At 51.3% G+C, this 57,671-nt stretch carries 59 protein-coding genes and 2 pseudogenes (1 of these 61 running past the window's edge); 51 read left to right on the top strand and 10 right to left on the bottom strand.

From position 1 onward, the window contains the following. The first annotated feature begins 169 nt into the window (after positions 1-169). The 19 genes and pseudogenes from FVV99_RS16855 (at position 170) to FVV99_RS16945 (ending at position 20,428) form a co-directional block, all read left to right on the top strand. Positions 170-1,129: a DUF4238 domain-containing protein gene (locus FVV99_RS16855; protein ID WP_148255299.1), complete on the top strand. Its 960-nt coding sequence runs from the start codon at positions 170-172 to the stop codon at positions 1,127-1,129. Positions 1,130-1,219: 90 nt separating this feature from the next. Beyond that, the gene (locus tag FVV99_RS16860; protein WP_148255300.1) at positions 1,220-1,837 is read left to right on the top strand and encodes a DUF2026 family protein; all 618 of its coding nucleotides are present in this window, start codon (positions 1,220-1,222) and stop codon (positions 1,835-1,837) included. Between the two features lie 480 nt (positions 1,838-2,317). After that, on the top strand, positions 2,318-3,163 hold the full coding sequence (locus tag FVV99_RS16865; RefSeq protein WP_148255302.1) for a TIR domain-containing protein: 846 nt from the start codon (positions 2,318-2,320) through the stop codon (positions 3,161-3,163). Between the two features lie 270 nt (positions 3,164-3,433). Further along, on the top strand, positions 3,434-5,776 hold the full coding sequence (locus FVV99_RS16870) for a hypothetical protein (RefSeq protein WP_148255303.1): 2,343 nt from the start codon (positions 3,434-3,436) through the stop codon (positions 5,774-5,776). 118 nt (positions 5,777-5,894) lie between these two features. Then, positions 5,895-6,296 (top strand): hypothetical protein, encoded by a 402-nt coding sequence (locus tag FVV99_RS16875; protein WP_148255305.1) that lies wholly within the window; start codon positions 5,895-5,897, stop codon positions 6,294-6,296. A 123-nt stretch (positions 6,297-6,419) separates the two neighbouring features. Beyond that, positions 6,420-7,226 (top strand): GIY-YIG nuclease family protein, encoded by an 807-nt coding sequence (locus FVV99_RS16880; protein ID WP_148255307.1) that lies wholly within the window; start codon positions 6,420-6,422, stop codon positions 7,224-7,226. Positions 7,227-7,567: 341 nt separating this feature from the next. After that, positions 7,568-8,158: pseudogene (locus tag FVV99_RS16885) on the top strand (IS91 family transposase); the annotation flags it as partial. A gap of 414 nt (positions 8,159-8,572) precedes the next feature. Beyond that, positions 8,573-8,914 carry a hypothetical protein gene (locus tag FVV99_RS16890; RefSeq protein WP_148255309.1) on the top strand — a complete coding sequence of 114 codons (342 nt, stop codon included), beginning with the start codon at positions 8,573-8,575 and terminating at the stop codon, positions 8,912-8,914. A gap of 123 nt (positions 8,915-9,037) precedes the next feature. Beyond that, a complete protein-coding gene (locus FVV99_RS16895; protein WP_148255310.1) occupies positions 9,038-11,659 on the top strand; it encodes an AAA family ATPase in 2,622 nt (873 codons plus the stop codon). 106 nt (positions 11,660-11,765) lie between these two features. Further along, positions 11,766-12,506 (top strand): hypothetical protein, encoded by a 741-nt coding sequence (locus tag FVV99_RS16900; protein WP_201745133.1) that lies wholly within the window; start codon positions 11,766-11,768, stop codon positions 12,504-12,506. Positions 12,507-12,608: 102 nt separating this feature from the next. After that, complete coding sequence (locus FVV99_RS16905) at positions 12,609-13,178, top strand: hypothetical protein (protein ID WP_148255311.1); 570 nt, start codon at positions 12,609-12,611, stop codon at positions 13,176-13,178. A gap of 985 nt (positions 13,179-14,163) precedes the next feature. Then, positions 14,164-14,928, top strand: coding sequence for a hypothetical protein (locus tag FVV99_RS16910; RefSeq protein ID WP_201745134.1), 765 nt, complete (start codon positions 14,164-14,166; stop codon positions 14,926-14,928). A 101-nt stretch (positions 14,929-15,029) separates the two neighbouring features. Next, positions 15,030-15,269, top strand: a complete 240-nt coding sequence (locus tag FVV99_RS16915) for a hypothetical protein (protein WP_148255313.1) — start codon at positions 15,030-15,032, stop codon at positions 15,267-15,269. Between the two features lie 96 nt (positions 15,270-15,365). After that, positions 15,366-16,037: a hypothetical protein gene (locus tag FVV99_RS16920; protein WP_148255314.1), complete on the top strand. Its 672-nt coding sequence runs from the start codon at positions 15,366-15,368 to the stop codon at positions 16,035-16,037. Between the two features lie 122 nt (positions 16,038-16,159). After that, positions 16,160-16,810, top strand: a complete 651-nt coding sequence (locus tag FVV99_RS16925; protein ID WP_148255315.1) for a hypothetical protein — start codon at positions 16,160-16,162, stop codon at positions 16,808-16,810. 101 nt (positions 16,811-16,911) lie between these two features. Then, entirely contained in the window at positions 16,912-17,325 is a 414-nt protein-coding gene (locus FVV99_RS16930) for a hypothetical protein (protein ID WP_148255316.1), read from the top strand. 114 nt (positions 17,326-17,439) lie between these two features. Next, positions 17,440-19,206, top strand: coding sequence for a hypothetical protein (locus FVV99_RS16935; protein WP_148255317.1), 1,767 nt, complete (start codon positions 17,440-17,442; stop codon positions 19,204-19,206). Between the two features lie 89 nt (positions 19,207-19,295). Continuing rightward, on the top strand, positions 19,296-19,826 hold the full coding sequence (locus FVV99_RS16940) for an isochorismatase (RefSeq protein WP_148255318.1): 531 nt from the start codon (positions 19,296-19,298) through the stop codon (positions 19,824-19,826). 26 nt (positions 19,827-19,852) lie between these two features. Continuing rightward, on the top strand, positions 19,853-20,428 hold the full coding sequence (locus FVV99_RS16945; RefSeq protein WP_148255319.1) for a GNAT family N-acetyltransferase: 576 nt from the start codon (positions 19,853-19,855) through the stop codon (positions 20,426-20,428). Between the two features lie 72 nt (positions 20,429-20,500). Here the strand turns inward: FVV99_RS16945 and FVV99_RS16950 are convergent, their stop codons facing one another. Next, positions 20,501-21,421, bottom strand: a complete 921-nt coding sequence (locus tag FVV99_RS16950; RefSeq protein WP_161599028.1) for a DMT family transporter — start codon at positions 21,419-21,421, stop codon at positions 20,501-20,503. 212 nt (positions 21,422-21,633) lie between these two features. On the opposite strand from FVV99_RS16950, the gene FVV99_RS16955 reads away from it, so the two are divergent. Then, a complete protein-coding gene (locus FVV99_RS16955) occupies positions 21,634-22,533 on the top strand; it encodes a LysR family transcriptional regulator (RefSeq protein WP_161599029.1) in 900 nt (299 codons plus the stop codon). A 13-nt stretch (positions 22,534-22,546) separates the two neighbouring features. On the opposite strand, the gene FVV99_RS19085 is transcribed toward FVV99_RS16955, so the two are convergent. Together FVV99_RS19085 and FVV99_RS16965 are read right to left on the bottom strand one after the other, a co-directional pair. Then, positions 22,547-22,798, bottom strand: a complete 252-nt coding sequence (locus FVV99_RS19085; RefSeq protein WP_407921356.1) for an integrase core domain-containing protein — start codon at positions 22,796-22,798, stop codon at positions 22,547-22,549. Between the two features lie 68 nt (positions 22,799-22,866). Next, the gene (locus tag FVV99_RS16965) at positions 22,867-23,589 is read right to left on the bottom strand and encodes a helix-turn-helix transcriptional regulator (RefSeq protein WP_148255322.1); all 723 of its coding nucleotides are present in this window, start codon (positions 23,587-23,589) and stop codon (positions 22,867-22,869) included. 239 nt (positions 23,590-23,828) lie between these two features. On the opposite strand from FVV99_RS16965, the gene FVV99_RS19090 reads away from it, so the two are divergent. Beyond that, complete coding sequence (locus FVV99_RS19090) at positions 23,829-24,542, top strand: acyl-homoserine-lactone synthase (protein WP_148255323.1); 714 nt, start codon at positions 23,829-23,831, stop codon at positions 24,540-24,542. A 239-nt stretch (positions 24,543-24,781) separates the two neighbouring features. On the opposite strand, the gene FVV99_RS16975 is transcribed toward FVV99_RS19090, so the two are convergent. The 4 genes from FVV99_RS16975 to FVV99_RS16990 all read right to left on the bottom strand — a co-directional run bounded on the left by FVV99_RS16975 (position 24,782) and on the right by FVV99_RS16990 (position 30,307). Next, complete coding sequence (locus FVV99_RS16975; RefSeq protein WP_161599031.1) at positions 24,782-26,362, bottom strand: asparagine synthase-related protein; 1,581 nt, start codon at positions 26,360-26,362, stop codon at positions 24,782-24,784. Positions 26,363-26,366: 4 nt separating this feature from the next. Continuing rightward, positions 26,367-28,055, bottom strand: coding sequence for an ATP-binding cassette domain-containing protein (locus FVV99_RS16980; RefSeq protein ID WP_161599032.1), 1,689 nt, complete (start codon positions 28,053-28,055; stop codon positions 26,367-26,369). A gap of 42 nt (positions 28,056-28,097) precedes the next feature. Continuing rightward, positions 28,098-28,871: a lasso peptide biosynthesis B2 protein gene (locus FVV99_RS19095; protein WP_148255326.1), complete on the bottom strand. Its 774-nt coding sequence runs from the start codon at positions 28,869-28,871 to the stop codon at positions 28,098-28,100. Positions 28,872-29,431: 560 nt separating this feature from the next. After that, positions 29,432-30,307 (bottom strand): DMT family transporter, encoded by an 876-nt coding sequence (locus tag FVV99_RS16990; protein ID WP_148255327.1) that lies wholly within the window; start codon positions 30,305-30,307, stop codon positions 29,432-29,434. A gap of 399 nt (positions 30,308-30,706) precedes the next feature. On the opposite strand from FVV99_RS16990, the gene FVV99_RS16995 reads away from it, so the two are divergent. The 9 genes and pseudogenes from FVV99_RS16995 to FVV99_RS17035 all read left to right on the top strand — a co-directional run bounded on the left by FVV99_RS16995 (position 30,707) and on the right by FVV99_RS17035 (position 38,606). Continuing rightward, complete coding sequence (locus FVV99_RS16995; protein WP_148255328.1) at positions 30,707-31,675, top strand: LysR family transcriptional regulator; 969 nt, start codon at positions 30,707-30,709, stop codon at positions 31,673-31,675. 242 nt (positions 31,676-31,917) lie between these two features. Then, on the top strand, positions 31,918-32,820 hold the full coding sequence (locus FVV99_RS17000; protein WP_201745135.1) for an alpha/beta fold hydrolase: 903 nt from the start codon (positions 31,918-31,920) through the stop codon (positions 32,818-32,820). Positions 32,821-32,974: 154 nt separating this feature from the next. Then, a pseudogene (locus tag FVV99_RS19100) lies at positions 32,975-33,304 on the top strand (transposase); the annotation flags it as partial. Positions 33,305-33,650: 346 nt separating this feature from the next. After that, positions 33,651-35,735: an ATP-binding protein gene (locus FVV99_RS17010; RefSeq protein WP_148255329.1), complete on the top strand. Its 2,085-nt coding sequence runs from the start codon at positions 33,651-33,653 to the stop codon at positions 35,733-35,735. Positions 35,736-35,821: 86 nt separating this feature from the next. Then, complete coding sequence (locus FVV99_RS17015; protein WP_148255330.1) at positions 35,822-36,223, top strand: GFA family protein; 402 nt, start codon at positions 35,822-35,824, stop codon at positions 36,221-36,223. A 94-nt stretch (positions 36,224-36,317) separates the two neighbouring features. Beyond that, positions 36,318-37,028, top strand: a complete 711-nt coding sequence (locus tag FVV99_RS17020) for a class I SAM-dependent methyltransferase (RefSeq protein ID WP_148255331.1) — start codon at positions 36,318-36,320, stop codon at positions 37,026-37,028. 32 nt (positions 37,029-37,060) lie between these two features. Further along, positions 37,061-37,357 (top strand): hypothetical protein, encoded by a 297-nt coding sequence (locus FVV99_RS17025; RefSeq protein ID WP_148255332.1) that lies wholly within the window; start codon positions 37,061-37,063, stop codon positions 37,355-37,357. Between the two features lie 91 nt (positions 37,358-37,448). Further along, on the top strand, positions 37,449-38,072 hold the full coding sequence (locus FVV99_RS17030; protein ID WP_148255333.1) for a SagB/ThcOx family dehydrogenase: 624 nt from the start codon (positions 37,449-37,451) through the stop codon (positions 38,070-38,072). Positions 38,073-38,087: 15 nt separating this feature from the next. Continuing rightward, positions 38,088-38,606 carry an AAA family ATPase gene (locus tag FVV99_RS17035; RefSeq protein ID WP_148255334.1) on the top strand — a complete coding sequence of 173 codons (519 nt, stop codon included), beginning with the start codon at positions 38,088-38,090 and terminating at the stop codon, positions 38,604-38,606. Positions 38,607-38,696: 90 nt separating this feature from the next. On the opposite strand, the gene FVV99_RS17040 is transcribed toward FVV99_RS17035, so the two are convergent. Both FVV99_RS17040 and FVV99_RS17045 read right to left on the bottom strand, forming a co-directional pair. Beyond that, the gene (locus FVV99_RS17040) at positions 38,697-38,966 is read right to left on the bottom strand and encodes a hypothetical protein (RefSeq protein WP_148255335.1); all 270 of its coding nucleotides are present in this window, start codon (positions 38,964-38,966) and stop codon (positions 38,697-38,699) included. 89 nt (positions 38,967-39,055) lie between these two features. Then, positions 39,056-39,811: an SDR family oxidoreductase gene (locus FVV99_RS17045; protein WP_148255336.1), complete on the bottom strand. Its 756-nt coding sequence runs from the start codon at positions 39,809-39,811 to the stop codon at positions 39,056-39,058. A 138-nt stretch (positions 39,812-39,949) separates the two neighbouring features. Here FVV99_RS17045 and FVV99_RS17050 point away from each other — a divergent pair, with 138 nt between their 5' ends. The 8 genes from FVV99_RS17050 to FVV99_RS17085 all read left to right on the top strand — a co-directional run bounded on the left by FVV99_RS17050 (position 39,950) and on the right by FVV99_RS17085 (position 45,667). After that, positions 39,950-40,837, top strand: coding sequence for a LysR family transcriptional regulator (locus FVV99_RS17050; RefSeq protein ID WP_148255337.1), 888 nt, complete (start codon positions 39,950-39,952; stop codon positions 40,835-40,837). A gap of 147 nt (positions 40,838-40,984) precedes the next feature. After that, entirely contained in the window at positions 40,985-41,371 is a 387-nt protein-coding gene (locus tag FVV99_RS17055) for a tautomerase family protein (protein ID WP_148255338.1), read from the top strand. Between the two features lie 181 nt (positions 41,372-41,552). Further along, a complete protein-coding gene (locus tag FVV99_RS17060) occupies positions 41,553-42,182 on the top strand; it encodes a dihydrofolate reductase family protein (RefSeq protein ID WP_148255339.1) in 630 nt (209 codons plus the stop codon). Positions 42,183-42,282: 100 nt separating this feature from the next. Then, the gene (locus FVV99_RS17065; RefSeq protein WP_148255340.1) at positions 42,283-43,011 is read left to right on the top strand and encodes a class I SAM-dependent methyltransferase; all 729 of its coding nucleotides are present in this window, start codon (positions 42,283-42,285) and stop codon (positions 43,009-43,011) included. 123 nt (positions 43,012-43,134) lie between these two features. Further along, positions 43,135-43,782, top strand: coding sequence for a class I SAM-dependent methyltransferase (locus FVV99_RS17070; RefSeq protein WP_148255341.1), 648 nt, complete (start codon positions 43,135-43,137; stop codon positions 43,780-43,782). An 87-nt stretch (positions 43,783-43,869) separates the two neighbouring features. Further along, a complete protein-coding gene (locus FVV99_RS18710; RefSeq protein WP_201745137.1) occupies positions 43,870-44,016 on the top strand; it encodes a BrnT family toxin in 147 nt (48 codons plus the stop codon). Between the two features lie 131 nt (positions 44,017-44,147). Continuing rightward, the gene (locus FVV99_RS17080) at positions 44,148-44,723 is read left to right on the top strand and encodes a DUF6151 family protein (protein ID WP_148255342.1); all 576 of its coding nucleotides are present in this window, start codon (positions 44,148-44,150) and stop codon (positions 44,721-44,723) included. Between the two features lie 140 nt (positions 44,724-44,863). Beyond that, entirely contained in the window at positions 44,864-45,667 is an 804-nt protein-coding gene (locus FVV99_RS17085; RefSeq protein ID WP_201745138.1) for a 2-keto-4-pentenoate hydratase, read from the top strand. Between the two features lie 258 nt (positions 45,668-45,925). Here FVV99_RS17085 and FVV99_RS17090 read toward each other — a convergent pair whose 3' ends face one another. After that, entirely contained in the window at positions 45,926-46,882 is a 957-nt protein-coding gene (locus FVV99_RS17090) for an alpha/beta fold hydrolase (protein WP_148255343.1), read from the bottom strand. A gap of 27 nt (positions 46,883-46,909) precedes the next feature. On the opposite strand from FVV99_RS17090, the gene FVV99_RS17095 reads away from it, so the two are divergent. From FVV99_RS17095 to FVV99_RS17155, 13 genes are all read left to right on the top strand, one after another. Then, positions 46,910-47,545 carry a CGNR zinc finger domain-containing protein gene (locus FVV99_RS17095; RefSeq protein WP_236645448.1) on the top strand — a complete coding sequence of 212 codons (636 nt, stop codon included), beginning with the start codon at positions 46,910-46,912 and terminating at the stop codon, positions 47,543-47,545. Between the two features lie 615 nt (positions 47,546-48,160). Next, positions 48,161-48,550, top strand: coding sequence for a RidA family protein (locus FVV99_RS17100; protein WP_161599034.1), 390 nt, complete (start codon positions 48,161-48,163; stop codon positions 48,548-48,550). Positions 48,551-49,071: 521 nt separating this feature from the next. Continuing rightward, on the top strand, positions 49,072-49,527 hold the full coding sequence (locus tag FVV99_RS17105; RefSeq protein WP_148255345.1) for a GNAT family N-acetyltransferase: 456 nt from the start codon (positions 49,072-49,074) through the stop codon (positions 49,525-49,527). A gap of 112 nt (positions 49,528-49,639) precedes the next feature. Next, positions 49,640-50,044, top strand: a complete 405-nt coding sequence (locus FVV99_RS19105; RefSeq protein WP_161599035.1) for a GFA family protein — start codon at positions 49,640-49,642, stop codon at positions 50,042-50,044. Positions 50,045-50,125: 81 nt separating this feature from the next. Then, complete coding sequence (locus FVV99_RS17115; RefSeq protein ID WP_148255347.1) at positions 50,126-50,476, top strand: VOC family protein; 351 nt, start codon at positions 50,126-50,128, stop codon at positions 50,474-50,476. Between the two features lie 79 nt (positions 50,477-50,555). Then, complete coding sequence (locus FVV99_RS17120) at positions 50,556-51,101, top strand: GrpB family protein (RefSeq protein ID WP_236645449.1); 546 nt, start codon at positions 50,556-50,558, stop codon at positions 51,099-51,101. Then, the gene (locus tag FVV99_RS17125) at positions 51,091-51,660 is read left to right on the top strand and encodes a GNAT family N-acetyltransferase (RefSeq protein ID WP_201745139.1); all 570 of its coding nucleotides are present in this window, start codon (positions 51,091-51,093) and stop codon (positions 51,658-51,660) included. The genes FVV99_RS17120 and FVV99_RS17125 overlap by 11 nt, the downstream gene beginning before the upstream one ends. Positions 51,661-52,182: 522 nt before the next feature. Then, complete coding sequence (locus FVV99_RS17130; protein ID WP_148255348.1) at positions 52,183-53,364, top strand: ABC transporter ATP-binding protein; 1,182 nt, start codon at positions 52,183-52,185, stop codon at positions 53,362-53,364. A 34-nt stretch (positions 53,365-53,398) separates the two neighbouring features. Continuing rightward, positions 53,399-54,373 carry an ABC transporter substrate-binding protein gene (locus FVV99_RS17135; RefSeq protein WP_148255349.1) on the top strand — a complete coding sequence of 325 codons (975 nt, stop codon included), beginning with the start codon at positions 53,399-53,401 and terminating at the stop codon, positions 54,371-54,373. Continuing rightward, positions 54,370-56,058: an ABC transporter permease gene (locus FVV99_RS17140; RefSeq protein WP_236645450.1), complete on the top strand. Its 1,689-nt coding sequence runs from the start codon at positions 54,370-54,372 to the stop codon at positions 56,056-56,058. Before FVV99_RS17135 ends, FVV99_RS17140 begins: the two co-directional genes overlap by 4 nt. A gap of 130 nt (positions 56,059-56,188) precedes the next feature. Then, positions 56,189-56,539, top strand: a complete 351-nt coding sequence (locus tag FVV99_RS17145) for a VOC family protein (protein WP_148255350.1) — start codon at positions 56,189-56,191, stop codon at positions 56,537-56,539. 523 nt (positions 56,540-57,062) lie between these two features. Continuing rightward, positions 57,063-57,194 (top strand): hypothetical protein, encoded by a 132-nt coding sequence (locus FVV99_RS18955; protein WP_269090067.1) that lies wholly within the window; start codon positions 57,063-57,065, stop codon positions 57,192-57,194. Between the two features lie 97 nt (positions 57,195-57,291). Beyond that, positions 57,292-57,671, top strand: partial view of a class I SAM-dependent DNA methyltransferase gene (locus tag FVV99_RS17155; RefSeq protein WP_092569336.1) — the 5' portion only. The gene runs 259 nt beyond the window's last position; the window shows 380 of its 639 coding nt (coding positions 1-380); its start codon is at positions 57,292-57,294; the stop codon falls past the right edge of the window.

A 57,671-nucleotide genomic window follows, 5' to 3' on the forward strand; every position in this document is an offset into this window, starting at 1 on the left:
GGTGTCAAGGTAATTCCACATGTGTCGGATGTTGCGGTTGAAAGGTCGGGAGACGCATGGGGTGCATGTGCAATTCTCCTATGCTGATCGCACACTAACCATGGCATCCATGCGACCGCCGTGGGCGGCGCATGATGCCTGTCGTTATGCATAAAAGAGGGAATAGCGTGTGCCAAAAGATGATCATTTTGTAGCGCAAACCTATCTAAGGAAGTTTGTTGACGACGAAGGAAGTCTCACGCCCTACTACAAAAATTGTCGAGTTATCATCGGCAAGAAAAAAACACCTAGACAAGTATGTTACGAAACTGACGGCGATTCTAATAGCTACTTCGACAATCCAAGAATACTGGATGATTACCTACCTCATATTGAAAATCCTTGGGCAGATAATGTTGCCAAATTACAGGCAGGTGAAGTGGATGCAGATTGTAAGTATGAAATCGGAGCCTATATCTCTTTTTTGAGATCCTGCACACCTACGGCAAAAAGGCTTGGCGCTGAAATGATCAGCGCGAACATGCAGCCTTTGGTTGACAAAACTCTTGCGGAACAATTTCACGAGCTTGGAGAAACTACAGACGAAGTCCGATCGGCTATAAAAGACGCAATGGATAATCGGGAAATTAGAGCAGTTGTAGATGAGGAATATGTTCACGCCATCTCTATCCAGTACTTAGTTCATTCCGCTTATAGGTTTTACTGCTCCCATTGGTTGGTGCTGTTGAATGAAACAGGTATTCCATTTGTAACCAGTGACAACCCAGCCGGTATTTTTTACGATGATGAAAACCCGCAATACGCCACAGTTTTTGTGCCGCTTTCTCCGACACTAGGCGTACTTATAAAGCCCGACTTCACAATCGCGAGACCAACGATCGAAGATGTGAAAAGGTATAGTCACCCTGGTGATGATTATGCACACCCAAAGGAAAGTTTCGTAGCTACTCTAAATGAGCTAACAGTCAGGAGTGCGGAAAATATTGTGCTCCATTCAGCTATTGATGAAGACCTATCAGCTTTGGTCGAAGCGAATAGAGATTGGAATGTCCAAAACCAAACATTCGAGCTGCCTTATGAAAACGGAATGTACATTATCAATAGACAACGTGCATGTAAAAATGCATAACAAGGTGCTGCTAGGGACAAAACTACGCTGCGCTTCGATTTGCCCCAGAGCACGGCGTTGGGCTGCAAACCCTAATTATTAGAGGGAAGAGTGCCAAAAGGGCCGCTGATTCCGCTGCGTGACTTCGAGCGGATACACAAGACCATCTACTCGGTGATAAGTAACGAGCAGGGAGATCCGCTGAAGTCATGCTTTTTCTTCTCGATGTTCGCGGCCGCTATCATGCGCAGGCACTATAAGATCGATGCCAAAGTGACGGCTGGCATCGCCGCTTACAGGCTCGGGATGGACGACAAGCATACTTTAATGTTTGCGGAGGAGGTGGATGGCTATCTTGAGTGCACTGACAATGGATTTCATGCCTGGGTGGAGGCCGATGACTGGGTGATAGACTTCATGGCGCCTCTATTCCCAAAAATCACGCCGTGCGCCGCCAAGATGTTCCAGAAGAAACGTAATCAGACAGCTTCCACGCCCGATGGCCTCTCTGTTCCGGGGGACTTCTTTGTTTTGGGCAATCAAACCATGACCGACAGCTTGTTCGATCACTTCGACTCGAAGCCAGCGTATGCCGATTTACTCGAAATTGCGAAGCGCTGGTACAAGCGGCCGCCGAAGAAGATGGCTGGCGAAGTTGGCATCGAGAATGGGAAGGGAAAGATCGATATGGTGAAGCTTCAAGGGGCCCGGCTTGTAGGCGCTTGGTAGCCCAGCCCAACAATGCCATCGAGCCGACGGCGCTAAGCGCGCCGCAGCTCATGGCCGACGTTAAGCATCACAAGTGGAATCACTATGAAGCCTGAAAAAGATATTTTGCCTGTCATATCGGATACGAAAATTTCGGTAGGCAGTGATCAGAGAAATTTGTATTGTCCTGAGTGCGGCTGCATCAATACTCACGTTGAGGCGCCATATTTAAAGCTTGGTGATAGTTGGCATGGTAATGGTGAGGTAGCTATTACTCCGTTGTGGAGCGAATGCGGATCAAAGTGGGAGGTTTGCATTGGCTTTCATAAAGGCGACGCTCCTATATTCGTGCGTGTTAATGAATCCTGCAAATCTAAATAGCCCGCAATGCTTAACAAGCCAAGGCAGTGGGACATATTTTGCTTCGCTGCGCTCAAAACGCAAAATATGCCCCTGCTTGGGGGCGTTAACTTGTAGTTCTCCATTTCGAGAAGAGAGAAAATGAAAGTATTTATAAGTTGGTCTGGTGAAGTCAGCAGGAAAGTCGCGGAAGCTATCCGTGAATGGCTTCCAACAGTATTGCAAACCGTAAAGCCCTATTTTACCCCTAGTGATATCGAGAAAGGTACACGGTGGTCATCAGACATAGCGAAAGAACTAGACGATTCAAAAGCTGGCATTTTTTGCGTCACACGCGAAAATTTATTTAGTCAATGGCTTATGTTTGAGGCAGGAGCAATTTCGAAACAGGTTGATCAGTCATTGGTATGTCCGATTTTGGTTGGATTAGACAACTCCGATATAAAAGGTCCATTGACTCAGTTTCAGACAACTCTGTTCGAAAAAGCCGATTTTAAAAAACTGGTTTTGGATATCAATAAAGCAAATGCCGAAAACCAGCTAGAAAGCACTGTTTTAGACACTGTTTTCGAAAAATTTTGGCCTGAACTCGAAGAAAAGATCAACGGAATACTAGACATTGAAGGCTCCATCGATAGTAAGGGTGCGGATTTGCGGCCTGATCGAGAGCTTATTGAGGAGATTCTCGATCTATCAAGGGCCTTGGCAATACAAAAATCTGGCGGATTCAAGCCTCACAAAGAGTTTAATAATTTAATATCTGAATTTTTGGTCTCATTTAATCTGGTTTTTGATATTGATTGGGATCACACGAAAATGTGCATTGAAGATTCTCGATATTTAATTGACTCAGAAGCTACTTTTTTAAGTCCCGGAGTTGATGACGAAGAAAACAACTGGGCGAACAGAGCTAGGTTGCTGACCTCTTATCGAAATCTCATTGAGTATATTAAAACCCACAAAATTGATATCCAAACACAGTACTAATAGTTAAACCAAAGTTAACCAGGGGCTGCAGCAGACCGCTTTTCCGGCGCGGCGCGCCTCCAAATCGGCCGCTGAGCCCAGGCGTTATGCGGCAAGAACAAAACGCTGTCTACCCAAAGCAGTTGTATAATATTGGTCGCTTATCGAAGGATCTTAAATTAAACAAAAATGAGCACAGTAAAAACGGAATTAAGGGCACGAGTTCGATTAAGACCAACCAGAATTGGATTCCTTGTTAGGCCCTCAGATAAGAAATCCTTACGCCAGATAATGCGGGTAAATGCCTGTCTTTGGGGAGGCATCTATAATCCAATTATTCCTGTCTATACCAAGACACCAAAAGAATGGGAAGACGACCATCACTTCCCCATGAAAGGGAAAGATGTCGCACAAGGTTATATTAAGTTTTTTGATCCTGATGTTTATGTTGAAGCCGAAGAGGGATTGCTGGAAAAAATAGGCCTTGAAGCCTTTCAAACTGACCGCCTAGAAAGGAAAGCTACTCTACTAGATGACTTTTTTGGCCAGGAGTACAGGGGGTTATATGAACCTGAATTTGGGCAATCTGTATTCGACCTCCTCGAGGATGTCTATGTTTCAGAGCGTAGATTCAAGCTTCGAGATGATTTTCCCGCCATTTACTCTTCAAACGAAGATCTGTTTTCTGAAGCATGTATTGGATGTTACCCGAATGATGAACACGTAATTTATTTGAAAGAACACTATAAAGATGTGTATCAACCTGAAGAAGTAAAGCCAAACCCGGAATTATGGTTAAGAATATATGGGGACCGATGTGAGACCCCCTTTTCAGTGGCCAGCAAACACTTTGAGGTGTTCAGAACCTGGCAGGATGATCCCATTATTTATGTTTTTAATCCTTCAAATAGTAAAGACATTATCGATCTTTGGAATCTGAGAATACAAACAGCACCAATCTTTCCAGTACCTATTAAATGGCTACCCGATTTGGCTGACTCCATCAGAAATTTTATTAGGTCTAATTACAGGTCTCTGAAGGGAAATAATAATGGTGTAATGCACCGGGTTACGATTGAAAAGTCTCGATCTATTTCAGAAAAGCAGGCTAAAGAAGAGATTCTTCCACATTTTGATAGCTTGCAGAATAAGTCATATACTATAAAGTATTGGCGAACCCGTGTATGGGATGTGAGTTATCGAGGTCATTTTTTTCAACAGCCTGAACGGGCAATGATTACGGCTGAAGAGTCAGACCAAAGCATAGAACTAAAAGACGAGTCACTGTTAGGAGTTTTTGACACGTTAGCACCGCCGTTCGCGCAACGATACAGCGGCTCAAGAAGTCGATGGGCTAACGTAGTAAAAGTTTCATCACCGTATGAAGGGTCCACTGTTGCGCTCAGTTTGCCATTTAATACATTGGATAGGTCATGGCCGCATTCTGGCATTAAGGAACTTGCGTGCGGGCGTGAAGGCTGGGTATTTCTTCAAGATCACAAATCTGTTAATGAATACGTTTCATTCATTAAGCATGAAGATGCTTTCACCAGTTGGTTTAAGCGCTTTAGTTTAGATGCTCGATGCTCGGAAGCTGGACGTATAGCGAGACAAATGATAGATAGTCTAGGTGGCTTTTGGGGGCTATACCTAGTTGACGACAAGGAATCAGTTCAATTTATTAATAAGCACGCATTAAGCACCAGAAAGCGCACCATCGATGACTCTGGAGAAGTGGTTGAAGAAGATTTTAGTGGTCGGTCGGCATCAATAAATGACTGGCAAGCTATGATTCAACGTAGGAAAGCAGCAGGTTCTCATCATTTGGTAAATCTTTCTCACTATATTGAGCGCAATGTTATTAAAGTTGGCATTGAATCCGAATGCGATCATTGCGGAGCTAAAAACTGGCATGGTTTGGACGAGGTTTCGTACGACTTGCGCTGTCTCCGATGCCTGAAAGACTATAAGTTTCCTCAGGGTAATTTGAAACAACACAATAAAAACTGGAGATATCGTGTAATTGGTCCTTTCGCAGTGCCTGATTATGCTCAAGGAGCTTATGCTTCTCTGCTTACAATTCGGTTCTTCACCAAGATGATGGGGCATGATGCCCCAAGCAGCTATTCTACGGCCCTCGAATTAAAAGGCGAGAATCAAAAAACTGAAGTTGATTTTGCCATATGGGTGCCTGAGGAAAGAGGTTTCGATATTAATGGGGAGCCGAGACTGATTATTGGAGAGGCGAAATCCTTTGGTGAAGATGTTATTAAGAACGACGATCTTGAAAAGATGAAAAAATCGGCAAATTTAATCCCTGATTCAATAATAGTTATTAGTGTGTTGAAAGAGTCATTCTCGGAGAATGAAAAACAGCGTCTCAATGAATTTGTTTTATGGGCACGTGACCCGATTGATTACCGTCCTAGACATTGGGTGATTTTATTAACGGGAACAGAGTTATTTAACGAGTTTCTTGAACGAACATGGACAGAACTAGGAGAACCTTTTAGCACACATGCTGACTACCACAGTACTAAATATCTTGAGCCACTATCAGATGCCACACAGTCGATTTACTTAGGTCTAGATCCGTACTATACGTGGTTAGAAAATAGGAGAAAGGAAAGTTGACATGGTGAGTATAGTCACGATCCCGCATAACAAGGCGCTCTTTCGGATGAAAACTACGTTGCGCTTCGCTTGCGCCGCACAGCTTCAACATTATGTGCACAAGTGACGAAGGTGTACCGTGAATAAATTATATCGGGTTTTGCTCCGCGCTTTGAATTCATGGTTTTCCATGGTTTTCGTCGTAGCGTATTGCTTAGGAAGTTTCTACTTTGGGCAAGTTGGTAAGGATATGAATATTTTTGCGGCATCGGGTGCAGTCATGACTGTATTTGGCTTATTCTCGATGATTCGCTTCACGACTATTGAAAAGTACTTAAATCAAGAATCAATCGTTACTACCAGCACCGGGATGACTGGGCCACCATTAAGTTCCGAAAAGGCGGAGAGGCTGAAGAAGGAGAGTCAGAAACGCGCACGAGTTCGGTTACAAAAAGAGCTTCGTAGCGAGCTGATAGGAATTTCGTTCACGGTCACTGGCACTATCATATGGGCTTATGGCGCTTACATTCCTGTGTTGTAACTGCATTCGGTCTGGTAACACACATAACCAGTGTGGGCACGGCGATGCCCATTACATTGCGCCTTCGGCTTCATTCCATGGGCGCGCGTGTTGCAAGCGTTATGCGGGACGGGGGCCAAAAATATGAGTGACGCGATTTGGAAGCTTGTATACCGTTGCGCGCAAGAGTTGACCCAACAAGGTGTGACACCCTTTACACGATGTGACTTGATCCGTTGCGTGCAGCGTTATAAATCGGAATGCGGTCCCGACTCAATAAATCCGATCATTCAAGGAATAACGGAAAACTTACGTGGAGGGGCGCCCGGCGCGGTTGGCAAGAACCTGTTACACAGCGTCGGCCGAGGACAGTTCGTCCTGCGAGGTGCCGCGACCTCTGGGTCACTTGAGAAAAATCCATCCTGGACTTCCGTCCGTAGTCAGCCCGGTGCAGTTCGGGAACAAGACAAGCAGCCAGCCGCAATTTCTCATGAAACTCTGGAAATCGGCGGATATGCGTTTAAGTACATCTGCGATATCGAGCCGGTGAAAAACGATGATGGAACTGTTCGTGAATTTACTCCGCAGGATCGATATGAAAACACTGGGCAACTTGCATTGAACAGGTATGGGGCTGGGCCCTTCTGCAAGTTTAAACTTTCGCGGAATATCGCGAGATCTGGTGTCTACGCGTTGGTTGTAGACGAGCATGTCTACTATATCGGAGAGTGTAAGAACCTTACCAACCGCTTCAACATGGGCTACGGGAATATTTCACCCCGGAACTGCTTTGCTGGTGGACAAGAGACGAACTGCAGAATAAATAATTTGATCTTTACAAGCGTGAGTGAGGGTTTGAAGGCTACTCTTTGGTTCCATGAAACCAGCGACTACAAGCAGGTGGAGTCGGATCTAAGGGCGCGAGGGAAATTCGGATGGAACCGTACATAGGAAGCATGCATAACAATTCGCTCCGGGCGACGCTGGAAACGCTACGCGATTCCAGCGGACCTGAGCTTGGACGTTGAACTAAACCGTTTCGCGGTAGCTGTCGTCGAGTCACGTCTTTTGCCTGATCGCACCACACTGATCATTGACCCGCGTGGGTCAATGATCAGGAGTGACGACGATGACTGTTTTGCGACAAACGATGATCGAGGCCATGCGTCAGCGCGGTCAGCTCCGTGTGGCGCAGAGCAAGGGCGCGAAGGATCGCATGGTGCTGCTGACGTGCTCGCTTGCGCGATTACGGGCAAGCCTATCGACCGGGAACCCGGCTGTTCCCGAGCGCCCTGTTCCTGGTGCGAGCCCTGTCGCGCCACTATCGTGGGTACATGGTCAGCGCCCTGCGCCGGGCGGCCACCGGTGACGTGGACAACCAGCTCAACGCCCTGATGGCCACCGAGTGGGTGGTCTACAGCAAGGACTGTCTCGAGCACACCGACACGGTGGTGCGCTATCTGGCACGCTACACGCGCTGGATCGCCATCAGCAATGCCCGCATCCTTGCCGTGGACGACCGCCAGGTCACCCTGCGCGTCAAGGATTATCGCGACCGTGATCGACCCAAACGGCTCGTGCTCGCTGGCGAAGAGTTCGTGCGCCGCTTCCTGCTCCACGTCCTGCCCAAGGGGCTGATGCGGGTCCGTCACTACGGCTTTCTGGCCAATCGTTGCCGGCGACGACGTCTGGCCCAGATCCGCCAAGCGCTGGGCGTTATCGACGCGACGGCGGATGCCGATACCGCCGCCGGCGACTCGGCACCGACCTACACCTGCCCGCATTGCCGGCAACCGACACTGCGGGTGATCGGGACACTCAGCCCCGGGCGATCCCTGCACGGCCGACTAGACAACCACAGGACGCAACGTTCTCGAACATGACCTAACGCTCTATTCACACAACGGACTCGACGAGTCGGCCCGCTTGCGGGTCGTGGCAACGCTCGTCCCGATGTTGGATTTTGGCCAGCAGGCGCGCTACGTTGGGACACATTGGGGCCGAAGGAGACTGGGATCATGAGCGATAGCACTGCCCGAACGTGCCACAACAGCCCCGTACGCGTGCGATCGACTGCCTCAGGCCGCACGTCGGCCAATGCAATACCTTATAGAAGCTGTGGTATCGCAGCCTGATGGGCGATTTAGTCCAATAGGCATTTATCCGCCATGCTTCGCACGGCGAAAAAATGCTGAACAGTTATACCCTGTATGGCGCACTCTTCTTGTCTGAGTGCTGATTTTTAATCAACCTCTACAGAGATTTTTTGTATTACTCACAAGGTGTAAGGAAACAAGATGTTAAAAAAACTAGCTGTTTTGTGCTTCTCTGTACCATTAACAGTATTGGCAAATGATCTTACTGCTTTGCAAAGTAAGGAGTTAACCGTATTTGCGGGAAAGTCAATGGGAAGTGATGCTGAGGTCTCTGATATTAAAAAGGTTATGCCGCGGAAAGACATTAATGAGCTAGTGGCAACTGGGATTAATATAAACGGTTTTTTGTGCGCATCTGTAACAGATATTCGTGCCATGAAGGTTAAATCAGTATATGAAGTAACATGTATTGCTTATCGAAATGGTACTGCGAAAAAAACTTATATGGTTGATGCTCTTAAAGGGATCGCATTCGAACCATAGACCATAGGTATAACAAGTCGTTTCAACCGACGTGAGCTGCTGCGCAGCCCACGCGGTTGAACTCCACGTTATGGAAGGAAATTCTTGAGGTGGGAAATTCGCTCTGAGTACGCGGGAAAGTAGATGGTAATCCTGAACGATATTTTGAACTGGACTCGATCGCGCCCTTCATGGCAGCGGGATACATGTCGGCGCCTCCTTCAACAAGAGAATGGCTTAGGTGAGGCAGATTACTCCGAACTTTACGAGCTGCTGAAAAAAGACAATGGCATACAGACCGACCGCGCCGTCGCCTCAGTACCATTAGCCAATGAGCATCTTCCCGCAGAACCGACGCCCGGCGAGACGGTTACTCTCGTCTCGCTGCGTGATCTTAGTCACGTGAATCAGATCTCCAGTGACCACAAACTCGTTTTCTCAAGCGACGGGATTACCGTAATCTACGGGGGGAACGGGACTGGTAAGTCCGGTTATGCCCGGGTCATGAAGCGAGCCTGCCGGGCCAGAGATCAATCCGAGCCAATTCATCCAGACGCAAACGATCCCTCGGCGGCACGGAGAGAGCCGTCAGCGACATTCGACGTTGAAGTCTCTGGCAGGACCGAAGAGATCGCGTGGTCGCGGGGAGCGACACCACCAGACCGGCTCTCCCGGATTTCCGTATTCGATTCGAAGTGTGCTCGCGCATATATCACGGCAGAACAGGATGTAGCGTACCTCCCTTATGGTCTAGATATTCTCGAAAATCTTGCAAATGAAGTTGTACCGAGAATCGAGGAAAGGCTCGAAGCGGAAATCGCCGAAATCGATGTGGACAGAACCCCATTTAACCATCTCCTTGGCGAGACACAAGTTGGAGAGGTAATTGGGAAGCTGTCCCCCGAATCGGACGCGGATGCGATAACGTCCCTCGGAACCTTGACAGAAAACGAAGCCAGACGGATTGTCGAGCTCGAAGCAGCCCTCAAGCAAGCCGACCCCTTGGCCAAAGCGGAAGAGTTGCGGCGTTCGGCAATTCGCTTGAGTACCTATGCCGACAAACTGTCCAGTCCTATTGTTTGGGTTAACGATCAGGCCGTCGAAAAGCTCCAAAGACTCGATAGTGAACGAGTCGCTGCAGAGGACGTCGAGAAGAAGGCAGCAGACGCGCTACGCGCCGGTGAAGAGTTGCTTCCAGGAACGGGAGATCAGACTTGGAAGAATTTGTTTGAATCGGCGAAACGCTACTTTACCGAAGTTGCTTATCCGGGCGAGAAGTTTCCGGCGTCCGCCGAAGGAAAGGTGTGTCCTTTGTGCCAGGAAGAGTTGCCGGATTCCGCCAATCAGCGCTTGAAGAGATTTCACGAGTACATAGAGAACGACGTTGCAAGGACCGCCGATGCTGCCCGCAAAAAGCTCGAAGAGGCAAGACGGAAGATCGAGACGGCTAGGTTGTTAGTTTCGCCCGACGAAGCGCTCACTGATGAACTAAGGGAGCTGGATGACACAGTCCTGAAAAAGGTCGCCGAATTTCAAGACGAGCTTGAGTCACGTAGAACCTCGATGCTCGAATCCTTGAAAGCGTCAGACTGGACTCATATTTCTGACCTCAGTGAATCGCCGCGGGTATACGTTCGGCAACTTGCCGCCCATCAGCTCAAGGCGTGTCGGCAGTTAAGGAGAGCAGCGGACGAAGACAAGCGTCGAAACCTTGAGAAGGAATTGGCCGAGTTGTCGGCGAGGCAACGCCTCGCGACGAGCTTGAAAGCGGTGACCAAATTGCTGGAGCGGATAAAAAGGAAAGCGGCCCTCGAGATCTGCCGAAAAGACCTAAAAACCCGCCCGATCTCCAACAAATCGAAAGAGTTGGCGTCAGTGGCAGTAACCGATGAACTTCGGAAAGCGCTTGATAAGGAATTCGGAACTCTAGGAATTGGGCACATCAAGACGAAACTCAAGGAACGGAGCGCTCGGGGAAAGATGCTCCATCAACTGCTCCTTGACCTTCCCACTACAAACAAAATCGACGAAATCCTGAGTGAAGGGGAGCAGCGGGCGATTGCCCTAGGTTCGTTTTTCGCGGAGCTGGCATTGGCGAACCATTCCTGCGGGATAGTGTTTGATGACCCAGTCTCGTCATTGGATCATAAGAGACGGGGAAAAGTTGCAAAACGAATGGTGGGGGAGGCGAGGTCCCGACAGGTTATCGTGTTCACGCATGATGTAGTGTTCTTGGAGCAGCTTCGAACAGAGTGCGAACGTGCGTCGATCGAGCCGGCGATAACTAGTTTAGATCGTTCGGGCACGAGCGCAGGCATTGTCAGTCCGGGATTACCCTGGGCGCATCAAACCGTCGGGGAGCGCATTGATGCACTAGAAAAGGCGCAAAAACACTTTGAGAAGCTGCCATGGCCCGTTGAGCCGTCTGCGGAATTGGCAGGGGAAATCACCCGGCAGTATAGTCTTCTGCGGGCCACCATCGAGCGCGTCGTCCAAGATCAATTGCTCAACGGAACGGTTCAGCGGTATAGGGATTATATCGACGTAAGGCGCTTATCGAAGGTGGTGGGCCTTCGACAAGCCGAGGTGGACGAATTATTCCGACTCAACCAGCGATGCCACGATGTCGTGGAAGCCCATGATCCTGCTTCCGCTAAGGACGAGCCGCCGCCGACGCCGGACGAGCTCAAGCAAGATATTGCCGATCTTCGAGCCCTAGTGGAGGCGGTTAGAGCCCGAAGGAAGGCTGCGCAAGGGACCGCCTAGGAAAAGTATGCATAACAAAGCCATCAACTCGGATGGGCAAAAGCGGAGCTTCGCTTCGCTTTTGCCCACCGGTTATGGCGGCCGTTAACCTTATCTGGAGAGTTTGGTGCAACAAATTCCGACAATGTTTCTGACACATGCCGCTGACGTTCTCGGTGACACGGATAGCGGATTGTCTGGGAGCAATATTGTTAAGGCGTTTTGTGGATATGCATTTGATTTGAATGTGAATATTCCTTATGCGGTCTACCCATTTGATGCTCCAAATAAGAGAACTACTTTGCTTGAAAACCTCCGTCGGTTTGATCCAAAAGACCAGTACCGGATCATTAAGGAGCTATGTGAGCATCCAAAACTTCCTCAGCCAGTTGCAGATTCCGTCAACAATCTCAAGATTCAGCTCATCGCTCGATACGGAAAAGAATTCGGCTTTATTAGTTCTGAAACACTGAATGAAACCCTGGTTCAGGAAACTACTCATTGGCTTTCTGATCATCGTGACAGCCTAAGCCTGTATGAATCAGCGTTGATGAAGTTCAACAACAACGTTTTCGAGCGTAATCTTTTGGATGATCTTCGTCTGTCACTAGAGCTCCTATTAAAAAGTATTTTCCAGAATGGAAAGGCGCTGGAGAACCAAATCCCACAGCTCGGAATCTTCATAAGTACCAATGGCGGCTCCAAGGAGTTTTCAAATATGTTTCGGGTGTTGGTTGACTATTGCTCGAAATACCAAAATTCTTTTGTAAAACATAATGATGCTGTCGTAGAGGAAGAGGTAGAGTTCATATTTGAGATGACATCATCGTTTATGAAGCACCTTGTAAAAATGAGTATCAAAGGTTAACAAGGCCAAGCACAGCGACAGCTTTTCCGTTGCGGGTTCGTCTCCATTCCGTAGCCGCGCATGCTGGCTGGCGTTAGAAGCTAAAGGAGGAAAAATTAAGCAATGTGCAACACAATAGACTTCATCCATAATTACTCGGGTTTTCATGAGTTAAAATCATCATGTCATGTAAGAATTTTAAATGATGAGGGCAAACCACTTACAGTTATATGCTCTCAGTTACCTAGCAACACCGGAACCTCAGTTACCAATGTAGCAGAGCATATTGCTTCTGAAATCTGTGAGAAAATCAGCAAGGAAAACAAAAAATTGAGACAAGTCATTGAGAGCTATTTCAAGGAATACAAAAGTCATGAAATGATTGATCACCTGATAAATAAGCTTAAAGAGTCAGGTAATTATAGTGTTTTTTTCTTAGAAATACTGAAACAATCTCTCAAATTCGTATCTGAAAGTAACCTTGCTGCTGACAGAGTTAAAAATCTGATTTGGATTGAGCACTATCCACCAGGTGTCGGGTTTCATCCTACAGAGCATGAATATGCAGTTGTTAGCTTCAACAAGGAAACATGGGAGCCTAGCTGGAGTAACTGGGTAAAAGAAGAAGCAATTTCTGAACATACAGGCTACTCAGTTGAAGAAGTAACTTTGGCAGGAGTTGAGCTTAACTAAAGCTTCTAACAAGAAAATTCAGGTGACGCTTAAGGTGCACCTGATTTAGGCATTGGATGTAGATGGAATGAAAGTTCGAGCGCGGATAAAACGGATTCCGGGTTGGCTTTGGAGGGCAAGATTTGTCGGTCTGGCCTTGGTGGTGGTCGTACCGGTTCTTGTTTCCGCTCTTTCGCCAGACGTAGATGCGAGTTCCATCCGTCTTTGGGGGTTGTTTCTGCAAGTTCTTGGAATCCTGACAGTGATATGGGGGATTTCGAAAACCCGCTCATTGTTTGGACACCCATCGGTGTTTCGAAAGTAGTGGGATTGGCTCAAGAGTTTTCCGCTATGGGCGAAGCACGATGTCTCCGGTGTCGCGGGCACGGCGGCTGTCACGACGGAAGGCGCGAGCGACGCTCACGTAGTGCGAGGTGCAGGGAGAAATGCAACGTTGGAGCAACGGCTGGACGCTCTGGAACAGAATGTGACGGAGATTCATAGTCGCATCTCAACCATTCGAGGGAAATTACAAGACCGGATTAAGGCGTCCGAGGATGCACTGAGCCAAGAGAAACGGGAGCGAACGAAGGGCAATGAGGAGCTTCGCGAAATGCTGGGCAACCGGGACCGGCGGCGTGCACATTTCCGCGATAGGCGCACTGTGGCTTCTCGTCGGCGTAACCCTAAGCACCGCGGCGCCCGAGATCGCTTGCATTGTGCACAACATCCAACAAATCCATTAAGCCGACGCTCGTACCTCGCGCGGCTTATGGGCTGCGTTAGCTCCTCTTGTGGATACCTTTGATTCATGACTGAAAATCGACCTCTATCAAAGACTCAGAAAGAAAGACTGGCGAAACTCGAGCCCCAGCTCAGGTCGTGTGTGGGAGTCGCTGATCTTAATCGTGCCAAGAGGATAACAGCCCAAATTCAAGAATTATTACGGCCCACAGGTCACGAAACTCGCGTTCTACAAGCTAAAAATTGGCTTTATGAGACTGCAATGGAAGCCGGCAGCCTCACGTACGCGAAGATGGGGTTTGAGGGAACGATACAAAAAAGTAGTTCCAGAACACGGCTAAACCTTGAAGCTACCTCTCTTTTGGCAATTTGCTATCTGCGAGGGGGCAACTTGGAAAAGGCTCGGGACATGATTGTCAGAGCTGTAAAGAACATCAACAACATTAAGTCTGCAGATAGAAGGGAGCAGTTTCACAAGCGCCTAATTGAGAGACTCGAAGAGGAAAGCATCTTAGTGGGTTTGAAGGAGGAGTCATCAGAGAAGCTTGATCTGGCCGAAGTTGATCAACAGTCAGTTCAGCTTGTGATGACGAAATCCGAGAACCAAATATATCTCGAAATGGGGCGTGCCGTTCCGCAACGATCAGTCGATTTACTTAAGGATGTCAGAGATGCCTACACTTTCCGGCTTCCAGGCCCCGACAGGAAAATGCTTCCACCTCCAATAACAGTTGAGAACAAAGAAGCCCTTGGGAAACGTGCAAGTTCTGCATTAAAGCGAGTTGCCTGGAGAGCCGTGTGCAGCCCTGATAGTGATATCTACAAAGCATGGAGCCAAGGATTATCGGTTGTCTACGATAAAAAGTATATTGCCGGAGCCATAGTGGCGGCATTTAACTCCGCCAGCATTACTGTGGCAATGATCGCTGCTAGTGCGGCCGCATTGGCGATCAAGTTTGGTGCAGAAGTCTTTTGCGAGACGTTTGCGCCGAGCTCTCTTATGATCGACAGAAAGGACAAGAGCTAACAATCGACTGCACGGCGACCGGTCCTCCGCCGCTGCGCGGCTCCAATCCGGTTACCGCAAGCGTTAGTTTTTCAAAAAACCAACAAACGGAGGAATAGAAAGTGCCAGTTTTCACAATTGAACCAATGACTACCACTACCGTTGGCGGGTTTCCCGCGACAATATCTGGAATTAATACAGGCAGCACTGATTTTATTGTTGGAACCATTGATGCGCCAGCAGGTGTTCTGAAGGCTATGTGGGATTCTGGTGGGGTATGCCGAGATAGTAACCCAAAATGCAACCTTAATACCCATACAAATGAGTTCATCGAGGTTCTTGAAGCGGCTAAAGCTCTCTGAGTTGCCAAGTAGCCATTAAGCTAACAATTCGCGTAAGGCGGACGTCCCTGACGGGCCGCCGCTTCGCTCCGCGTTGGGCGGAAATGAGATTCGTCTATGAATGAGCAAATAAAGAAGGAAGCGAGTAAGTTTCAACGTGGTGGGAAGGCGGTGAGTGAAAGAAGGCGTCGATGGTCCGATTTCGAAGACGAAGCCAGTAGAATCTTCGAAGAGGTCGTCAATCTCTCCAAAGAGGAGGGATTGTTTGAGAATCTCTATGTGCGCCGTACAGAACGAGATGAACAAGGCCGGCTTGTGCCGCCATGTTATATTACTTTGTTCTGGGGAAATCATCCTACTGGCGAAATTGACTTTCGCTCGAAGAGCCGCGAGGCATTAGATGTGGAGGGCGGATGTGCTTTACATCTTGTTCAAGGGGTTTTCGGCGAGGTCGCCGTGATCTTTTACCCATTTTCATCAAGCCTAATGAGGCGCAATGAAAACTCATATGTTTACAAGGTCTACGAATCCCCGTCTGACATATATGAGAAAGATTTAAACCGAAAGATACAGTTAATGTTCTCGTATGCCCACTATTCCAGCTATATGGGAAATCCGGATTGGATGGATTTTCTAAACTTCAAGGTTCTACAGGTGCGGTCGTTGGCTAGGCATATATGGCACGCGGACTGGTTCGCGGCAATGCAGGCTCGCATAGACAAAATAATCGGAGCACTCTCCAAGGAAGAGGCGAAGACGGATGACGCCGAAGAATGTGATTGCGAGTGACATGCAGAGCGATCACCATCGCCCAACAAGAGCGTCAACTCGGACCAGCCTACCCTCCGCATTCGCTGCGGGTAGGCCGTCCGGTTACGCTATGCGTTAAGAGTATCGAGTAGGGAGCGTAGATGACCATTGACGATTACGTAAAACTCACGCAAATCGGATTCTATTTAGCGATAGCCTCAGTGACCGTGCTTACCTACTTGAAGGCAAAGGATACTCTTCTCAATTCTGTTAATACTGAGTATCACAAGCACGTTATTGATGCTCTGATTAAGGCCTCTGATTCTTTGTTTTCTGAATTTGATGAGAATAGTGAGAATCATTGGACAAAGGGCGATCGCATAAAAGATACGATTGAAGAGATAAACAATGAATTTATTGAGCATAAAGAGAAAATATTGGAAATGGGCGAGTTTCCTGGAGGTGTGAGGGTAAGCGACCTTGAGAGAAGGCTTATGTCGATGATCCGCGAATACAAATCAGACCCTTTCCTTCCGGAAGAGATACGATCAAAAATCGTCGACTTACTGCAAAACAGATTTGATGTTCATCACTCGGTCACATTTCGTGAAATCACCGAGTATCGAGATCTCTTGGCACAAGGGAAACACAATGACTCTCTAGAAATGAATTATGCTTGGGTGTCTAACAAAATAAATGATCAGCTATATAAACAAGGCTGCGGTGTTAGCCAGGTCGAAGAAGCTGTTCATGAAATACGAATGGACATAAAGTCCTATTTGGAAAAATTTAACCCTCTGAAGAACGCTTGACCAGGGACTGTAGCAGACCGTTTTCCCGGCTCGGTTGCGCATCCAAAATGGCCTCTGAGTCAGGGCGTTAAGAGGTAAATAAGCCACGGAGTTCACTGTTAATGGACAAGTTCAATACATTGGTCGGTCTCCTATTTGGCAAACTCTACGACGAGTTCCCGGTCCCTTTCCGAATCCGGCCCGAGCAATTTCTCAAAGAGACAATCGAAGAAGACGATTTCGAGGGTTCTTTCAATTTCATGGAGTACTTTTACAGTACAGTGGAATGGCTGGAAACTGCCGGATACATCTGGGTCACACAGGACCTTTCTGATGATGGGTGTGCAGAGTTCGATGTAGTTCTTAGTGAGAAGGGTTTAGAAACGTTACGCAGGGTGCCTAAATCGCTGGAGGGTACGGCGTCCATCGGTGAACGACTTTCGAGTTTTAGTCGTTCCAAGGCTTCAGATGCTGTTAGTACTCTCATTTCCCTGGCAATTACGAGCGCGGTCAACGGGGGCGGTATTGCCTCTTAACCAGTTATTCAAGTTTACTACCGGCCTAGCGGCCGTCCGCCGGACGCCCTAGTCGGGCACCGCTTAATACTGGCGTTAGGGCAATCAGCGCACTCAACAAAAGGTTTTTTCAAAATGATAGGAAATTTGAGCTTAAGCAAAAATGCACAGTTTTATAGTTTGAAAAAACAGTTAAGTAAAAAATCAGTGGCTGATGCATTTAAAGACATTTCCAAAAATCGTATTGGCAATTATCTGATAAATGAGATAAAAGAAAGTCATATAACAAGCTCCGGGAATAAAGCTACTTACTCTATAATGTCATATAAAATTGAGGCTGAACCCTCCTTTTTGGAGGGGACATCCACAAAAGAACATAAGTATGCGTATTTGTTGTTAATTGAATTTGATGATGCATTGACAATCCTGAAAAAGTACGTTGATTCGCCAGAGAAGTACTTTCCTAGATTCATTGAGGAATATGACTATGAGAAATTTTGTCATTTCCATGGAGATAAAAATCCAGAATACGAGCGGGTAACGATGAAAAACATGAGCATCTCCAATGCTGTTATTAGGTCCCGTTCGTTGGAAGCGAAAAGTTTAAATGGTATTCTGCCTTCCACATCATCAAGTAGGTCAATTCCTAGTAATTTTAGAATGAATATCGGCCAAGAGTCGTATACTTTGACTCCGAGTATTTCAAGAGTGAGTAATCGAGATAAAAAGTCTAATTTTAACGATTGGATTGATTGGGCGTTTGAGGTGAAAGAAGAAATAAAATCAACAAAAAATTCAAGTGAGTTTATAAGTAATTTTGCCTCGCCTGTTCAACTTAAGGATGTTATGGACAGGGGCTATAAAGTTGTAGCTATCCTATTTGATTTGAGTGAGATTGAAAGTAAAGTAGCTTCTGGGGTTGCGGTCTTGCAGAAAAATGACGGGACACAATTTAGTACGAGAGAGATTAACAGATTTTTCAACCAGTTAAAGGCTCCGATGCTGGTTGATGGGGAAGTTCTGAAAGCCAAAGGTATAGCTTTGGCGGGAAAAGTTGGCTATTCAAAAAATGTAATAACTGTTAGAAACAGAATTCTTGATCAGGTTTCGGTTATTGAAAATGGACTGCCAGATTACACCGTTGGGTCTTTTATAAATAAGAACAAACCTTTTTCTGCAGTGTTTGATTCTCCAAATTACTCCTATTTTTCAAAATCATGCTTTGAAGACAAAAAACTTTTGGGTAACATTCAATCTATTCTTAATGTGTTTGACGAAAGTTATGACTTTAGTAACGTGACAAGTGAAAAAGAAAAGCCGCACGATGCAAGTTTAACTAGATTTCCGGATAAATCTCTATTCAGAGCTGTGGAGGATAATTATTGTAATAAACATGATATTGTAATATGTGACGATATGAATGATGAGTGGGCTGATCATATTGCTATTGACAAGTCTAGCGCTACACCTTCGATAACCTTTGTTCACTCCAAGTTCACTAAAAAAGATTCTTATGGCGCAAGCGCGTTCCATGAGGTGGTCGCACAAGCGTTAAAGAATATAGGGCGAACCCAAGCCGAAAAAAGTTTGTATAAGATTAAATATGATAATGAGTGGTATAAAGACTATGAGGGTACCAAAATTAAGAGGGTTGATGGTGCCAGAAACTGGTCAGAGCTAGAGCAAGCTCTGGATGTTATTGAGCAGAACCCTAACTCAATAAAGAAAATAGTTCTGGCAACTCCTTTCTTGGAGAAAACAAAGCTGCGGGGTGAGTTGCAAAAGCTGTCTAAGGGGCAGAAGTGTAAGCCACATTATGTGCAGTTGATTTGGTTGATTAATACCTTTATAAGTTCATGCAAGGATTTCGGAGTCCAAGCTCATATTCTCTGCAAGCCATAGCCCTAACAATTTGCTGCACAAGGATAAATTACTCGCTACGCTCCTAATTTACCAGTGAGCAAAGCGTTATTAATCACCAGGACCGTTTCATGCAAAGCGTTAACCTCGGTTTTGCGGGCTCTTATGCCACGCGACCAATTCGGTTTCTCGAACTTGCGATCATCGATGGGTGGCGCGTCAAGACCTACGGCATTTCAGCACAAGGCGACACCCCGAATGCGACGCTCGTGCAGACCGCACGAGAGCTTGCCAGCAAGGCGTTGCCAACCCCTCCTGTACAGCTCAACGGAAGCGCTGGTAGTGATGACGGTAACGAGCCGTTCGACTCCCTCGACCGCTATGGCGTGGCCGTCATGATCGTCCACGAAGCACGCGAAGGTTGTTTTGTGCTTCTCGACTGGTGGACTGGCGAAAATATGCTGCAACACCATGTGTACTTCTCCCGCGACACGACCAACCCGGAATTTGCGGACGTGAGCCAGACAGGCATCGGGGCATGCGTGTGGGAGCTTAAGGTGCTGTCCTTCGAGCGTGAGGCATGGATTGATTGTGTCCTGGCAAGCGAGGAAGGAGCCGACCTGGATGGATACTGCAGCCGCCACTTTTCCGCAGACGTGTAACTGCACCGTATGGCCCAACGTTGCAGATGACACGCCTGCCGAGGGCTTTGCCCGCCTGGACGGGTGGCGTTTCAAGCGCCTTATTCGTAGGTTGGCGCAGGCTTGCAACTGAGCTTCAGCATTACGAGGCAAAGACTGTGGAAATCGTTCCTTTGGCTGATAAGAAGGAATTCATTGCAGAGTTGGCGGAGCTTCACCATGCAGAGTGGAAGCATTTGAACCCGTCGCTCACTCTGGAAGGGCGCGCCGAAGCAATCGCTGAGTCTGCAGGTCGAGAGGGTATCCCTGCAATCTTTATTGCAGTATCAGGAAGTCAGCTCGTTGGTTCGGCTGCGCTAGTACAGAACGATATGGACACAAAGCCGGATTTATCCCCTTGGTTAGCAGCCGTTTATGTCAAAGAGGGCTTCCGGCATCAAGGGATAGCAACGGAATTGATTGCTCGGTGCGAAGATGAAGCAATTCGTTCACATGCTAATACCTGGTATCTCTACACCGAGTTCGCCTCACGACTTTATGAGAAGCTCGGCTGGCGTCATATGGAGCGATGCGAATACAAGGGAGTGACGGTCGATGTCATGTGCAAGCAGATCGCCTCTTAACAAGCGCAGGCACAGCGACGGCCTTTTCGTTGTGGCTGCGCCTTTGCCATGGAAAAGGTATCGAAGCTTGGGTCAAGATCGCGAAGTCTTTGACTGAATGAAAACGGCAACGGCGATCAGGACAAATCCGGCCACAAGCCCGAAATCCAGCCTCTCCGACAACAGCAATACGGAGCTTAACAATCCAACCGCCGGTATCCCGAGAAAACTGACCGTGCTAGAAATTGCTGGCATGGTTCGGGCAATGTGCAACATACCCCAAAAGACGAAGGTCGTGGAAATAATACCGACGTAGGTAGTCACCATCAGGCTTCGAATATCTAGGCCTTGAAGCAAAGAGACGTCACTGAAACCGATCGTCAGTGATGACAGCCCAAGAGTAGCAACCAGGAGTTGCCATGGCAGAAGCTGTAATGTCGACCACCCGGAAGGGTAGCGTCGCAGAAGGGCTATTTGAAATGCCCAGACAACGGCTGCAAGCAACAGTAAACCGTTACCAAGCAAGGCTTGTGTATTCGATAAAGTATGAGTAGACGGCAGAAACAGGAACGCCAAACCGGCAAGCCCGAAGACTAGACTTGCAATGACGGAGCGATCAAGTTTTTCATTCAGCCATACAACCGCCAGAGGTATCATCCAGATTGGACTGGTATAAGCCAGCAGTGCTGCGCGTCCGGCCGGGACCATGGTGACGCCGATCGTGATCAACCAGAGGAATGCCCCCATTTGCAGGCAGGCCACCGAAATAATGGGAAACCAGTCCTCGCGCCCGGGGAAACGAAACTGACGAGTCATTTTTACCAGTACGAAAGCACTGATGGTGGCAAAGGCGAGACGCCATATCAAAAAGGCCTGAGGAGAAATGTTTTCAAGGGCCATTTTCATGAGTGGCCACGATAGTCCACCTCCGAGGATAACTCCGGCGAAGATGAAACCGGTCCCACGGCCAATCAAGCGAGAAATTGAGCTGACCAACAGTTCGCTATGATTCATCATTTATTCCTTGGCGGTCTTTTAGTTGCTCTACAAGGCTCGAAATAATCGCTGCAGAGCGGTGGGCGAGTAGTGGGAAAGTACCTGCGTCACCTACTTAAATTATTCAAACCTCTGTGTTCATTGCTATTATTGGATCATGCAGATCTCATTCTGCTCTGTAGTAAGCGCATATGGAAATCAACTGTTTTTATACACGGAGATCAGTAATAATGATGCGACTCGAATTCCGACATCTTGAGACGGCCTATTGGATCTATAGGCTCGGTTCGTACGGCGCAGCTGCGGACAGGCTCAATACGACACAACCCAATATTTCCATGCGCGTCGCTGAAGTGGAGCAACGTATTGGCACCGTCGTATTCCAGCGGGGAAAGCGACCGATTACGCTCACTGCTGCTGGTCGCGAATTGATCGGGTACGCAGAGCGTATTCTCGCCTTGCGCGATGAACTGTCATTATTCTTCGAGGATGGGGAAGAGGCAACTGGCCGAATTCGAGTAGGATGTACCGAAACTATAGCGCTTTGGTGGCTCGCTGATTTTACGATAGATGTGCAACGCGTCATGCCGAATATCGAGCTCGATATCGACGTCGATATTACAGAGAAAACCTGGAAGAAATTGTGCAACGGCACAACAGATCTTGCTTTGGTTCCTGATGATCAACTTCAACAACGGGTTATCAGACACAGTCTTGGCCAGGCGTCTATTGCCTGGATGGCACCTTCCGACCTGGTGCAACGAATGTCGACATTGGATACCATGAATTTAATTCGGCGATCCATCCTGAGCCTCTCTCCCGGATCGCGCTTGTATGCTGACCAATTTCGCTGGCTTGATATGCAGAGCATTCGCCCTGATCGCCTGACCTACTGCAATACGATGAGTGTTACGGCGCGGTTGGTAAGCGAGGGTGCCGGTGTTGCATTGCTACCTCCGGACCTGTTTGCCGGCGATAATCTGCTACAGGAATTGGAAGTCCAGCCAGCATTTGATTCTCTGTCTTTTGTCGCTACCTATCTTTCTCCCGCCTTTTCTCCATCGGTCGAGCGGATAGCCAGGCTGGCAGTGGCTAATAGCGGATTTCATCTGGGCGATTCGCAGGCGTAATGCCTAGCCCGCATTAACAGCCCAGAGACTGATGTGGTCGTTCTCCTTTGTAGCACCGGATCCAGTGGTTGATCACTGCCCTGGCTTGTCCCAGCGACTCGAACCGATTCAGCCAGATACACACCTCCTTCAAGGCCGCGTAAAAGATATGCGTCACGGATGCTTGATCCGCTGAAGTGGCCCCTTTGGAAGTGGCGACATGGTCACGCCATCCCGATTCAAAGTCCACAGAAAGGGCAAGGGGCGCGAACTTTCCGTATATCACACCCCTAATGTTCTTGGTTCGTCATGAAAGTTTTTATTTGATTTTAAAACTGTAAGTGCAGTGCTAACTCAAATTAATCCCTGATGTGCAGCAGTGGCTATAGCTTGAGCCCGGTTGGTTACATCTAGTTTTCTATAGATGTTGCGGAGATGGAATTTTACCGTTCCTTCGGAAAGGCAGAGGATCATTCCAATTTCCCATACCGTTTTTCCTTCACTTGCCCACTTCAATACTTCTGATTCACGCAGTGATAGTGGTCGTATACTCTTATTCTTTTCCATGCCGTTCGTTGCCGTATGTAGTGCTGGCATGGCGTTGTAAAGGACCCAGCGTGCCGTCGGTTTCAGCACATTACTTTCGACACATAGGGAACAGACCGTCATTATTTTTGAGTTATCTTGATAAAATCTACACGCGAATCCGGCGTGCAGACCATAGTGCGCGGCCGTTTCAAAAAAGGTAGCCGGGCAACAATCCTCAAAGTGTTTATACGCGTCCTCCCAAGAGTAAATATTTGAGGCTAAATATGCATACCGGATGACTGGATCGATCGTGCCGAAGTCTTGTGCTAGATATGTTTGAATCCATTCTGGATGGTAGTTGTGGTTAGCAATGTGCCTGATTGAAGAAGCGGGTGAGAGCCTGACCTGACAAAGAATGATGCCATCACAACAGGTGACATCACGCAGCCAGCCAAGTGTGTCCGGAATGCCCCGATCAGGATATGCCAGGCAGCTTCTCATGTGCTCAATGAGGCCAACAAGGGGGGCTTGATCAATGTCATTGGGCATGGCTTTATCAACTCCCTCTGACGTTCGAGAGCTATCCTAGTATAGCGCGCCCGTTTTTAATGTAAATGATAATCAGTAGCCTCCATGACTGTGTTGTACGAACGTCGACCCGAGCTGCTAGTTACCTATAAATCAATCGTCTATGTGGCTGGCTCCCAGCCACCCTGTCCATCCGGTTAGTAGCCTGTCCTTTCGTTGAAGGCGAAGCTAATGCTGGATACGAGATATATGGGGGCAGTATGGCGATTGGTACCGAAACAGCGCAATTGCCTTGCTCGAGTCATGGTGATGTTACTGCAGTCACGCTGGATCGCCACGGTTACCGTCTTGAGTTCCCGTTGCGCAGCAGTCGATTAGCCCAAGCGTTCGAACTTAGAGCCGAGGTCTTCTGTGGTGAGCTTGGATGGGTTGGTCATCCGGGGCAGTTGCAAGAGGTCGACGTTTTTGATGCCAGCGTCTGGCACCTTGGAGTTCTGGCCCAGAATCAATTAGCCGCGTATCTACGAGTTCATCCATATGGAGCGCCTTGGATGATTAGTAGTGTCTTTGCTGACGTCGTACCACCAGACTGTGTCCTACGATGTCCCGGCGCCTGCGAAGTATCACGCCTGGTCGTTGCGCCTGCATTCCGGCGTACCGTCTTCTCGGGTGGGCAGACTGCCGCCGGTTTGGTTTGCCAGCTATTGTATGCTCTCTGTGTACTCAACCAGATCGACACAGTGCACATGATCGTTACTCTCCGTGCACTTCGCGCCCTGAAGCTACAAGGCCTCCCTTGCCGGTCATGGCTACATCATTCATGTCAGTGTGATCGGGATGCACCGGTTTTCGCTACTCTGAACTGGGAAGAATTTCGGTCGAGTACTGAGTCGCTCATTGCCAAACGACGCCCTGCGTTTCTAGCAACGGCGGCACAGGCTAGGTTCGCCATAGCGGAAAGCAGGTCGTGCTGAAGCGCTACGATGCCGCCACTCCCGAATAATTGGCTGTGGTGAAGGCAATCGCTTCAGGTTGAACTGGTTTCTTGCGGCAAGCGAGTAGTGAGCTTACCTTCCTTTAGGTCATCCGGTGTTCCTAATCGAACTTGGCCATCCTGCAGCCCGATCACTACATCGCATGAGTATGCAAAGTCCAGGTTATGGGTGACGAACAGTACCTGGGGAGAGTGGAGATGTCAGCCAAATGTTCCGAACTACAACAGCCTTTGGTAAGCGTCTATGAGTAGCGCAGTGGTAAGGAGCTTAAGAAGATCGTGGTCAAATCCACCACAGCCTAGTGCCGTCTGGTTATACACTTCTCTAAACCTTTTACGGTCGATAAGTTCCCACTGAGCGAGCTGTCCCTCGAGGACCAGCGCTTCCAGATACGCTCGATTGTTCCATAATGCTTTCTGAAAAGCCCCGGTAACCGAGCCTTTCCTGCGTCGAAAAACGGCAGTTGTATTATAGTGTTTCGCGACTTTCTGCCGGAAAGGCAGGCGCGTGTGATTTTGATCATAAAGTGCGTCTGTAGGAAGCGATAGGGCGTAACGAAGCATTTCATCTTGAGTAAATGGCCTCAAATACTGCGCTCGTTCATCGCAGATGACACGATAGCTGTTCTCGCTGATAGCATCTTGCATCCATGCGCGCCTTAAAGGCTCATTTCTCGCTGCTGTGAGCGAGGGACGATCTTGACGGAAGCCCGTACTTACTTCCTTTCGGAGGAACTTATTAACCGGATTTGGAGATGTCTTCATCATTGCTCGCAACACCCGGATATAACTAACCGAGTACAATTGAGCGTAATGCCTAAGTTTCCGGGCGAATACCGAAGGTTGACTACGCAAGGTACCTCGTAGCGTTGCCACCGGCACAGGGTCGAGAAAGATATGGTCGCCACCATGGCCATCTAGAATCGTCACTGGCCGTGTCTTGGTTCGTATCGATAGTTCCTCCGTGAGCCGATAGATTACGGCCTGGAAGGCGAGTGCAGTCGAAGGAGCTGCAGGTAGAGGGCGCTGGATCGGACGAAAGAGCAAATCCTCCGAAAGCGTTAAAGAGAAGTGCTCGACTCCGAGTTCGTCGGCAATAGCCGAGGCAATCTTCGCGTCATCGTGCGCACTTCCGCCAGGGAAGTACCAAGTACAGGCCACAGGCTGCTCTACCCCGTATACAGCAGCAGCGGCATAGAGCAAAGACGTCGAATCACATCCGCCCGAGAACGAAACGCCGAAACGCTCTGTAATTGACTCTCGTTGAAGCAATTCTTCAAGTATCGCAGCCGGATCTCCAGCGGCATTGCTGACGTCTTGCATTGAGTCTAATTCCGAGGCGATGTGGAGCGCTCCTCCACGCTGAAGGTGAGCCACTCCGCCGGCGGGGATGACATGCACATCTCGCCAAACTGAGAAACCCAGTTCACGGTCGTTATTCAGGTGCGCGACAATCTTCTCAGGTGCTGGTGTGTTAGTTCCCTTCTCAAGCACCTCCTCAAGTGTGCTTCCGACCAATACACTCGAAGACGTCGTTCGTAAATAGACCTCGCGGCAACTACCCAACGGATTCCGTACCCTTATTTTGCCGCCCTCGGCTTCGACATACGGGGCGCGAGCCGTGCGACTTGGCGCCATCTCGCTGGACATGCTTTGCCCTTGCGCTGGTGTAGGTGTAATCGAGTTGTCATCGAGGCTTATCAACAGCGGGACACGCCCGATGAGGTGGTGCGCAACATATTCCGTGCAAGGGTTATTGCCGCTATCACGTAGTCCATCCGGTGAGTGCACCAAAGACATAAGCTTAGCTCCCTTGCTCCGCCAAAGTCGGCGTGTTGCACGGTCCGACATCAATGAACTCATCGGCAAGCGCAAGCACCTGCTCACGGTGGCTTACTACGATCAGGGTCTCAACGCGTGCTCTTAGCGTCTGCATGAGCTGAATCTCGCGGACACTATCCAGCGCTGCTGTGGGTTCATCAAGTATCATGGTGCGTGTGCCGCGCAGTAGAGCTCTGCCAATGGCGATGCGCTGCTGCTCTCCACCGGAAAGATTTCTTCCCTGTACGCCGACATCCCGATCCAGCACACCTTCGCCAGAGGTTTCACCGGCGATCCGTTTTAGATCCAGGAGTTCGACGAGTGCCAGCAGCTCCTGGTCAGAGACGGGCTGAGGGTGCGCGTACAGTAAATTCTCGCGAACGCTACCGCTAAAAATCAGCGGCGCTTGGGGAACTACGCTCACTTCGCCAAGGATGTCCTCCGGAGAAAGTTGGCGAACACTGACACCGTGGAAAAGGATCTCACCGGCCGCCTGAGGCTCGAGCCCCAGCAGGGTCCTCAACAGCGTGGACTTTCCGCTTCCGGATGGGCCGCGCACACCGTACATCTTGCCCGCCTGAATTTCCGCACTGAGCGGCATGGCGGAAGTGGCGTCATCGGCGCGTAGGGTAACGTAACGTAGCGTGAATACAGGCTGCTGATGATCAAGGGTGATATCGGATGCGGCCTGGGGCTCGGTCGGCAGGTCGAGATACCTAAGGCCGTCACCGAGGGCGACGTAGTTCTTCTTGAGGTCGATCAACGCCGCCGCGATCATGACGAACGGGGAGGTGAGTTGAACCACATAGTTCGTGATCATGATGAAATCGCCGACTTGATAACGCTGGCGTAGCGTTTCGCTGACGGTATAGAGCGTGAACCCACCCAGCACGAGGCCCACAGCGAGAACTTGTCCACCCATCAAGCCGCTGAGCTTCGCATGGGTCCCGTATACCGTGTGAACGTAGGTGCGCAGATGCTGCTCGAGCGTGCGTTCTTCATGTTCAGCAGCGAGGTTGATCTTGATGTCGTACAGGGCGCGTAGGCGCTCCGCAAGGAATTCACTCAGTTGCGTATGCGTCTGGTAGAAGTTCTTGTGGATGCGGGTTGTCATATCGGCAATTCGGTAGGTCAGCACGAAGAGCACAACGATGGCCAGGATGAAGGCGACCGCGAAGGTAAGGTTGATCACCTGCCAGAGAATACCGAAGACGAAGCAGAGCTGGATGATCACAGGAGCGATGGTCCAGAAAATGGCGTGGTTGATCAGGCCAAAGCTGCTCATTGCGCGGTTCACATCCGCCATGACCACACCTGTATCGAGTTGATGCTGTGCTTGGTAAGGCAAGCGCAAGAGACGTCGCACAACACTCGAATAAACGGCCGCATCGCACCTGGCCATCACGTAGGAACTCGCGAGATTCTTTCCCCACTCCATCATGTTGCTCAACGTCCAGCCGACCGCATAGGCAGTAGCGAAGACATAGATCATGCCCACTACCGCCTCACCCGACTCCTCTACTAAGAGGTTGGTTGTCTGCCGTAGCAAATAGGGAACCGCTGCGCCCACCGCCGCTATGCTGATCATGAGCAGCAGCACCAGTATGAGATGGACAAAAAATCGCGGATAGCGTGAGCGGACCAGCTCGAGCCCGCGCCGATAGGTCGTCACATAGGATAATGGATACGTAGCTTTCATAGCTGGCTCTGTGATCTAGATTTCAACGATCGGACACATTCTCTCGGGTAAGTTCGGGTCATCGCCTAGCACTTGTCCTCCGACTTCAACCCAAGCGTGTGATAAGAAATCGTACCGCTGAACTCCTATGCGGAACGTGGGACAGATACCGTGTGAAAGAAGTAGTCGTGACAGCGACATGGAATACTCCAGACACTCCACACGATAAGGTACCCAGAGTGCTACCTCTGCTATGGCTGCAGCAGCGCTCGCGCAAATTCGCTTGTGCTCACTGGATTCCGGCGGTAAGTATATCGAATCCGCGCGTGTCGCTTTTAATGCACGCAGGCTATTCATCGCGGTGTGAAATCCCCTCGTCGATAGCAAAGCCTTCGTCCAAAGCAAAGTCTGCAGTACGCGAAGGCGTATCCCTTTAGCTGGGGCGGTCTGGTGGAATTGGCGAGCAAACCGCCACTCATAGTCGCCAATCCCATGCTCGCGTACGGACACTCTCCGGATCGTCTGCCGCTGGCTGGTGAGTTCGAGTATTCCCACGTCGAGCAGCGCCCGGACGACCTCTGACTGTTCACCACCCTCTATTAGTGCCGACTCAAGTTCTAGGCTGGTCGGTGCCTCAAGGACTACGTAACGGTCTGCTCGCTCATCAAGGATGATGAATTCACCGTTAAGTAGGACATAGTGAGCATATTGGCTAAACGTGGGATAAACCTCCATGGCATGGCTCCGTGGTTTGCTACGCAGAAGATGGCCGCACGCACAGGGCGGAACAGAGAGGTGATGATATGGCATGCCGCACTGGGTACGGCATGCCGGTGGGGCATTCGCCCCTTAGGACCATGGATCCCGGTAAACGGCATAGGTCCCCTCAATAATGGCACCGCCGCCTGTCCCGCGGATTGCACTGCTCGCTGTGAAGGTAGACGTCTTTTGACGTAGCACGCTGGGAAGGTGCTGCTTCACGATACTTTGCTTCAACATGTCTATCTCCTTGTATGGCTTTGTTTCAATTCCGACGTCGGCACCTATGAGGTTATCGGGCATGGTCAGATTGCGCGCCTATCCATCCGGATAGTCATAGGCTGGCTTATACCCGCCTTCGGGCAACACTTGCTCTATCCCTGCGATCCATAACGTGTCCGCGACTTGCTAGCCTGCCAGCTAACAGCCAGTTATCGAGATCAGCCATGGAGAAGAGGGATAGGCTTGATTTAGTGCTAGATAGTGAAGCGTGACTAGGTAGCGACTTATGAATTATTAAACTTCTTCTGGTCGGCTGTCGATGAATGTGGAGTTTGTTTGTCCATCTTGTCGATCTGCACTTTGTCGCTGGGTATGGACGTTATTGCCGGTTAACATTCCTTTTCTCTCCATCTTTCTTGAGTAGTCAGAAGCAGGCCAATCACAATCAGCGCTGCTCCGATAAAATCCGTAGTGCGTAATGACTCACCCAGTACCAGGTAAGCGAGCAGGACGCCAAAAAACGGATTGAGAAGGTGATAAGTTGATGCCGTTGCGGCTCCGCTGATTCGAATAAGCACCAGCCAGAGACTCATTCCACCGATGGTGACGACCAGTACCAAATGCGCAACGGCAATCATCGTACTGGTAGAAGGCATGGCAATCGGCTGCCCGAACGCTAAGGCTATGGGCAGGAGTACTGTGGTCCCGGCAATGGACTGCCAGAAATTGGCTTGCAAGACGGGAAGGCCTGTTCCTCGGCCGCGAAAGAACACAGTGCCACTCGCGAAGGCAAGCATGCCTGCTGTGGCCATCAGGACTCCCCAGATATCGATTGTTATGCCGCTAGCAACCCCTGAGATGACGACCACGCCAACCAAGCCTAGCGCCGCGCCGAGTAGCTTTATCGGTGAGAGTGGTTCTACACCCCACCATGCAGAAATCAATCCTGTAGCAAGCGGTGCGCAGCTCACAATAACGATAACGACCTGGGGCCGAACCGTTTGCAACGCAGCAAAACTCAACCCAAGATAGAGTGCGTTGTTAAGAACGCCGAGCAGCAGACCGTGGCTGATGGCGATGCGGTTATTTATGAATCCTCCGCTAATAAGGCAAACAGGAAGCATCAGTAGTGCGCTTAATAAGAACCGAATGGCTAGGAGAGTGAAAGGGTCGAAATCATCGAGCGCAACGGCTCCAGCAATGAATGCCGAACTCCAGATCATACTGAAAATAATGACTAAGCCGGCTAGCACAAGATTGTTCATTCAGCCTCCTACAAGCGGTAGCTTGCTTCCCGCCTATATCCTTTGGAGTACATGGTGGATGGGGGAGTGAAGGAATGGGAAATTAATTGTTTGATATTCATAATCAGTTAGGCTGATTTTGAACGTTGATGAGCTATATGATCGGCTCTACTCTACTCTCTGGACTCATTCGTAGCTGGAATCCCAAGTGGTGGATCTGCTGAACGAGCTGCTGCACCAAGGCGGCCCCAGGGTAGCCAATACAGGACAAGTCTTTTCCTGTTGCGGCATGGCGCTCAGCACCTCAGGGTGGTGGACGAAGGAAAGTGATGATGGCCATGAACGGGTGTAAAACGAAAGAACTGGGTTCTTTACCAATCGGGTCATCGATAATTCGGTAATGATCGTGCGGAGTGTTATATGTTTGATTGTCAACCGTCACCCTTGGGCGATAGGCGTGTCACCCTTGAGCATCTGCGCGCTTTCGTACTTTTAGCCGAAGGCAAGGGATTTCAGCAGGCAGGTCTTCAGCTTTACCGCAGCCAGTCTGCTGTCACGCAAAGCTTAAAACGGCTGGAAGACATATTGGGGTGTAAGCTACTGGAACGTCGCCAAGGCCACATTATGGGCTTGACGGCAGACGGTGAACGATTTCTACCAGCCGCCAATGAGATTCTGACTCGAACGTCTGAGGCAGTGAGTGCCATGAAGCAACCGGAAATTGCCGGACGCTTGCTTATTGGCGTTCCGGATGACTTCAAGGTTGTGGATCTCCATGATGCCATTTCTCGGTGTGCTGAGCTGAACCGAAATCTGCGTCTAGAAGTCGTCTCTGCGCTTTCTTCGCAACTACTCTACCAGATTGACAATAGTGGACTTGACCTCGTCATCCTAAAGTGCCTGGAAGATTTTGTACCAAGCGATAAGCGCTGGAGGAGTCATCTGTTGCGGAGAGAACCGCTCCATTGGGTGGCTGCACAACGGCATGTTTTTGAAAGTATGTCTGAAGTACCACTCGTCATCTTTCCTGATGGGTGTTGCTATAGGAGTGCAGCGCTTTCGGCATTGGATCGCAATGGTAAGCATGGGTACGGTGCCTATGTAAGCGCATCGTATGAGAATATTCGTGCTGCCGTGTCGGCTGGCCTTGGTATCGGTGTTCTGCCCGCAAGTGCGCTTGCGAACGAACATATCATTCTAGGCAAGCAAGAAGGTTTTCCGGAATTACCCATGGTGGAACTCGTTATGATTCAAGCAACAGATAAGTACGCTACCAAGCAGTTGGCAGACTTTCTTGCCCATTCCGCAACTATGAATCCGCGAAACGTTAATGAATATAGTGATCATAATGTGTCAGCGGAATCCTCAAGTGCGGGCATTTTTGGCTGAGGTGAGGGTGTCAGTTACAGAGTTATGTTTGTCTGGGCAATATGATTGAAAGTAGTTCGGTTTTGTCATTGCGATGTCATCGGTTCAGAGTCAGGCTCGTGTGAGGTGTTGTACAGTTCCCTTGCCACTTGTCCTTCAGCCGGTAGCTTTTTCTCTTGAGGGGGAGGACTGGTCGAGCGGTGCCGCAGGCACGCATTAGCCGAGCGTTCAAAAGTCGTGAGACGGTTCTGCAGGAGGTATGGGTGCCAGAGAAGTTCGTTGCTTTGGGTGGCAGGTCACTTTGGAGTCAGTCGATTGGCCCCGACCAGGGAGAGACGATTCTACTGGTTGCAGGCGCCAATGCATCAGCCCTGATGTGGCCGGATGAATTCGTCGATTTGCTCGTTTCCCAGGGATATCGCGTGATCCGATATGATCATCGCGATACAGGGCGCTCTACCTTCATGGCGTTTGATCAGGATCCCTACACCGTGGAGGACCTGGCGGCAGACGCTGTGTCGATTCTCGATGCGTGGGAAGCGGATAAGGTTCATTTTGTAGGTTTATCGATAGGCGCGACGTTAGGCCAAGTTCTTGCGCTGGATTATCCAGGCCGGCTAATGAGCCTGACGCTTATGTGTGGAGCGGCGCTTGATGTGGACTTCGTTGGCAATATTGCACGCGCCTTTTCAGGAGAGAGTTCGCCGGATGGTTTGCCCTTGCCCAATAAAGAGGTACTTGAAGCGCTTGCTGCGCGCGCAATCCCCTCCGGGAGCATGGAGGAAGAGCTGGATCGTCGCGTTAACGAGTGGAGGCTACTGTCAGGGGATCGGCTTGAATTTGACGAGTCAGATTTCCGGCTGCGTGAGCAATGTTGTATCGATCACGCCGGGACATGGGCGCAGCCTGGGAATCATGCGATGGCAACGCCTGTATCACTTCGTCGAGGGCAAGAATTAAGCAAGGTGGGCGTTCCCGCCTTGGTGATTCAAGGTTCTGAGGACCCACTTAACCCACCTCCCCATGGCAAACACATCGCAAACCTGCTGCCAAATGGCTGGCTGGTAGAAATTGACGGGCTTGGCCATTGTCTACCAAAGGCGTTGCTGCCGCGCATAGCCGATGAAATTGCCAATCATGCTGCGGGTGTTATTAAAGCGCTCTAATGCTTGCGTGGGCGTTGCTCGCGGCGTAACGGCTGGTTACGGTAAGCTAAAGAGCACTGACGATGGCTAGTGTAACCAGTACGGACGCAGGGACTACCGCATGGATGGCAGCCGCTCATTGCAACATGCCAGGTAGGGGCGGAAGCGTGCCAACCGGATCGCCATCAGCAATGCCCGCATCCTTGCCGTGGACGACCGCCAGGTCACCCTGCGCGTCAAGGATTATCGCGACCGTGATCGACCCAAACGGCTCGTGCTCGCTGGCGAAGAGTTCGTGCGTCGCTTCCTTCTCCACGTCCTGCTCAAGGGGTTGATGCGGGTCCGTCACTACGGCTTTCTGGCCAATCGTTGCCGGCGACTCGACACCGACCTACACCTGCCCGCATTGCCGGCAACCGACACTGCGGGTGATCGGGACACTCAGCCCCGGGCGATCCCTGCACGGCCGACTAGACAACCACGGACCCAACGTTATCGAACATGACCTAACGCTCTATTCACACAACGGACTCGACGAGTCGGCCCGCTTGCGGGTCGTGGCAACGCTCGTCCCGATGTTGGCTTTTGACCAATAGACGCGCTAGGTTGGGTTAAATCGGGTTCGAAAAGGGGTGAAAACATGGCCAATCTCACGGTCCGAACGCGACATCACAGGCCTGTACCCACGCGACCGGGTGCCTCCGGTTACGCTTCGGTCAATACAATACCCTATAGAAGCTGTGGTATCGCAGCCTGATGGGCGGCTTAGTCCAACAGGCATTTATCCGCCATGCTCTGCACGGTGAAAAAATGCTGAACTGTTAGCCACGGCAAACCTTTAAGGAGCATTCATGCCAAAGGGACAAAGAATAATAGTCTTCCTAGCTACGCTAGCATTACTTTTAGTTGGTTATATCGCGTTTAAATCGCCAATGGACGTTCTGAACAGTAAAGGGATTCTAATTATATCGGCGCTTATAATGCTGTCCTTTACAACTTTATTGGCTGAACATTTTTTTACGAGACCGACTGATGTGGTTGCGTCAGCGGTTTCTATCTTACTTCTACTTTCCCCACTCCATTCTGAGCTTAATGAGATGGGGTTGTGGTATTGGATAATTTGGGGATATAGTGCAGCTTTACTAGTCGTTTCCCTCGCGGCTCTTCTGATATTGAGTCCTGAAAAATCTCCGTCAGCGCGAATAAACAGAGTTTCGGCAATATTAAAAACAATTGCTATTCGTTTCGGTAACGGAAGATTCTTATGGTTTTCTTTTTTTGTGTTGTGCGTCCTTTTTTATGTTGATAGTCAGTCGCCGCTATTCATTGCATTATTCGCTTATGCAGCCGTCCTACTCCTTGTTGACCCAAAAAAGGCAATTATTTCATTTAACTCAGTAAATAAGCAATCAGAGTCAGCGGTAGCTGAACTATTTGGCATACAATCATCAAGCGCCTACTTGGCAAAAGTGTACCCTGACAGTCCTCCTATAAATCGGTTTGATGTTGCGGGTTTTGTATCAAACTCGGGGGGGCGAGATAAATGGATAGCGGGTCTTGTTATTGAAGCGTATGAGCTAAACGAACAGAGATGGATAAAGATTCTAACTGATGAATCATTTGGTGAACTGAAAGAGAAAACCACAGCCCCTAAATCACCCAAAAAGGGAGTTGTTCATTTATTGAACGTAGGTGGAGAGCTAGCTCTGGTTAGCCATTTGGTCGGGACGGTTTGTGAGGGCACAACCATTGAGAAGCTAAGGTTTGAATACGCATTTAATGTAAGAATTCAAGAAGGAGAGTTACTTCAAGTGTGCTGTGGTGTTAGCAACGTCCTATATCAAGTTGTAGAGGGTACGACCGGATCTGAAATTTTAGAATCTCGAAATGAAGCAGGGTTCATTATTGGAGAAGCAGTTCAACTAGGAATATGGAACGCAGAAAATCGAAGTTTTGATCGGTATGGGTGGGTGCCCAGCATGAATAGTCCGGTGTCAAAAGCTGAGACAATTGATATTCCCGACTGCCTTCCAAACGAATACCAAATAGGTAGCATCCCGAGCAGCAACTTTCCAGTATTTATAGATAGAGAAAGCGCTGTTACTCATCATTTAGCTATTTTAGGTGTAACTGGTTCAGGGAAATCTGTTTTTGCGAGAGATCTAATCCGTCAAATCGCGGATGAAGATGCAAAAGTTATATGCGTTGATTTTACCAATGAATACAAAGAAAAGCTAGCCGATTTAATCGGAAGTTCGTTGGTAGAAGGGCAGGCTGCAGAAGATTTGTTTTCCGCAATAGATACTATAAACGAACAAATGGATGAGTTTGCGAACAAACGGGATAAATTATTAATTTCACAAAAGGAAGGAGAGCTTCGCAACGGGTTTAAAGCGGCATTGCAATCTTTCGTAGCGAACGATGAAAAGGCTGTGTTGTTTGAGCTTCCAGATGTTACCAACACTGCTGGAATACTTGAATTTACAAAGTGGTTCTTTAAATCCCTCTTTGAACTAGCAAAAGCGAGCGAGTTGAATGGAAAAAAAGTATGTGTGGTTCTTGAAGAGGCGCATACTATAGTCCCTGAGTGGAATTTTTTGGGGGTTGATGACAAACGGTCTAGTTCGGTTGTAAACAGTATTGCTCAGATTGCGCTTCAGGGAAGAAAATATGGCGTTGGATTTATCGTAATCGGCCAACGGACCGCAAACATTTCAAAGACAGTTTTGACACAATGTAATTCAGTTGTTGCGTTCCAGCAATTTGATCGAACGAGTGCGGAATTTCTAGGTAACTACATGAGCTCAGACTATGTGGCGTCTCTCACTAGACTTAAACCGCGGCATGCAATTGCTGTTGGTAAAGCCTTTAGTAGCGGAACACCAATGATATTCTCTGTGCCTGAAATTGATGAGCCGCAGGCGCACGGTGGCTAACAAGTTGCTGCACACGGATAAATTACTCGCTGCGCTCCTAATTTACCGGTGAGCAAGGCGTTAAATGTGTAGAAGGAGATCGCCCTATGGCGCTGAAGGGAAGCTGTTTGTGTGGCAAGATAAGTTACGAAATAGACTCAGTGGATATGCCAATTGTGCACTGTCATTGTCAGACTTGTCGCAAAGCCCATGCGGCCCCATTTGCCTCTACGGCTGGTGTAAAGCGCGAGAATTTTCGTTGGCTCAAGGGCACGAGTTCTATGTCTACGTTCGAATCCTCGCCTGGAAAATTGCGCCATTTTTGCAAACACTGTGGTTCTCATTTGGTAGCAGAGAGGCCATCGCAGCCACATGTGATTGTTCGAGTGGCTACGCTGGACGATGAGCCTGAATTGAGGCCAGAGGCTCATATTTGGGTTTCACATGACGCACCATGGCTTGAGTACGACAGGGTACGCAAGCATAGAGAATGGCGTGACGACATTTAACTAGGCACGGCGACACCTTTTCCGTTGCGGCTTCGCCTCCACTACAAAGGCGCGCATGCTGGCAGCGTTAGGCGGAAAGAACGTGGAGAACGGAATGCGTCAAGACGAAATCAAGGAAATATTCGACCAACAGGCCGCTGGCTACGATACACAGTGGGCTAAGACGGCACCGATAAAAGATTGCCTGTACTTCCTTCTGGAATCGTTGCTTACTGAGTTACCTGTTGACGCACGAGTTCTTTGTGTTGGAGCGGGAACCGGAGCGGAGCTGGCCCACCTTGCCCAGAAGAATCCTGCGTGGCGGTTTACTGCGGTAGAGCCTTCCGGCCCTATGTTGGATCTTTGCCGACAACGAGCTGAAAAGAAGGGATTTGCGTCTCGTTGCCACTTCCACGAAGGCTATCTTGATTCACTCCAAGCCACCGAACCACATGACGCAGCCACTTGCTTTTTAGTGTCTCAATTCATCCTAGACCAACAAGCACGCTCCGAGTTCTTCCGAGAAATATCACGCAAGCTCAGGCCGGGAGGGATTCTTGCAAGTTCTGACTTGGCCTCGGATGTAGAGTCATCCGAGTATGAAGTGTTGCTTCGCGCTTGGATGAACATGATGGCAGCATCAGATATCTCGCCTGATGGGATAGATCGCATGCGAAAAGCCTATGCCAATGATGTTGGCGTTCTTCCACCAAGTAGAATCGCGTCAATTATTGAGTGCGGAGGTTTCGCGCCTCCCGTACAGTTCTTCCAGGCTGGATTGATTCATGCGTGGCTGTCAAAACGCGCCCCAAGCAATGCCGCCTAATTCTGGCGTTGGGCAGTACATGGAGGTTTCTCATGAGTTACCTGGTGTTTTGCACGTTCGATTTAAAGGACGCATCCAAGCAGGAGTACGACAATGCGTACTCCGATTTGGCAAAGATCGGCCTGAATAAAGTCATAAAATCAGACCAAGGTGGTGATGTCGTGATTCCGACGACATCGGTCATGGGAACCTTTAATGGAAACATTGCCACATCGGTTCGAAATGACATCAGAAGTAAGGTTCAGGCTGCGTTTCAACGGAGGGGCTTTAGTTCAGAGATTTTCGTCGTTGTTGGAGGTGACTGGGCATGGGGTGCCGGATCGACATGATCCGGCCCAACCATGCGCTCCAGCCGACCACTCAACCACTGCGCGGTTTCGCGTCGGCTGAGCTTCATCGTTATGCATAGGGAGTAAATGCATGGTTTTAGAGCTACCTGCACCAGAATTGCAAAACTCAGGGTCATTGGCTCGCTGTATTGAGGAACGGCGCAGCGTGAGGCAGTACACGAAGGTGCTGCTACCTATAGGTGTTTTGTCCCAATTGCTTTGGGCGGCCCTAGGAGTAACAGGGCCAGGCCAAAAAAGAGCAACTCCATCGGCAGGTGGCTTATACCCACTGCATCTACAAATTGTGGTGCAGCGTGTGTCGGCACTTGAGCCCGGTACCTATGAGTATGAGGCTGATAGCCATTCGTTGAAGCTGGTTGCTAACCGTGTTCCGGAAGAGGCAGTGCAGGAGCTAGGGATTGGCGATCAACCGTGGTTGAAAGAGGCGGCAATCGTTATCGGGGTTTCAGCGAAACTCGGAGATGCAGTTCGGCACTTTGAACCTCAGCCACCCCAGGGAGAGCGCGGTGCTCGCTATGTATATATGGAAACTGGGGCTCTAGCACAAAATGTTCATCTCCAGAGCACGGCTCTCGGACTTGGCTGTGTTCTGGTGGCAGGGTTTGATGATGCAAGGGTCAAGGAGGTGTTGAGATTACCCTCAAACATGGAACCAACTGCACTGCTGTGTATCGGGCAACGGCGGGATATTTAACGTTAGGTCTCTACGATGCACATTCTTATTACCGGTGCACCAGGTTCCGGAACCAGCACACTTGGCAAGGCTCTCGCCGGGGAGCTGAATGCCTCCTTCCTGGAGGCCGATGACTTTTATTGGCTGGAAACTGATCCGCCTTTCACGAAGAAAAGACCTGTAGAGGAAAGGCGCAGGCTGATGATGTCGAGCCTGGAAAGCTATCCGGACGCAGTTGTCTCAGGATCTGTGATGCAATGGGGCGAGGAAATTGAGAATGCTTTTGATGTGGTGATCTTTCTTTATGTGGAAGCTCATATCCGCTTGAAGAGGCTACGGGAAAGAGAGATCCATCTTTTTGGCGCTGCAGATCCCGATTTCCTGGAATGGGCGGCACAGTATGATCAAGGAACTGCGCCGGGAAGAAGTCTCGCCAGACACCGTGCATGGCTAGAACAACGCTCATGTTGCGTCATAAATCTGGAAGGGGCCATGTCGTTGTCTGAGCAAATAGAAGTTTTGAGACAGAAAGGCCTAACTAACCGCTTCAATTGACTGTCCAAAGTGGTGCCGCGCTTCGGCCGGCAACTGAGCTTTGGCGTTAGGTGTCTGAGGGCTGGTGAATTTGTAATGCCAGAAGCACCATCACGATGATGTGGATTTGCGCTTTACAACAACCGCAACGGCGATGGGCAGCAGATAGGTCAACAGAAAGATGGGTAACTCCTGCATAAACGTATAGCCGGCTTGCGTCACCCCTACCCAAACGTTCCAGCTGGTGATCGCGAGCCACACAGCTGCGAAAATGACCACAGGTGCCCAGCTACTGCTCGCTTGATGGTGAAACAGCTTGGCAAGTCCCGTAATGACTGCCCAAAGAACGATGCCCCCAACGATCATTAATAATGTTCTCATGCTTGTCTCCCGTCACTCTGGGTCTGAATCATTTGGATAGGAGTGTCGCCTCCGGCAAACTCTGCCGGAGGCGATAAAGCCTCAAGGGGTTATCGGGTCGTGTAGCCGCCATTCGCAAAGAGTGTCTGGCCAGTTATCCACCAGCCCTCCGATGCCAGGAATTTCACAATGGGGACAATGTCCTCAATCTTCGTGAGCTGATTCCCCATGCCCTGAGACTTGTGGAATTCGACGCGCTCCGGGGTTTCCTGACCGTAGAAGAACGGTGTATCCATCGGGCCTGGCCCAATATTGTTGACCGAAATCCCCCGATCGGACAGCTCTTTTGCCGCGGCACGGGTGAAGTGCTCCACGGGCGCTTTACCGCCGGCGTAGGTGGAGTAGCCGTCGGTGAATGCGGCCAGCAAGGCGGTCACGATGGTGATGAGCTTGCCATTATCGTTGAGGTGCAGGCCCGCCTCTTTAATAAAGAAATAGGCGGACTTGGCGTTAATGGCCATCATCTGGTCGAATTCTGCTTCCGTTGTTTCTATGATGGGTTTGCGCAGCACTTTCCCAACGGTATTGACCGCTACATCGATGCCCCCGAAGTGGTCTTTTGCCTGCTGAAAAAGCGCCGCTACGTTGGCAGCTTTCGTCAGATCGCTCTGGATCGCAATCGCGTTACGGCCCATACCTTTGATGGTGTCTACCGTTGCGCCTGCGTCTTTCTCGGTGGCATCGCTGTTGTAGTGCACTACGATGTCCATCCCGCTTGCGGCAAATTCCCGGCTGATAAGCCCACCGAGGTTCTTGGCGCCGCCAGAAACGAGTGCCACTTTCCCATTCAGATCGATCTTTGCCATGATTCCTCTCCTGCGGTTAGTGAAGGGGGCTCGGTACTCTGCTGCAGTTCCGATCGCCGTAGATTCAGATTATGAAATTGAGAAAAGCGCAGGAAGGGTGCTAATCTGCATTTATTAAATGCATAGAGCGCAATAAGAATGGGGCATGTCGAGCAACTCTTTGTTCGGGTGGTAGAGTCGGGCAGTTTCAAGAAAGCTGCAGAATACCTTAAGCTCGAACCCTCCTCCGTCAGCCGCCAGATCGCGGCACTGGAAGAGCGCCTCCAGGTCAGATTACTGCGTCGTTCCACGCAACGGACCACACCAACGGAGCTTGGGCAGCGTTATTACGAGCGTCTGCGGGTGATCCTGGATGATCAACTGGCGCTGGAAGAGGAAATCAAGAGCGGCGTTTCTCTGCTCACCGGTAAATTGCGTATCACTGCACCGGTGGATTTCGGCACCAGGTTCGTGGTTCCCGTCGTTTGCCAGCTGCAAGAGCAGGCTCCGGAATTGTCGGTAGAATTGTTACTGGGTAGCCCGTTTGAGAGCTTGGTGGAGAACGATCTTGATGTTGCTGTGCGAATCGGCGACCTGCCGAATTCCAGTCTGATCGCGAAACATCTGGGCCATAACAGGCGAGTGCTGGTCGCCAGCCCCGCGTATCTGGATAAGTACGGTACGCCGACATCTCTGGAACAACTGGAGTCGCACAATTTCATTCTGTACTCGTCCAGTCAGGCAAGAAGTGACATCGAATTTTCCGATGGAAATCGCTTTTCGCACCAGAAGATAAGAAGCAACATAACAGTCAACAGCGTTACCGCGGTGCGCAGACTGGTCCTCGAGGGCAAAGGGATACACCTTGGCCCTTTGTGGGTGTTTGAGGAAGATATTGAGAGCGGCAGACTGGTTCGTTTACTGCCAGACAGACCTTTACGAAGCTTTCCGGTGCACGCAGTTTATCCGGCACGCTCTTATCTGCCGGTTAAGGTTAAGGAGTTCGTCAGGCTGTTATCTGAGGAGCTGAGCTCACAGACCACTTAACGGAATCTGTGTATTCCTTATTGGGGTCGATCCTTGTTCGGCATCCCGAAAAATTCCTGACAATCGGCTGCACGGCGACCGATTTTCCACCGCTGCGCGGCTACAAAATTGACGCAAAGCGCCGCGTTACACATTGCAGGAGGCATCGTGATAGTCATCTATGGAATCAAAGAACACCTTAATCCGATCAAGGCTCAGCTCTCTGAGGTCATTCACGGATGCATGCAGTCCGTACTCGGAATGCCGGAAGATAAGCGGGCTCATCGTTTTATCCCGATGGATGCCGAGGATTTTTATTACCCCGGTGGCAGAACTCCAGCCTACACTGCCATCGAGATCAACATGATGCAGGGGCGAGCTCCGGAGACCCAAAAAGCTCTGATCAAGGAGTTCTTCAACAAGATTGAGTCTGTGGTTGGCATATCACCTGTGGACATCGAAGTGACAATTAAGGAGCAACCTGCCCATTGTTGGGGATTTCGGGGCATGACTGGAGACGAGGCACGTGACCTCAAGTACTCAGTTAATGTGTAACAAATCGCTCAAGTACGTTCCCGGCCTAAGGGCCGTCCACCGGACGTCCCTGACGGGCCGCCGCTTAGCTTCGCGTTAGGCCGTTTTGGCAGCACAGTAGAAAATTCAAGACTAGATGTCGATTATTCATCACTGTTATCGACTATATACGAGTACAACATGAATAAGCGAGGAACATAGGATGAGCAAAGTATTCGTTAACATTGGTCTTAGTCTCGATGGCTACATGGCACCGGAAGGGATGATCATGGAAGATCCCGAGTACAAGAATTGGGGCGAAAAGTGGGGCGCGCTAATGACTTGGCTCCTCAATCAACAGTATATGCGCAAGAAGCTCAACTTCGGCCCGGGGGGCGAGACTGGCCCGGTCAATGAAATGGTTCGCCACACCTTTGAGCGCACAGGCGCCAACATCATGGGTAAGCGAATGTTCGACCAAGGCGAAGTTAGTTGGCCAGAGGAAGCCCCGTTTCACACGCCGGTATACGTTCTTACCCACGAGAAACGAGACCCATGGGTGCGCCCTGGCGGAACGACGTTTTACTTCATCAATGAGGGGCCGGAGCGTGCACTGGCGCTGGCTCGGGAGGCGGCGGAAAATCGTGATATACGTATTTCAGGTGGCGCAGATGTGATTCAGCAGTACCTGATTTTGGATGCCATCGACGAGCTGGAGATTGCTCTGGCCCCCGTGTTGTTCGGCGGTGGGCGGCGTCTCTTTGAGAATCTACGCGAGCCTGGGCCGCAGTTTCGCATTGACACGGTTCTTGATGGTCCAGATGCCACACACTTGCGCTATATCCGTAAGTGATGGAGGCCTAACAAGCCGTGGCAGTTCGCGCCTGTCGGCGCCGGACTCGCTACGCTCGCCGCTGCACAGGGGCGTTAGGCGTTTGGAAAAGGAATAGCATATGAATCGAGTTCAAGAGCATTATGAGCAACACCTCGGACCCGTCTACACATGGATGGTCGGCGGGTTCGATTCAGCCCTGGAACGAGGTACCAAAGAGGTGGAGGCGATTGCTAACACCGTGGGTGAACGTGATCTGGCTGTCGATCTCGGCGCCGGCTTCGGCATGCATGCTATTCCACTAGCGCGGCGCGGTTTTGATGTGGTAGCTATCGATAATTGCCGGAGCCTGCTGGATGAACTGCGGATGAAAAGTGGTGAGTTATCGATTGAAGCCGTTGAGGATGATCTTCTCTCATTTCCTCTGCACTTGCCGGACAAGGCTAGCTTAGTGCTTTGCATGACCGACACGCTAACTCACCTAGCCGACAAAGGAGCTGTAATCGATTTAATTCGGTCGGTTTTTGATCACTTGGTTTCCGGTGGTCGCTTTGTTACGACATTCCGCGATTATTCTACACCGTTGCAAGCCGAGCAGCGATTCATCCCTGTTCGAAGTAGCCCGAACAGAGTGTTTACATGTTTTCTTGAGTACGGAGACAGCCACCTTACGGTCAACGATATCTTGTACGAATGGAACGGAAATGCATGGGAGTTTAGTGTCAGCGCTTACCAGAAGATACGTATATCGCCTGCGTGGTTGATCGATGAGTTAGAAAAAGTTGGGTTCAGCACAGCGCGCGAACAGACGCAGTCTGGAATGGTTCGCGTAGTTGCAGACCGCGTCTAACAAAGCACTGCTGTCGGACAAATTTTCCGCTGCGCTCCAAATTTGCCGCAGAGCGCAGCGTTATTTTCCTCAATACAGAATACATCCAGTTGAATCGGCTCAGTACATTAGTTACGGAAAACGATGATTCAAATGCATAATACGCCTGCTGAAGTACAAAAAGCCTACGACACGTGGGTACACCAGTACGATACAAACGAAAATCCTACGCGTGATCTCAACGCAAGGGTACTTCGCCAACAACCATTCGCACTTGCCGGTAAGTCAGTTATGGAGATTGGGTGCGGCACAGGAATCAACACGATCTGGCTTGCTGAGCACGCCCAGTCTGTTGTTGGAGTGGATATTGCGGAAGGCATGCTCAAGAAGGCACGTAGCCGTCTAGGCGAGGAGAAAGCATGCATGCTGCAAGCAGACATTACAAAGCCGTGGTCGTTTGATCTGGCATTCGATTTGGTCGTAGCCAACCTCGTGCTGGAGCACGTGCGAGATCTGAGCCACGTATTCAACGAGGCTCACCACATACTCTTGCCCAAGGGCTTGTTTTACATTGGCGAGTTGCACCCTTACAAGCAGCTTCGGGGAGCACAAGCGAAGTATCGTGATACTGAGACGGACCAGGATGTGCTGGTGCCAGCCTTCACTCATCACGTATCCGAGTATATTAACGAAGGTATCAAAGCTGGTTTTACGCTTTGTCGTATAGGCGAGTGGCAAAACGAAATGGACACTGATTTTCGTCTATTGACGTTGCTTTTCGAGCGCGCCTAATCGATGAGTAGCACATAATACCTGTTAGCCACTGCCTGCTCCCAGTCACACCTTGCGAGATGAGTAAAAAAAGAATAATCCATACTCATGGATGACTTTGAGTTCGACGAAGCCACAAGCCAAGTCAACGTGGATAAGAATGGAATCGACTTCGTGGCTGCCCAAGGGCTGTGGAAAGATCCGTATCTGCTGGAAATCCAGTCAAAATCAGAGGATGAACCAGGTTCTTGCTGATAGGTAAGATTGGTGACAGGCATTGGTCGGCTGTATCACATACAGGGAAAAAAGGAACGTCCCTAACGGGCCGCCGCTTCGCTCAGCATTAGGAACTCAAACATCCCCGTGACCCAACGAGAACTTCCGATATGGAAATACAGTGCGAATGCGGTAAATTCCGCGCCAAGCTCAAAGCCTTTCCCAATAATACACCGGGACGTCTGGTTTGTTATTGCGATGATTGCCAATCGTATCTACGTTACATTAAGCGCGAGGATCTGCTTGACGCCAATGGTGGCACGGAGGTGATTCCCGCGTACCCTGCCGATGTTGAAATTATCAACGGACAGGAGCACTTGAAATGCACACGGCTGGCGCCAAATGGGATGTTTCGCTTTTCCACCTCGTGTTGCAATACACCCGTCGCCAATACCCGTCCAAACACTCCGTGGATTGGCTTCCTGAGCTGTGTGTACACGGCTCGAGATTCCAACACACTCGATCAGGTGCTGGGGCCAGTTCGCAGCCGCATCATGGGCCGTTATGCAAAGGGAACGCCACCCGCGGGTACGCCCGCAAAATTCAATATGAAGGCTTTTGTAACCGTGTTGCCGTTCATACTTAAAGGCAAACTGCTCAAAAAAGTTAAGCCGTCGCCATTTTTTGCAGAAAACGGTGTTACGCCTATTGTACCTCCCTATGTGCTGAGCGAAGCGGAACGGTAGGCGGGATAGTATATTGTCCACAGATAAGCGCCTAACTCTGCGCTCAAGCGGACGGCCTTCGGCCACCGCTTACCTTGTACGTTAGCCGTCATGATGAATACAGCCGCGAAAATCGAACGCAAGAACAGGAGAGATACCGGGTGACAAAGCGAGACTTGACGCCTACGGAACAAGCGGCGATGCGCCTTTGGGAGGCGGCTGACAGCCGGAAACCTTGCGCACCGGTGCGCGGTCTCATCGGGGCCGACAACATCGCCTGCGCTTACGCGGTGCAGGAACTGAACATCGCGAAGCAAGTTGCTGCCGGAGCCCGCCCAGTGGGTCGTAAGATCGGCATGACTTCGGCCGCGGTTCAGAAGCAGCTTGGGTACCACGAGCCGAACTATGGAACACTTTTCGCGGACCGCGAGGGAACTAATGGAGAGCGAATTCCAGGCGACGGCTTGCTGCAGCCGCGAGCCGAATCTGAGGTCGCTTTTGTGCTCAGACGCGACCTTGATCGTGAAGAGTTGACCATGGCCGATGTCATGAGGGCAGTGGAGTATGCCGTCTGCGCGATTGAAATCATCGATTCTCGTATCGCGGGTTGGGACATTCGTGCAACCGATTCAATCGCTGACAACGCATCGTGCGGGATGTACGTTCTTGGCAACAAACCGCGTCGGATCAATGAGGTCGACATGGCACTTTGCGGCATGGTTTCGAGATTGAACGGCCAAATATCTTCAGTTGGGGTAGGCGGCGCCTCGCTCGGCCACCCTCTTGTTGCGCTACTCTGGCTTGCGCGAGCGGTCACTGCTGTCGGACAGCCCCTGAAACAGGGCGATATTGTCCTCAGTGGAGCCTTGGGTCCGATCGTGCCCCTCTCAGCGGGCGACTTGTTTGAAACCGAAATCGATGGTTTTGGCTCGGTACGAGTCGCGTTGTCTCGTGATGACGGCTAACAAGCGCATCGAGGCCGACTTTCGCAAGCAGGCGTTGCCCGCTTGCTCGGCGGCTCATGCGTGGCATTAGCTCGTAGTGCCTTGTTCCTTTTTGTTGGCTTGGTGCCACCGGCCTTGGCCGAAAACGGGTAGAAAAATCGGTAAGGTTCGTGGTTTTGCCAAGGCCGGTCCGTGCGGCAGCGTTTACATCCACTCCCAGGATTAGCCGCCATTCGGTCGCACGTTCCCGGGGATGGTTGAGGGTTGAAAGCCGACTCTTCAGCTCACTCCGGCTTTCAAATGATCATCCAAGAATTCGCGAATTGCCGGTATGATCACTTCACCGTGGGTTTCCAGGGCGAAGTGCCCCGTGTCATAAAAGCGAATGTCTGCGTGAGGAATATCCCGCTTCCAGGCCTCAGCGCCGGGTGGGCGGAAAAAAGGATCATGCTCTCCCCAGACGGCGAGCAATGGCGGTTGGTACTCTCGGAAATACGCTTGGAATTCCGGGTATTTTTCAACGTTGGTCGCGTAATCCAACAACAGATCGAGTTGAATATCCGCCATACCGGGGCGTGATATCTGGGCACCCTCCAGCGTGTAGGTATCCGGCGAAACAAGGCCCGTATCGCTGACCCCTTCCACATATTGCCATTTAATGGAATCCGGTGTCGGGAAGTCACTGAGCGCTTCGCGGTTTTCCTTCGTGGGGTTGTTCCAGTACTTCCGGATCGGTTCCCATCCTTCTGAAAGGCCTTCCTCGTACGCATTGCCGTTCTGCGAAATAATCGCTGTCACTTTTGACGGATAGGCCAGTGCCAAACGCCATCCTACCGGCGCGCCGTAGTCGTGAACTGCAATGGCATAGCGGTTGAGTTTTAATTGATCGGTGAATTGATCGATAGTCTGCGTCAGGTTGTCGAAGGTGTACTTGTATTGGCTGCGCTCGGGAGACTCTGTATAGCCAAAAGCTGGCAAATCCGGGGCAACGACGTGATAGTTGTCTGCAAGTGCTTCGATGACATCGCGCCACATGTAAGACGAGGCAGCGAACCCATGCAGTAGCAGAACCGTCGGTGCTGCGGGGTCCCCGGCTTCGCGATAGAAAACGTTGACATCATGCACCTTCTCAAAGCGGTAGTGGGTCTGCTGCGTTCTCTGTGAGGAAGAATCTATAGCCTTTGCTGGCGGAGCGTCCGCGTTAGAAGCGGGTGTGTTGGGGTATCTATGTGTCATGGCCAGCTCCTTAGTAACCTTTAAAATGTGTTTTTGAAGGTTACTAAGGGTGGTGGTAACCTGTCAACATCATTTTTAAGGGTTGCTTTCATGTCATCGGAAATTTCGCCACCGTTTATCGCGGGGAATCTCGCTCTCGACTTCATCAACACGCTCTTTGGCACAGCAAGTCATCAGCATGAGTGTCTGGATGATGACAGTAGCGTCGTCCAGTGGCTCGGCCAGGCCGGTGTGTTAACTGAAGATCTTGAGTCTCCGCCCACTGGGCTGTTGCAGCTTGCCCGTGCGCTTCGTGAGGACATGAGGATGTTGGTCATCTCTGCCAAAGACGGACGAGCAGCGAATACCGATCTCGTTAATCGTGTTCTTGAACGCGGTCGTCCCATCGAGAGGATTGAATGGCAGCCAGCGAAAGGCGTATTCGAGAAACAGCAGTACCGACGCAACCTGGAGGGTGAGAGCCTGTTGCAGCCTGTGGCTCTGGCCTTGGTCAGATTGCTGACGGAAGAAAGCCTGCAGCTTGTGAAGGAATGTGAAGCCTGTGATTGTGTCTTGCTGTTCCACGATCAAACGAAATCGCATCGCCGTCGCTGGTGCAGCATGGCTGCCTGTGGCAATCGGATGAAGGCGGTTGCATACCGTGCCAGAAGAAACGCCAAATAAGTTTTCGATAGGAATGAGCGACAATGTACCGATTTTCCACAGTTCTTTTTGCCCTGCTGGACTTCCCCCGGTCTTGGTGAGAGCTGTGGATGCGGCATGAATTTAACAAGTGCAGGCAAGGGACTCTCCTGATGTCGCGACCCTGCTGCTGGCGTTAGCTGCTACTGCCTTGTTCCTGTTTGTTGGCTTGGTACCACCGGCCTTGGCCTAAAATGGGTAGCAAAACCGGCAAGGTTGGTGGTTTTGCCAAGGCCGGTCCTCAGAATCCGCGGTCAGGTTGGTAGCTCAATCTGTCGCAGGTGTTGGTATTAAAATCGGTGCTTGCCTTGTGGGGCCGTCCGCCGAAAATTGGTTTCGGATCTGCTAATCTGAAGTCCAGGTTCGTTCACCGCATCATCGGCGGTGGTTTTAATCATGGTGCATCGGCAGGTTTCGGTGCAAAAGGAACGGAGCAAGCCGTTGTGTTGGTTGCCAGGGATCAGGTTTCACCGCAATCCCTTTACTCTCAGCTAACTATGCCAGTCACGGCGACGGTTACTGCATTGCGGCTGCGCCTCCATTCCGTAACCGCGCGTGCTGAGCGGCATTATACTGTTTGAGAAAATAGGAGGCCTTTTGCGCGAGTTCAAAAACCCGGAAACCGTCCATCGTCCGTTTAGCAATTACACGCATTGCGTAGAGGTTCAGAACCCTACAAAGTTCCTCTTTTGCTCTGGCCAGGTACCAGCCGATGAAAACGGCCATCTATTGCCGGCAGATGATTTCATAACGCAAGCCGAACAGGTCTTTAAAAATATTGCTGCTGTTCTTGCAAATTCCGGGGCCGAGCTACGACACGTTGTCCGTCTTGTGACCTACCTTACGAGGCAAGAAGACGTTGCAGCGCTCCGCAAGGTACTTGAACGTACGTTCGGTACCGAGCCACCGGCAAATTCGGTCGTCTTGGTGACCGGGCTTACGGAATCGAGTATTTTGCTTGAAGTCGAGGCTACAGCGGTTATCTAGCTTGCGGGCACTCTTAATGTGTAATGAGGCGCTGCAGTTTGACCGCCCAAAGCGCTGCCGCGCTTCGGCCGGCAACTGAGCTTCGGCGTTATGCATATATCGAAACCCTCCAATATTGGACGTATTTATGACAATTTGTGTCCGGGTTTCTTTCGGCGGCTTGTTGGCTGAGGGCAAACGTAATAAAGGTTACCCGTGAACAAGAGGTAGAGAGGCGAAAAAAAAAGCTGAGAATAAAGGAGAAACACCAATTTGAGCTGGAGTCTCATTAGATGGTTGGGATAGGTCGGGTACATTTCGTGCTCAATCACGTTGGAACTCGATTGCCGCGTTAATGGCAGCCCTTTCACTCTCGGCGCAAGCGTTCTCGCTATTGCTGCAAAATGCATAACCATGCCATCACATTCGCTCCCTTTGGTCGCTGGACGCTCGTACCTCGTGCCGTTTATAGCGGGCGTTATACGGGGCGGGCGATACAGAGTTACTGACCCCCTGAGTGAAAAGGGTATAGGAGATTCAACATGGGAGATTACCGTGTCAGCTTCGTATCTGCAGACGACCAGCCTGAGTGGCGGTCTTTGTTTGAGGGGTATGCAGAGTTCTATAAAACCTCATTGACTGATGAGGTCGCAGATCAGGTATGGGATTGGCTCGTGGATCCTGGCCACGTCTTGGCGGGTTTGATTGTCCGGGGTGAGCAGAACAAGGCGTTGGGGATCGCTCATGTGCGTGCATGTCCCCGTTCCTTGAGCGGCTGCGATATTGGCTTTGTCGACGACATGTTCGTTGACCCTGATGCGAGAGGCTCAGGTGCCGCCGACGCCTTGGTCGCTCGGTTACAGGAATTGGCGGAGGAACGAGGTTGGCCTTCCATTCGTTGGGTTACGCAGCACTTTAACGAGCGCGGTCGTGCTTTTTATGACCGCTATACTGGTGGTCCAACTGATTTCATTATGTACCAGTTGAAGTGTAGCTGAGTGGTGTCTCTTACAGCGTCTAGCCAGGCGCGCCAGCTGGATGGCTCTTTCTCCGCACTGCTCCAAAAAAGCCACTTCTGCGCTCTCCGTTAAAGCTAAAGGACGACTCTCCATGATCACCGGCTCTTGCCACTGCAGCGACATTGAGTTTTGTATACACGAAAACGAGTTGACCGTTCGCTATTGCTATTGCACTACATGCCGCAAGCTTAGTGGCTCGGATTACTCTTCGGTTGCTCGCGTTGCGAGGCCTTCGTTTACGATCACGAAAGGCGCCGAGTCTCTGGCTGCATATGAATCCAGGCCCGGCAAGCTTAGGTATTATTGCTCTAAATGCTTTTCGCCAATCTATGTGACTACTGACAACGAGCTTTCCTTTTTGCGTGTTCGTTTAGGACTATTAGATGGAAGTCCAAGGGTTAAAGTGACTGGCCATATGTGGGTAAGTGAAAAGCCAACGTGGCGGACCATAGAAGATTGTCTTCCAGTGTATATGCATGAGTATACTGGTGAATAGCGGCGGCTATGACAAGCAAGGGCAAGCGATGCCGCAAAGCGGCGCGCCTGCTTTGGACGTTATGTCTTGGGGTGAATTTCAATGCCGGAATTGAGCTTACTCGTAGTAAGAGTGTCCGATCTGGAAAGATCGCGATCATGGTACGAGCGCCTCGGTTTCAAGTTTTCTGAAGAGCAGCATGGCGACGGACCCGTCCATTACGCAGCGGAGGAAGCCAATTTTGTCTTCGAGATATATCCGGAATCGGCATCCAACCCCGTGTCATCGGCTGTAAGGCTGGATTTCCGGGTGCAAGATGTGCGCGAGATTGTCGATACCCATGTTCCATCTGCGTCAGTAGTGGGTGAGCCCGAGATAAGGTCTGGCCGCTTAAGCGCGGTGTTGGTTGATCCGGACGGCATCAAGGTGGAGATAAGTGAAGCTAAGACATAACACGGCGCTCGACGTGACGGGGTTCCGCTTCGCTTCACCCAGCACGTTAGCTCTGCGTTATGTTGCAGGATGAATGCAGATGATGGACGAGCAACAGTCTCTGCACGATGCCATTTATGAAGACGTGGCGTTGGCGCCTTACGACGCCCGTTGGGTGTCGCAATTCGCTGCCGAGCGGGATCGGCTCTTCGCCCTGTTCCCCGGCGACTTCATTGCAGTCGAGCACTTCGGCAGTACGGCGGTGCCTGGGCTCTCCGCAAAACCCATCATCGACATTTTGGCAGGCGTCGACTCCATGTCGCATGCTGACACACTTATTGATCCGCTGTGTCGTGCAAAGTACACCACTTCGGCCGAATTCAACGCCACGCTTCAGGAACGCCGATGGCTCATGCGCTGGGCTAATGGCCATCGAACCCATCACCTTCACATCGTCGTGTACGGTGGACCGGAGTGGAGACGGCGCTTGGCGTTTCGGGAAGCGCTGAGGTCGAACCCAGCGCTTGCTGCCCGGTATGAGCAGCATAAGCAGAGGTTAGCGGCGGAATTCAGAACTGATCGCGAAGCGTACACTGATGCAAAAGCAGAGTTCGTACGCGAGGTGCTAGCGAGCTATGCAACATAACGCGGCGCTCAACCGGACGCTCGTACCTCGCGCCGTTTTGCAAGCGTTAAACCCAATATCGAATTCCGAGGTGTACATACCGTTGCGAATAGATGAAGTGCCGCCTTCAGAGGCGCCGATGGACCTACTTCTTTTGGCAGACCCCTCTGAAAATGCGATCAAAGAGTACCTGAATCAGTCCAGGTGTTTCGTCGCCTATGCCAACGATATGGTGGTCGGCTCTTGTGTCCTCAAGCCGATCGCGGGAGGAATGGTAGAATTGATGAACATTGCCGTTTCACCATCGCATCAACAGAGTGGCATCGGAACGCGACTTCTGAAACATGTTATCGATAGAGTGAAGGAGTCAGGTGCCAAGGGCCTGGAGGTTGGGACTGGCAGCTTCGGTTACCAACTGACCTTCTACCAACGGCAGGGTTTCAGGGTTGATCGCATCGATAAGAACTTCTTCTTGAAGAACTATTCAGAGCCAATCGTTGAAGATGGAGTGCAGCACAAGGATATGCTTAGGTTGACTCTCGAATTTTGTGGCGATACGTCATACCAACGAACTGTTTGACAATGCAATGCACGCGGCAAGTGCGTGATTGTGGTGTTATGCATACGAGCGCGAACCCCAAACCCCCCGAGTCAGCCATCTGGCTCGGGGGGTTGTCGTTTGTGTCGTTGAATGATTGGTTAGCGATCGATGGTTATCGCGAGGGGATTTCTCCGCACTGCTCTGAGCAACACCCTTCTTGACCAGGAAGTGAGTAACGGTGTCGGCATCGGAGCTATCGCCATGAGGGCACCGGACAGCGGGCCTACTGTGGAAACACTGCCATCCATAATTTGAATGCCTTCCTCATACACACCTTCACACCTTCTTGGACTCCGGCTGAACACGCATTTTTTCTGTATTAGATCCAACGAACGTCATGGCACGGACATGTCCATGTAATCTCCTTTTCCCATACTTTTCCCCTGCTAGCCAGGCGCGAGGGATTGCTGGCTCGAGCATCGCTAATATGAGTGCGAATCCAAGGGAAGTCATTCATGCAAAGGCTTTTTCGATCAGTGGCGAGCGGGTGATCTGAGCGTTATGACAGTCGTGACGCGGACGGAATGTGATGTACATGGTAACGGCACGCTGGCTCTGCATGATCTCCATGTAGCCTTCGATGGGATGCCGGCGCTGCGAGGCGTTGATCTAGACCTGCAGTCGGGCGAGTTTCTGGCCCTGCTGGGGCCGTCGGGATGCGGCAAGACCACGTTGCTGCGGATTATTGCCGGTTTAATGGCGCCGAATCGGGGGCGCGTCGCCATCGGGGGAATGCACGCCGCCGATGGTTCGGTTGGCTACAGCCTGCCACCGGAGCGACGCGACATCGGCATGGTGTACCAGGACTATGCGCTGTGGCCACACCTCACCGTGGCCGGAAACGTGGCATTCCCACTGGAAGTGCGGGGCGTGGGCCGCTCGGAGCGTCGCCGCCGGGTTGCCGAGGTGCTGGATCTGGTGGGACTGACAGCACTTGCTGAGCGATCCCCCGGAACGCTCAGTGGCGGTCAGCAGCAACGCGTCGCATTAGCCCGCGCCCTGGTGGCACGGCCCGGGATTGTGCTGTTCGATGAGCCCTTGTCCAACTTGGATCGAGAACTGCGGGAGACCTTGGCGGACGAAATTGCCGACACCGTCCGCCGTATGGGGGTCACCGCCGTCTACGTGACCCACGATCAGACCGAGGCCTTCGGTGTTGCGGATCGGGTGGGTGTACTGGTGGACGGCCGGCTGCGTCAGGTGGCGCCGCCCGAGACCATCTTTCGCGACCCCGCCGACCGCGCCGTGGCGGAGTTTATCCGCGCTGGGGAGCTGGTGGACGGCAAGGTTGACAAACACAGCGGTCGGCTACGTGCGGATACCGGCGGGGTGCTGCTGCCCCTCACAGTAGGTCGAGCCGGACAGCGTGGCCGCATGCTGTTGCCGCGCAATGCGTTGTCACCGGCGGCGGAGGGCGATGGGCATATCGCGGCCAACGTGGTGCGCTGCCGATACCGCGGTGACGTCTATGCCGTCCGGGCCCGTCTTGGGGGCGTGATGGGCCCGGAAGTGGAGTTTCATACCACCACGGCACCGGATAGAGATACCACGGTGCCGTTGGTGGTGGACGCTGGCCAGTGCCGCTTTTTTCCGGAAAAGGAATGGGCCGGGGAGGGGGAGACCGTCGATGAGCCCGAGGATGCACCCGTTCCATTGCGGCGGCCAGTCTCTGAGCAATTCTGAGCAATCATGCAAAAACGATCGAGTGGAGAGAATCATGCCATCAAGTAATCGGGCCGCGACTGTAATGACACTGACGCTGGTTTCGGTTCTCGGGGTCAGTACAGCCCACGGCCAGGAATTGACAGTATACTCCTCCGGCCCCGGGGAACTAGCGAACAATCTGGTGAGCGGATTTGAAGAGGAAACCGGCGTCGACGTCAATCTGTTCCAGTCGACCACGGGCGATGTCATGTCTCGGCTGGAAGCGGAGCGGGTCAACCCGCAGGCCGACGTCATTATCTCTGCTTCGTGGGATTCCGCCGCGGACCTGGAGGCGGAAGGCCGTCTGCTGGATTACACCTCGTCTAATGCGGAGTCCGTTCCCGACTTTCTAGTGAACGATACATACACTGCACAGGGCGTTGCAGCGCTATCTTTGGCGTACAACACGCAGTCGGATGTACCGCGGCCCAGCGAGTGGGAGGATCTCCGCGATCCTGTTTACACCGATCAGGTCTCCATGCCCGATCCAGCCCAGTCTGGGTCCGCCTATGACTTCGTCGCTGGATTGGTCTCCGACCGGGGCGAGGACGCGTGGGCATTACTGGACGTGCTTGCCGACCAGGGTCTGATTGTACCGGGAGCCAACCGGGCCGCGCTCAACCCTGTGCTTCAGGGTGGGCGCTCGGTGGTCTTTGGTGCGGTGGATTACATCGCGCTTGGCCAGGCTGCCCGCGGTGAATCGGTGGAGGTGATCCACCCGGATAGCGGTACGGTGATTGCGCCGCGGCCGATCATGATCCAGGCCGATACGGATCAGCCGGATCAGGCCAAGTCATTTGTCGACTTCGTGCTCTCGGAGACGGGTCAACGCATGGTGGCCGATGTCTTCCTCATGCCGGCGCGGGCCGATATTCCGGCCGATCGCGCCACCATTGACGAACTCACCGTCATCGAGACGAAGGATGACGTGGCCGCCGATCGCGAAGCGCTGTTGGGCCGCTTCAAGGAAGTCACGGAGGGCCGGTGAGCAGGGCACCTACCATGCGTCGGCGACCGGAGGGCAGCCACGTGCTGGTGGCTGCCTCGGCCGTCGGCCTGATCCTGCTAGTCGGGCTGCCCCTGCTGTTTCTGTTGCTGCAGGCCGTGTTCCCCGGCTTCAACGAGGGCTCGTTCGACCAGCCGTTTCAAGCCTTCCGCGAGACGCTGCCGGATCCGGCGCTTGCCGAGCTAACCGGCAACACCCTGCTGCTTGGGCTGGCCGTGGTCCTCGGGACGCTGGTCGTCGCCGGGCCGGTGGGGCTCCTGCGTGCGGTCTACCGTATTCCCGCTGCCACGACCTGGGATGTGATTTTCCTGGTGCCGTTCATGATCCCGCCCTACATCGCGGCGATGGCCTGGATGATGACCCTGCAGCCGGGTGGCTATCTGGAACAGCTTACCGGTGTCCACGCCGGCGGTTTCCTGTTCTCTGTCGGCGGCGTGGTATTCGTGATGATCCTTAACCTATTCCCGCTGACCTATTTCGCTGTATCGCGCACTGTCGCGGCCGTGGGTGGACGTCAGGGCGCGGTAGCGCGCGTATGTGGCGCCTCGCCGTGGCGTGCGTTTGTGCGTGTGACCTTGCCGCTGTGCCTTCCGGGGATCGCCGCTGCGCAGTTGCTGGTGTTCGTGCTCTCCATCGAAGAGTTTGGAACCCCGGCGACGCTCGCCTCGCGCTCGGGGTTCCACGTGCTGGTGACCGGCATCCACGAGCGCTTTGCCGACTGGCCCATCGATATCCCCGGGGCGGCGGTACTGTCCACCGTCTTAGTGGTGCTAGCCATCGCGGCATATGGGCTGCAGCATTGGCTGGTAACCCGCCGGGACCGGGTGACGGTTACCGGTAAGCCGGTTCAGCCACAGCAGGCTGAACCGGGACGATGGCGGCCCGCGGTTCTTGCTGCCTTTGGAATGCTGGCGTTCGCCGGCGTGGTGCTACCGCTGACCGGCATGGTTGTTACCGCGCTCACCCGTACCGTGTCCGGCGGTCTCACGCCGGGGAATCTGGCTTTGGACCATTTCCGCGCCGCGCTGGAGCCAGGGTCCGGGGCGCTAACGGCACTGCTCAACAGCCTAGGGCTCGCCACTGGTACGGCCCTGGTCACGGCAGTGGCTGGTATGGTCATCGCCTGGTGTGTGGTGCGAGCGCCCGTTCGAGGTCGCACGCTGCTGGATGCTCTCGCGGTCCTGCCCAATGCCATTCCGGGGATCGTGGTGGCGGTGGGCCTGGTGTTGGTGTGGAATCAGCCCTGGTGGCCGATCACTGTATACAATACGCCGTTAATCCTGCTGGTGGCTTACTGCTGCCTGCTTATTCCGTATCCCGTACGCTATGCCGCCGCAGGGCTGCGCCAGACGAGCGTCAGCCTGGAGCAGGCGGCCCGCGTGGCCGGTGCCGGCCCCATGCGGATACTGGTGCGCGTGGTGTTGCCGTTGGTGCTGCCCAGCGTGCTGGTGGCGATGTTGTTGGTATTCGCCGTGGCGACCCGGGAGTTGGTGGCGTCGCTGATCCTCACACCTCCGGGCATGCATACCGTAGCCACCTATATTTTCCGTCAGTTCGAGCAGGGGTCGGTGGGAGAGGGTATGGCCCTGAGTACCATCGCCGTTGCAGTCACCACTGGGCTCTTGTTATTGGTGGCTCGTAGGCTGCGTGGCGGCATGCTGGTTTGATCCCGTCTGGTGGGGGAGCGCCCTGAACCCTAAAGCGCTCCACACTGCCCTGCGCAACACCCTTCAGATTTGCCTATAGTTCACGCTAGCCCATTGGGTTCAGACACACATACGGAAATCAGGTTGCATCATGAAAGTCAAACGCATCATGTCCAATATGGCGACATCGGATCTCGACAAGGCGAAGACGTTTTACGGTGACATCCTGGGGCTTGAGCTGCTCATGGATCATGGTTGGTTCCGAACGTACGGCTCGGATGCCACGATGAGGGTGCAGGTGAGCTTTGGGGCAGAGGGGGGATCGGGAACGCCGGTGCCTGATCTATCCATTGAAGTGGATGACATCGAAGCGGCGTTGAGGCGGTTCCAGGAGGCGAACGTGGCTATCGAATATGGGCCCGTCAGTGAGCCTTGGGGCGTGCGGCGGTTCTATGTTCGCGATCCTTTCGGTCGGTTGATCAATCTATTGCAGCATGAGTGATGATGGGCATGGTTTGTGGCAACGCTGCGCGCTGCATCGCGACTGAAGTCGCTCCTACAAAACCCGTCGATCGTGATGGTTTTAGTGCTCGATTCAGCCACTTATCGCGACTGAAGTCGCTCCTACAAAACCCGTCGGTCGTGATGGTTTTAGTGCTCGATTCAGCCACTTATCGCGACTGAAGTCGCTCCTACAAAACCCGTCGATCGTGATGGTTTTAGTGCTCGATTCAGCCACTTATCGCGACTGAAGTCGCTCCTGAAAAACCCGTCGGTCGTGATGGTTTTAGTGCTCGATTCAGCAACTTACCGCGACTTAAGTCGCTCCTACAAAACCCGTCGGTCGTGATGGTTTTAGTGCTCGATTCAGCCACTTTCCGCGGCTGAAGTCGCTCCTACAAAACCCGTCGATCGTGATGGTTTGAGTGTTCGATTCAGCCACTTACCGCGGCTGAATCGCTCCTGCAAAACCCGTCGATTGTGGCAGATTTGGTGCTCGATAATCCGTTGATCGTCTGGGCTGCGTGCAGAAATTGCCCTTTGAGCCCGATTGCGAGATCATTGCCGAGAAGTTCCGCGCCATCCTCGTCTCGTTGGTAGGTGCCGTGGCGGTTGCCAAGCGTCTGCCCGGGGGAAGGAGCGTCAACACATTCTGAATGCCGCCCAGCGCCGGATCCTGCAGATGCTCGGGGTCGGTGAAAACGAACAGGAAAGAATGCTGCGTGCCGCTGGGCAGAATAGTGGATGGAGGCTATGACCGATAAAGAAATCACCAAGACCGAAATTCTCAACAAGGTTTATACCGCAGACGACCACGAACAGCTAAGAGATGCCTATAAAGCGTGGGCGACCGACTACGATAGCGATCTGGCTGAGCTTGGCTATGTCGCCCACATCACCAGCGCCGAGGCGTTGGATCAGGCGCTGGGCGGCAATCACGAGGCGGTGATTCTCGATGCCGGTAGTGGTACCGGGCTGGTAGGTGAGGAGCTCGTGAAGCGTGGCTACAGGACGCTGGATGCGCTGGACTATTCTTGGGAGATGCTGGATGAAGCGGCATCCAAGAACATCTACCGTTCGCTGTTACAGGCGAACATGACCATGCGCTTGCCGCTGGAAGATAACGCCTATGA

Source organism: Aidingimonas lacisalsi (assembly GCF_008079445.1).
Classification (GTDB): domain Bacteria; phylum Pseudomonadota; class Gammaproteobacteria; order Pseudomonadales; family Halomonadaceae; genus Aidingimonas; species Aidingimonas lacisalsi.

Coding starts and splice junctions, on each gene's coding strand:
- FVV99_RS16865 (WP_148255302.1), top strand. CDS start 2,318: ATGAAAGTATTTATAAGTTGGTCTGGTGAAGTCAGCAGGAAAGTCGCG.
- FVV99_RS16870 (WP_148255303.1), top strand. CDS start 3,434: ATGCGGGTAAATGCCTGTCTTTGGGGAGGCATCTATAATCCAATTATT.
- FVV99_RS16880 (WP_148255307.1), top strand. CDS start 6,420: ATGAGTGACGCGATTTGGAAGCTTGTATACCGTTGCGCGCAAGAGTTG.
- FVV99_RS16890 (WP_148255309.1), top strand. CDS start 8,573: ATGTTAAAAAAACTAGCTGTTTTGTGCTTCTCTGTACCATTAACAGTA.
- FVV99_RS16895 (WP_148255310.1), top strand. CDS start 9,038: ATGGTAATCCTGAACGATATTTTGAACTGGACTCGATCGCGCCCTTCA.
- FVV99_RS16905 (WP_148255311.1), top strand. CDS start 12,609: ATGTGCAACACAATAGACTTCATCCATAATTACTCGGGTTTTCATGAG.
- FVV99_RS16910 (WP_201745134.1), top strand. CDS start 14,164: ATGGAAGCCGGCAGCCTCACGTACGCGAAGATGGGGTTTGAGGGAACG.
- FVV99_RS16920 (WP_148255314.1), top strand. CDS start 15,366: ATGAATGAGCAAATAAAGAAGGAAGCGAGTAAGTTTCAACGTGGTGGG.
- FVV99_RS16925 (WP_148255315.1), top strand. CDS start 16,160: ATGACCATTGACGATTACGTAAAACTCACGCAAATCGGATTCTATTTA.
- FVV99_RS16930 (WP_148255316.1), top strand. CDS start 16,912: ATGGACAAGTTCAATACATTGGTCGGTCTCCTATTTGGCAAACTCTAC.
- FVV99_RS16935 (WP_148255317.1), top strand. CDS start 17,440: ATGATAGGAAATTTGAGCTTAAGCAAAAATGCACAGTTTTATAGTTTG.
- FVV99_RS16940 (WP_148255318.1), top strand. CDS start 19,296: ATGCAAAGCGTTAACCTCGGTTTTGCGGGCTCTTATGCCACGCGACCA.
- FVV99_RS16945 (WP_148255319.1), top strand. CDS start 19,853: ATGACACGCCTGCCGAGGGCTTTGCCCGCCTGGACGGGTGGCGTTTCA.
- FVV99_RS16950 (WP_161599028.1), bottom strand. CDS start 21,421: ATGAATCATAGCGAACTGTTGGTCAGCTCAATTTCTCGCTTGATTGGC.
- FVV99_RS16955 (WP_161599029.1), top strand. CDS start 21,634: ATGATGCGACTCGAATTCCGACATCTTGAGACGGCCTATTGGATCTAT.
- FVV99_RS16965 (WP_148255322.1), bottom strand. CDS start 23,589: ATGCCCAATGACATTGATCAAGCCCCCCTTGTTGGCCTCATTGAGCAC.
- FVV99_RS19090 (WP_148255323.1), top strand. CDS start 23,829: ATGGCGATTGGTACCGAAACAGCGCAATTGCCTTGCTCGAGTCATGGT.
- FVV99_RS16975 (WP_161599031.1), bottom strand. CDS start 26,362: ATGTCTTTGGTGCACTCACCGGATGGACTACGTGATAGCGGCAATAAC.
- FVV99_RS19095 (WP_148255326.1), bottom strand. CDS start 28,871: ATGCCATATCATCACCTCTCTGTTCCGCCCTGTGCGTGCGGCCATCTT.
- FVV99_RS16990 (WP_148255327.1), bottom strand. CDS start 30,307: ATGAACAATCTTGTGCTAGCCGGCTTAGTCATTATTTTCAGTATGATC.
- FVV99_RS16995 (WP_148255328.1), top strand. CDS start 30,707: ATGTTTGATTGTCAACCGTCACCCTTGGGCGATAGGCGTGTCACCCTT.
- FVV99_RS17010 (WP_148255329.1), top strand. CDS start 33,651: ATGCCAAAGGGACAAAGAATAATAGTCTTCCTAGCTACGCTAGCATTA.
- FVV99_RS17015 (WP_148255330.1), top strand. CDS start 35,822: ATGGCGCTGAAGGGAAGCTGTTTGTGTGGCAAGATAAGTTACGAAATA.
- FVV99_RS17020 (WP_148255331.1), top strand. CDS start 36,318: ATGCGTCAAGACGAAATCAAGGAAATATTCGACCAACAGGCCGCTGGC.
- FVV99_RS17025 (WP_148255332.1), top strand. CDS start 37,061: ATGAGTTACCTGGTGTTTTGCACGTTCGATTTAAAGGACGCATCCAAG.
- FVV99_RS17030 (WP_148255333.1), top strand. CDS start 37,449: ATGGTTTTAGAGCTACCTGCACCAGAATTGCAAAACTCAGGGTCATTG.
- FVV99_RS17035 (WP_148255334.1), top strand. CDS start 38,088: ATGCACATTCTTATTACCGGTGCACCAGGTTCCGGAACCAGCACACTT.
- FVV99_RS17040 (WP_148255335.1), bottom strand. CDS start 38,966: ATGAGAACATTATTAATGATCGTTGGGGGCATCGTTCTTTGGGCAGTC.
- FVV99_RS17045 (WP_148255336.1), bottom strand. CDS start 39,811: ATGGCAAAGATCGATCTGAATGGGAAAGTGGCACTCGTTTCTGGCGGC.
- FVV99_RS17050 (WP_148255337.1), top strand. CDS start 39,950: ATGGGGCATGTCGAGCAACTCTTTGTTCGGGTGGTAGAGTCGGGCAGT.
- FVV99_RS17060 (WP_148255339.1), top strand. CDS start 41,553: ATGAGCAAAGTATTCGTTAACATTGGTCTTAGTCTCGATGGCTACATG.
- FVV99_RS17065 (WP_148255340.1), top strand. CDS start 42,283: ATGAATCGAGTTCAAGAGCATTATGAGCAACACCTCGGACCCGTCTAC.
- FVV99_RS17070 (WP_148255341.1), top strand. CDS start 43,135: ATGATTCAAATGCATAATACGCCTGCTGAAGTACAAAAAGCCTACGAC.
- FVV99_RS18710 (WP_201745137.1), top strand. CDS start 43,870: ATGGATGACTTTGAGTTCGACGAAGCCACAAGCCAAGTCAACGTGGAT.
- FVV99_RS17080 (WP_148255342.1), top strand. CDS start 44,148: ATGGAAATACAGTGCGAATGCGGTAAATTCCGCGCCAAGCTCAAAGCC.
- FVV99_RS17090 (WP_148255343.1), bottom strand. CDS start 46,882: ATGACACATAGATACCCCAACACACCCGCTTCTAACGCGGACGCTCCG.
- FVV99_RS17105 (WP_148255345.1), top strand. CDS start 49,072: ATGGGAGATTACCGTGTCAGCTTCGTATCTGCAGACGACCAGCCTGAG.
- FVV99_RS19105 (WP_161599035.1), top strand. CDS start 49,640: ATGATCACCGGCTCTTGCCACTGCAGCGACATTGAGTTTTGTATACAC.
- FVV99_RS17115 (WP_148255347.1), top strand. CDS start 50,126: ATGCCGGAATTGAGCTTACTCGTAGTAAGAGTGTCCGATCTGGAAAGA.
- FVV99_RS17120 (WP_236645449.1), top strand. CDS start 50,556: ATGATGGACGAGCAACAGTCTCTGCACGATGCCATTTATGAAGACGTG.
- FVV99_RS17125 (WP_201745139.1), top strand. CDS start 51,091: ATGCAACATAACGCGGCGCTCAACCGGACGCTCGTACCTCGCGCCGTT.
- FVV99_RS17130 (WP_148255348.1), top strand. CDS start 52,183: ATGACAGTCGTGACGCGGACGGAATGTGATGTACATGGTAACGGCACG.
- FVV99_RS17135 (WP_148255349.1), top strand. CDS start 53,399: ATGCCATCAAGTAATCGGGCCGCGACTGTAATGACACTGACGCTGGTT.
- FVV99_RS17145 (WP_148255350.1), top strand. CDS start 56,189: ATGAAAGTCAAACGCATCATGTCCAATATGGCGACATCGGATCTCGAC.